Consider the following 57,671-nt stretch of genomic DNA (forward strand, 5'->3'; position numbering starts at 1 on the left):
ATTCGGAACCGCCGTATGCGACCCACGCTTGTGCGGTGGTGTGAGAGGACGGAGGCTGCGAGGCCTCCTCCTACTCGATTCTGAGGTAAAGAGCAGTAACGTTTCACTTCGAGATGCGAGTACGCTGCGCTCCGGGATACGAAGAGCGAGTGCTAAAAACAAAAAAGGATTGACGCAATACGCCAATCCCTAAGTTTTTTTCGAAGACCGAATTTCAAATCTATTTATAAATGCACAGCATGTTCAAGTAGCTATCCGTTAAGCTTGAAAGCTCTTCTGGCGTTTCTACACGTTTCGCTTGGATGAATAGCGAGTAGCAAATGCCGTGGAATAGATTGGCTAGATGTTTAGGATCGTGATCGTCACAAACTTCGCCACGTTCAATCGCTTTGCTAAACATGTTTTGTACTAACATTTGGTTAGTGCGGTTCGTTGTTACGAATAGCGGCCATACTTCATCACGAGTCGAAGCGCTCCATTCGAACCACACATTTAACCAATGGCTATCTTGAGCCACTAACGTCACCATTTCAGTCGCAATATTATGTAGGTTTTGTTTTGCGTGAATATCCAGATCGATATTGTCTGAAAGGAAGTTAGAGAATTGGCGTACAACGTGATTTAGTACTTCATCAACCAGATCTTCACGGGTAGGGAAGTAGTTAAATACAGTTGCGACAGACACCTGAGCGATGTCTGCAATATCAGCGTGTCCACCACGACCGATACCGCGGCGAGAGAATACCTCAAGAGCGATTTCCATCAATTGAAGTTTTCTTTTTAAAGGTGAAAGCCTAGTTCTAGGTCTCTTAGATATTGAGTCCATTTTATTTTCCTTGCCAACGAAATTTTTATATTAATGATTTTATTATTATTTAAGCCAAGATGAGTGTAATGGTGCATATGCGAATGGTCAATCCTTTGAGCTTATTTAATAGACAGTTACATCAAACTTGATACATAAAGCGTGATCCACATTGATGTGAAAGGAGGCGACTATCAGACAAGGCACAAGTGCACATTTCATTGATAATCTCACAGTAAATTGGAACCATAAGGTGGTGTGGGTATTTGAGCAGTGCTAGACTTACGCACAAATTGAGCGGCACCCATGGCATAACTGTCTACACTTGTCGCAATCACCAAACAAAATGAGAGCAGTATGAAGCATACAGTTGAAGTCATGATCTCTGAGCAAGAAGTTCAGGATCGAGTGAACGAACTAGGCAAACAGATCACGGAACACTACCAAGGCAGTGAAGATCTGGTTTTAGTTGGCTTATTACGTGGATCGTTTGTCTTTATGGCGGATCTTGCTCGTGCTATCGATTTAACTCACCAAGTTGATTTCATGACTGCGTCTAGCTACGGCAACAGCATGGAAAGCTCACGTGATGTTCGTATTTTGAAAGACCTAGATGACGACATCCAAGGTAAAGACGTTCTACTTGTAGAGGATATTATCGATACAGGTAACACACTGACTAAAGTAAAAGAGATTCTGAGCCTACGTGGTCCTAAGTCTATCGAAATTTGTACGCTATTAGACAAGCCTTCTCGCCGTGAAGTGACTGTCGATACAAAATGGATTGGTTTTGAGATCCCAGACGAGTTTGTTGTTGGTGTTGGTATCGACTACGCACAAAAATATCGTCACCTACCGTACATCGGTAAGGTAGTACCTCAAGAGTAATCATTACGCTTGTGGTTTAGAAGTCATTAAAAAGCCCGCTTGATGCGGGCTTTTTGTATATATGACGGAATGGGTTAGCTTTGTTGACTAAGAAGAGGCGTCGTTAAGATCTTGTTTAATGCATCTAAGTGACTGTTCTCTAAAGTATCGTTACTTGAGCAACGTACGCCAAGGTCCTGTAGCTTGCCATCGCCAATACCATAAACCACACCATGGATTTCAACGTCTTGGCCACGCTCCCACGCATTTTGCATAATGGTTGAGTTACCTAGGTTATAAACCTGTTCTGCGACGTTAATTTCGCATAACTTGTCACCCCATTGCTCACGAGGAAGCGCTTCGATTTGCTTGCGGTATTTTAGGTAATTGTCACGGATGTGCAGTAACCAGTTGTTGATAAGACCAAGTTTAGGGTTATCAATCGCCGCGTTAACACCGCCACAACCGTAGTGACCACAGACAATAATGTGTTTCACTTTAAGCACATCTACTGCGTACTGAACAACAGATAGACAGTTTAGGTCTGTATGAACCACTTGGTTGGCCACGTTTCGGTGAACAAACAGTTCTCCAGAATATAAGCCAGTCAGGCGCTCGGCTGGAACTCGGCTATCTGAACAACCTATCCATAGAAAACCAGGGCTTTGACCCTCTTCAAGCGTTGTAAAATACTCAGGTCTTTCAGAGCGAATTTCTTCAGACCATTTGGAATTGTTCTCAAAAAGCTGTTTTATTTCTGGCATCTTGCTTCTTACATCCCTCAATTAAGATGCTTAACTATACACAATGTTACAAATTCAATCTCGTAAAAACTGCGTCAAAATGTACTCATCTGACGTGTTCTAGTACGGAAAATCATAAACTTAGCCCACTATCAATAATCCGGTTATAAGACATGAATAATGTGATTGAATTAACACTTTCTGAACACTTGATACATTTGCTAAAGTGATAAGGTTTGTCATTTCATCATCAGGAAGGTGTGTTTTGTTTGGAAGTCGTTTTACGGATATCAATCTCAAAGGGGATATGTTTGGCGGTGTAACTACAGCCATCATCTCGTTACCTTTAGCATTGGCATTTGGTGTTGCTTCTGGCGCGGGAGCTGAAGCTGGCTTGTGGGGCGCCATTATGGTTGGCCTATTTGCAGCATTGTTTGGCGGTTCGAGTAGTTTGATTTCTGAACCTACCGGCCCTATGACGGTGATCATGACTGCCGTAATGACGAGTATGGTTGCTAAATATCCTGAAACGGGTATGGCAATGACCTTTACTGTCGTGATGATGGCCGGTGCATTCCAAATATTACTTGGTACGTTAAAGCTAGGAAAATACGTCACTTTGATGCCATATAGCGTGATCTCCGGATTCATGTCGGGCATTGGCGTTATTCTGATTATCTTGCAGCTGTCTCCATTGTTAGGGCATGCCGCTCCATCCGGTGGTGTAATGGGCACGCTCTCTGCTTTACCAGATACGCTAGCAAACTTAAAAGTGAGTGAGCTATTTCTAGGTGCTCTGACACTCGGTATTCTTTTTGGCTTCCCCGCTAAGTATCGTAAGTATGTGCCTGCTCAACTGGTTGCGTTAGTGGCTGTAACGCTCTTGTCCGTCATTATTTTTGATACCGACTCTATTCGCCGTATTGGTGAAATCCCAGCTGGTTTACCTTCCCTCGTTATCCCTACGATCAGCGCTGAACAGTTTACTACTATGGTTATCGATGCCTTGGTGCTTGGTACATTAGGTTGTATTGATACGCTTTTGACCGCGGTTATCGGAGATTCATTGACTCGTAAAGAGCATGACTCAGACAAAGAGCTTCGTGGCCAAGGCATTGCCAATATGATCTCTGGCCTGTTTGGTGCACTACCTGGCGCGGGTGCCACTATGGGGACTGTAACCAATATTCAGGTGGGAGCGCGTTCTCCGCTTTCAGGTGTTATTCGAGCTTTAGTACTTGCGCTCGTGGTATTGGTTGCAGGTGGTTTAACAGAACCGATTCCTATGGCAGTGCTGGCTGGTATCGCGATGTATGTTGGTTTCAATATCCTAGATTGGAGCTTTATCCAGCGCGCGCACAAGGTTAGCTATGCCGGCATGGGCGTGATGTACGGCGTGATGCTATTGACTGTGTTTGTTGACTTGATTATTGCCGTTGGACTGGGTGTGTTTATCTCGAACATCCTGATTATTGAAAGATTAAGCCGAGAGCAAGCCAGACAAGTTAAGGCGATCAGTGATGGTGATGATGAAGACGATATCCCATTGACTGATAGCGAACGTCAGTTACTCGATAGTGCCAATGGTAAGGTGCTATTCTTCTACCTATCAGGGCCGATGATATTCAGCGTTTCAAAGGCGATTTCACGTCAGCACTCAAGTATCTCTGACTATGAAGCGATGATTCTAGACCTGACAGATGTACCTATGATTGATGTCACTGTTGGCCTAGCGCTAGAGAATGCGATTAAAGATGCATTGGATGCGCAGTGTGAGGTGTATCTGCTGTGTCCTAATGAGAATACTCGTCAACAACTAGAGAAGTTCCACGTGATTGACCTAGTACCTGAATCCAACACTTATCGATTCAGATATGAAGCCCTGACGGCAGCAACAAGCTATGTCGACAGAGATGAGCATCAATTTGAGTCAGTTTAATTTTTCAGTAATAAGCTGATATGAATAAGCCATAGACGCTCACTTCAAGACTGATCATTAATGCCGTTAAGTGAATCACTTAGCGGCATTTTTATATTTATTGAACGTTGATTTAGTCTTCACGTAGCCAAGACGCTTATTTGTTTTCGAAAGAAACTCTCACACGATATTTGTATTCATCGTCAATCAACGATAAACTTGTTCGCAAAATGGCCGAGTAAACAAATCTTGGGTTAGCTTTCAGCTAGTTCGTTTTAAGCATTACTCTCTTCCTCAAGCTCGGCCGTCTACATCTTATCTATAGCAAATGGCAGTCTATCTCTATGTATGCATTAGAAATTGAGCAATTAAGAAAAACTTATGCTGGGGGCTTCGAGGCTCTTAAGGGCGTTAGTTTACAAGTAGAAAAAGGCGACTTTTACGCACTACTTGGTCCCAATGGTGCGGGTAAATCAACCACCATTGGTGTTATCTCTTCACTGGTAAATAAAACGTCAGGCAAGGTTAAAGTGTTCGGCTACGACATTGATACCGATCTGGAATTGGCGAAGCAGAACTTAGGCCTTGTGCCTCAAGAGTTTAACTTTAACCCGTTTGAAACCGTTGAACAGATCGTGCTGCAACAAGCGGGTTATTACGGCGTGCCAAAAGCATTAGCGAAAGAGCGAGCGAAAAAGTACCTATCTCAACTCGATCTGTGGGAAAAGCGTGGCGAACGCGCGCGTAACTTGTCTGGTGGTATGAAGCGTCGTTTGATGATCGCGCGTGCATTGATGCATGAACCTCATTTGTTGATCCTTGATGAACCGACAGCAGGCGTTGATATTGAACTACGTCGTTCAATGTGGGAATTCCTAAAAGAGATCAATGAGAAGCAGGGCATTACCATTATCTTGACCACGCACTACCTAGAAGAAGCAGAAATGCTGTGTCGCAACATTGGTATCATCAATCGCGGTGAGCTGATTGAGAACACAACAATGAAAGCGCTGTTGGGCAAATTGAGTGCTGAGACCTTTATTCTGGATCTGGAAGAGGGCACGACTGAACCTAAGCTTGAAGGCGTGAATAGCCAAGTGATGGTCAATGGCTCGCTAGAAATCGAAATCGACAAGAACCTAGGTTTGAATACCATCTTTGCTCAATTGAGCGAGCAACAGGTTAAAGTCCTCTCTATGCGTAACAAAGCAAACCGTCTAGAAGAGCTATTTGTGAGTATCGTCCGTGAGGGGAGTAAATAATATGTACAGCCTATATTGGACCGCTTTCTGCAGTTTGTTGACCAAAGAGATCAATCGCTTTACTCGTATCTGGGTGCAGACTCTGGTGCCGCCAGCGATTACCATGACGCTTTACTTCATCATCTTCGGTAACCTGATTGGTGCGCGTATTGGTGAAATGAACGGCTTTAGCTACATGGAATACATTGTTCCCGGTCTGATCATGATGTCGGTGATCACCAACTCATATTCCAACGTTGCTTCATCGTTCTTTAGTGCCAAGTTCCAGAAGAACATTGAAGAGCTGCTTGTAGCGCCTGTTCCTAACTACGTGATTATCGCCGGCTTCGTAATGGGTGGTGTGGTTCGTGGCTTGTTAGTGGGTACCATAGTAACCTTCGTGTCGTTGTTCTTTGTCGACTTACAAGTTGACCATTGGGGCGTGATCATTGCGACGGTATTTTTAACGTCGGTAGTATTCGCTTTGGGTGGCTTGATTAACGCGGTATTCGCACGCACGTTTGATGATATCTCTATTATCCCAACCTTTATCTTAACGCCGCTGACGTACCTTGGTGGTGTGTTCTACTCGATCAGTCTATTGCCTGAATTCTGGCAAGGTGTATCGAAGTTGAACCCTATCGTGTACATGGTTAACGCGTTCAGATATGGCTTCTTGGGTGTGTCTGATGTGGGGATCGTGACGTCGTTTGGCGTACTAGGTGTGTTTATCGTGCTGTTGTATGGCATTGCACACTACCTAGTGACAAAGGGTATTGGCTTACGTAGCTAACCTTTGGTTCATCTAAGTAACAGGTAAAGAAAAAGGTCGATATAACATCGACCTTTTTTTGTTTTGCGTTAAGAGCAGAAGCCGACTATTCAGTCGTTTCTTCTTTCACTTCTTCTTTGGTTTCCGTTACCAAATCGAGAACTTGGTTATCGATAAGACGCGTCTTACCTAGGAAAGCCGACATTAGAATCACTGCTTGAGTTGATTCTGAAGTGATCGCTTGCAGAGTTTTAGCATCACAAATGAAGATTTCGTCAGGTTGAAGATCTGCAGCGCGTAGCTGGTCAGTAGCATCTTCAATCACTGATGCGTAATCATCGCGACCACCACGAATAGCGCTGCTGATCCAGCGCATAGTACGCGCTAAAACGGGCGCTCGTTGGCGCTCGTCAATCGTTAGGTTGCTATTGCGAGAGCTCATTGCCAAACCATCCATTTCACGAACGGTCGCAACGCCGACAACTTCAATGTCTAATGCTAAATCAGTGGTCATCTGGCGAATAACAGCAAGTTGCTGAAAGTCTTTCTCGCCGAAGCATGCAAAGTCTGGCTGAACGATATTAAACAGTTTAGTGACAATGGTTGATACACCACGGAAGTGACCTGGACGAGAGGCACCTTCAAGCATGTGAGATATGCCAGGGACCTCAACAAACGTCTGCTTGTCTAATCCATCTGGGTACATCACCTCTGGCGTTGGTGTAAATACTAGCTCAACACCTTCACCTGTTAGTTTGCTTAAATCTGCTTCTAACGTTCGAGGGTAGTTGTTTAGGTCGTCTGCACGGTCAAACTGCATTGGGTTTACAAAGATGCTTACCACAACGATGTCGGCCAGTTCACGAGCTTTCTTTACCAGAGTCAGGTGGCCTTCATGCAGGTTTCCCATTGTCGGTACAAAAGCAACCGTACGTCCATCACGCTTAAACTGTTTAATCTGCTCACGAAGAGCTGCTATTTCAGCAAAAGTTTGCATACTTACTCCTAAGCGATTGTATGAGCTTCATCAGGGAAGCGCGCGCTCTCTACTTCTTCTTTGTATAGAGCTACTGCCTTACGCATATCACCTGTTTCTGCTAGGAAGTTCTTAGAGAACTTCGGCATGTAGTTCGCAGAAATACCGAACATGTCATGCATAACCAAGATCTGACCATCGGTAACATTACCTGCGCCGATACCGATAACCGGTACGTCACAAGCTTCTGTAATTCGTTTTGCCAATGAAGCTGGCACACATTCAAGTAGAACGATTTGAGCGCCTGCGTTTTGCAGTGCTAACGCGTCAGCAACCATTTTGTCGGCTTGCTCGTCGTCACGACCTTGAATCTTGTAACCACCAAAGATGTTCACAGATTGAGGCGTTAAGCCTAAGTGCGCACATACTGGTACTGCGCGTTCTGTTAGCATTTTCACAGTATCAACCAACCAGCTTCCGCCTTCGATTTTTACCATGTTCGCGCCAGCACGCATCAAGGTAGCTGCGCTCTCACAAGCTTGTTCTGGCGTTGCGTAGCTCATGAAAGGCATGTCAGCCATAAGAAGACAGTTCGGGCTACCAGCACGCACTGAGCGAGTATGGTAAGCAATGTCTTCAACAGTTACTGGTAATGTATCGTTATGGCCTTGTAAAACCATACCCAGTGAATCACCGACAAGCAGAACTGGCATTTCTTGGCTTTCGAATAATTGAGCAAAGCTCGCATCATAAGCTGTCGAAGTCGCGAATTTACGGCCTTCACGTTTGCATTTGATCAGGTCGTTAATGGTTACTTTTTTCATTGGTTTTCCTTAATGCGCTTGGCTATTGTTGCCAAACATTGAGCCCGTTCTTATCTACTATTTTCAGTAGTTCTGTCAGCTCAGTCCCATCAGGGAGTTGTAAACTTGGTGCGATTTCAGCAAGCGGGTAGAGTACAAACTCTCGTTCTTTCATTCCATAATGAGGAACGATTAAGCGCTCTGAATCGATCACCTCATTGCCGTATAGCACAATGTCGAGATCCAAGGTTCTTGGTCCCCAACGTTCGTCTTTACGGACGCGCCCTTGCTCTAGTTCGATCTTTTGAGTGCAATCAAGCAGTTCAATTGGCGTTAATTCGGTTTGGATAGCGACTACCGCGTTGATGTAGTCTGGTTGATTTTGCGGTCCCATTGGGGTGCTACTATATAGCTGAGAGGTCGCAATAAACGTTGATCGCGGTAGGCTTTTTAGCGTTTCGATAGCCAAATTTGCTTGGCTAACTGGGTCGGCAAGGTTGCTGCCGACCGCAATGTAAGCAGTTATCATTCGGATTGCTTACTCTTTTTGTTTCGGTAAGTCTTACGGCGACGATGGCCTGACTTTGATGGTGCTGCAACGTCGTTAGCCATTGCTTGACGCATGTTGCGACCCGCAGTCTGATAACGCTCCCACCATTTTGCTAACTCTTTGGTTTCGCCACCTTCAATCTCACCACGCATTTCTAGGAAATCGTAGCCTGCACGGAATTTGTTTAATTCCATTAGACGAACAGCGCGTTTACCGTTGCGACGAGGCAGTCGAAGTTGCAGTTGCCAAACTTCGCGAATGGTTGCTGTGTGACGACGAGGAATCGCAATAGACTTTACTTGCTGATCTAGAATGATGTTACTCGCTTCCATGATCGCATCGTAGTGTGCCATACCCTGTTCAGCGACAAGTTTGTCTGCCAGCTTGTTCATTGGGTACCAAAGCATCGCTGCGAACATGAATGCTGGGTTTACTCGCTTACCATCTTCGATGCGAAGGTCGGTTGAATCGAGAACCAAATCAAGCATCTGCTCTGTGTGTGAGTCGTAATCTTCGGTGAAGTGCTCCGCTACCGTTGGGAACATCTGTTGGAATAGATTGTACTCGCGCATCAAGTGGTAGGTTTCTAAACCGTGACCTGATTGCAGTAATTTCAGAGACTCTTCGTAAAGGCGCGCTGCTGGGATATCTCTTAGAAGGTGAGCTAACTCTTCAATCGGGTCAGCCGTGTCTTCTTCGATGTCGAAATCCAGTTTAGCGGCGAAGCGCATTGCACGTAGCATACGTACTGGGTCTTCGCGGTAACGCGTTTCTGGATCGCCAATCAGGCGGATCAGTTTATCTTCTAAATCTTCTACACCACCCGCGTAATCGTGGATGCTGTAGTCTGCAATGTTGTAGTACATCGCGTTGATTGTGAAATCACGACGCTCTGCATCTTCATCAACACTGCCGTACACGTTATCGCGAAGTAGCATGCCTTCTTTCGATTGTGCAGAAACGTTCTTCGATGGTTCTTGGTGGTGACCACGGAAAGTTGCCACTTCAATGATGTCGCGACCAAACATGATATGTGCCAAGCGGAAACGGCGACCGATAAGACGACAGTTTCTGAAGAGGTGTTTGATTTGCTCTGGCGTTGCGTTGGTCGCAATATCAAAATCTTTTGGCTGAGAGCCTAATAAGATATCGCGCACACCACCACCGACTAGAAATGCGTCAAAACCCGCACCATTCAGGCGATATAGCACTTTTAGTGCGTTGTCGCTGATCTGCTTGCGTGAAATATTGTGCTCTTGACGAGTATAAATATTCAGAGCTAATTCGTGGAATCCGCGTTGTTCGCTTGGGGTATTGTCGTTTGTATTCATTAGTTTAGAACAAAGTAGGTATCGCCAACTTTGTTTTTCTCTTAGTCCAAAGTGGTAGTGCAGAGTTTAATTGCGGCTAATAATAGCTTAGCGCGAGCCATTTGAGAACATCGTCTGCTTAACCACAGTGGTTGGTTATGGCATTTTTATGTGTCGTTTTTGCTATTTGCCGTGAGTTTCGAGCTAATTACAGTGCTCTTTTTGTAAACTATCAGGTAACTGACTGACGTTCCATTGTTGGCAGCCCCACAATAAAATCTCATCCATTGAAGCCTCATAAAGGGCCGTCGGGATATCAAAACCTAAGAATCGCATCGCGTTGAGTAACGTTGGTTTTGGGTTGTCTAGATCTATCGCGGTGGCATGGTTCTGTTTTGACAGTTTATTCCCCAAGCCATCGGTTGCCAATGGTAAGTGCAAGTAGCTCACTGTTTTTTGCTTGAGCGTCTTATACAAACTGATTTGTCGACCGGTGGGTTCTATCAGATCTGCGCCTCTTACGACTTCTGTTACTCCTTGTTCGATGTCATCAAGGACAACGGCCAAGTTATAGGCAAACAATCCATCTCTGCGTTTAATAATAAAATCTTCTACAGCTAGTGCTTTAGGGATTTGAATGGTGCCGTGGCGAACATCATCAAAGGACTCCACTGGAAAGTCCATGCACAAGCGCACCGCCTGTTCGCCTGAATCGATTAAGCCTGCATCTCGACAATGACCATTGTAAAAACCGCCCAAAGCCTTTATCTGCTTGCGGGTGCATTGGCAGTAGTAGGCTTGATTGTCAGCAACCCATTGATCGATTTGAGCTTGATACAAGTCATGACGTTGGCTTTGATAGACGACTTCACCATCCCAAAATAGATGGTAAGCCTCAAGCGTCTTAAGAATGAGGTCTGCAGCGCCGGCCATTTCTCTTGGCGGGTCGAGGTCTTCCATACGAACTAACCATTTTCCTTGGTTAGATTTCGCTTGAAAGTAGCTACCAAGAGCAGCAACAAGTGAGCCAAAATGAAGAGGACCTGACGGTGATGGTGCAAAGCGCCCGATATAATTCATGAGTGAACAACCTAATCTAAATGGTACCGCAGTAGCCGATTCTTAAGACGTTTGACAAGAGCTTTAATGCCTAGAACTAAGCTTCAATCTATAGAACAAGGTTTGATGTATAGAACTAAGGCTTAAAGCTGCTATTTACTATCAAGCGTGTGAAATACTTCGCTTGGATAACAAACAAAAAAGGGAGCCAAGGCTCCCTTTCTTTACATCTGCAAGAATTAACCTTGCATCTGTTTTTCTTTGATCTCTGCAAGTGTTTTACAGTCAATACAAAGATCAGCAGTTGGACGAGCTTCAAGGCGACGAATGCCAATCTCGATACCGCAAGAATCACAGAAGCCGAAATCGTCTTCTTCGATCTTGTCTAATGTCTTCTCAATTTTTTTGATAAGACGACGCTCACGGTCACGGTTACGTAACTCTAAGCTGAATTCTTCTTCTTGAGAAGCACGGTCAACTGGGTCTGGGAAATTCGCTGCTTCGTCCTGCATGTGGTGCACAGTACGATCAACTTCTTCCCTGAGCTGGTTGCGCCAAGCTGCTAAAATTTTTGTAAAATGTTCCGTTTGCTCAAGTGACATGTACTCTTCACCTGGCTTCTCTTGGTACGGTTCAACACCTGCGATGGCTAGGATGCCTAGCGCTTTTTTCTTAGATTCTGGCATACAGCATCTCCTATTTACACCTAGTCAACTGCAAAGCAGCTAATTTTAAGGCGGGTATCTATAGCAGAAAGAACGAATGGTGGCAAATACTCTTATTCAAACTTGCAATCAATGTGATTAGTTCAGCATCTTTGCTTAGCTATTGATAAATTCAACAGCTTGTTTTAGTTGTATTTGAGTACTGCTGAGCTCTGCTTTATAGCAAAGCACTTCAACTCCAGCGTCTTGTGCTTGTTTTAGTAATAACGAATATTTGGCGTCTATATGGTGTGCCGCAGACACTTTTTCAATACCTGAATGTAAAACAGTGAATAAAAGTACGGCTCTATTTCCAGATTCGACCATTTCTGTGAGTTCACGCAGATGTTTTTGGCCTCTGGTTGTGACCGCATCAGGGAAAAAACCTTGCCCTTTAGTTGACGTTTCTTGCTCGTCGAGCAAAGTGACGCTTTTCACTTCGATATAGCAAGGCGGCTTTTCGTTATCTTCAAGCAGAATATCAATGCGACTATTCTCACTGCCATATTTCACTTCGGTTCGTAACGCGTTATAACCTAAGAGTTCAACCATAGTCCCATTTTCAATTGCTTCCACTGCTAGCTGGTTTGCCCGCGCAGTATTTACACAAATACGATGACCTTTGTCTGTTTCTGAGATCTCCCAGCTGTTTGGGTACTTTCTCTTTGCATTATCGGAGGTTGAGTACCACACCGTATTGCCAGGAGTCGCACATCCTGTCATCGCTCCAGTGTTAGCGCAGTGGATAGTGCGCTCGCTACCGTCTGGAAGTTGGATGTCAGTGAGAAAGCGTTTATAGCGTTTAATAAGAGTCGCTGGCTCTAATGGAGGATTGAAGTGCATATTACTTATTTAGACAGGTAGGTTTTTATGTACAATGTTGCCAACATTACACCACAAGGTTCTCCCATTGCCACAACTGCCCATAGAAGCTGTGATGCCAGATCTGCTCGCTGGCGTAGAAACACACACTCAACTTATTCTAAAGGCCGCTCCCGGTGCGGGTAAGTCAACATTCTTCCCTTTACAGTTAGTTAAGACCAACGCCGTTCAAGGCAAAATCATCATGCTTGAACCGAGGCGTTTGGCTGCAAGGAATATTGCTACTTACTTAGCGAGCCAATTGGGAGAAAAGGTGGGAGAGAGCATTGGCTTTAGAGTTCGTGGTGAATCTAAAAGCAGCAGTGCGACTCGCTTAGAGATTGTTACTGAAGGGATCATGACAAGAATGATCCAAACCGACCCTGAATTAACTGGGGTTGATATGGTGATCTTTGATGAATTTCACGAGCGCAGTATTCACGCAGATACCGCATTGGCGTTTAGCTTAGAGATCCAAGAGGCGTTGCGTGACGATCTGAAAGTGGTAGTGATGTCGGCAACTTTAGATCAACAAGCTCTGCAAACTTTGCTGCCGAATGCCAAATACGTTGAATCACAAGGTCGCACCTTTCCGGTCGATTTCCGTTATCAGCCTCTTAACGCAAATGAATATCTAGCCCCTAAAATGGCTAACGTGATTCGCTCTCTGATGGAGAAAGAGTCAGGCTCACTTCTGGCCTTTTTGCCGGGCGTTTCTGCGATTAAGCAGGTGGAATCTCAACTAGAACAATTCGCCAATGATATCGATGTGTGTCCTCTGTATGGGCAACTCAGCTTTTCTCAACAGCAGAAAGCGATCGCGCCATCAGAGAAAGGGCGTCGAAAGGTGGTGTTAGCGACCAATATTGCTGAGACTTCTTTGACGATTGAAGGTATTCGATTGGTGGTTGATTCTGGGCTTGAACGTGTGGCGAAGTTCGATCTGAAAACCGGTATTACTAAGCTTGAGCAAGTGAAAATCTCGCAATCTTCAGCTGAACAACGAGCGGGCCGTGCGGGACGAATTGAAGAGGGCTTGTGCGTTCGTTTGTACAGCGAAACGCAGCTGATGCAGCAACCAGCTATACCAGAACCTGAAATTCTTCATTCTGATTTGTCTTCGCTGGTGTCTGAATTGACGCAATGGGGCGCTGCGAGTGCTGATGAACTGCAATGGTTAGACGTTCCACCCAAAGCTTCTATCGGGCAAGCCAAGCAACTCTTACAGACTCTTGAATTGTTAGACGATAATGGTCAATTTACGGCATTAGGAAAACAGGTCCAACGTTTAGGTCTAGAGCCTCGTATTGCCAGCATGTTGGTTAAAGCGCAGCAAGGTAGTCCTGCTCTGTTGAATGTCGCGATTGTTGCTGCTGCTTTGCTGGAAGAGCCGGAGCGCAATGTGACGGATATTCAACACTCTTTGCATCGACTTAAGCAAAGAAAACATTCCAAAAATAGCGTTGTGATGCAGCGAGCGAAAAGTCTCGCGAGCAAACTCAATCATCACTTAGATTTGTCACAAGCTGACGAATCATTGCTACCATTAGTGCTTTGTTTTGCCTTCCCAGACCGGATTGCACAAGTGAGAAGCGCGACCAGCAGTGCTTTCCTTTTGGCGAATGGCCACGGTGCTGAGGTTCGTGATGATGATCCACTGGCGAACAATAACTATATCGTAGTGATTGATTTGATGCGCAGCACAGGGCGAGCCAGTCAGATTTTCTTAGCCACCGCGGTTGATATCGCACAGTTAGAAGCTGAATTTCCAAAACTGTTTGTGCGTTCCGATTACGCCGATTGGGATGAGAAACGTGGCCGTTTAGTTGCTGAGCAGCGTGTATCTCTGGGCAAGTTGATTATCAGCACCAAAGCTTTACCTGATCCCGATGCGAATCAGGCGAGCCAAGCGCTGCTCAATTATGTCGCTCGATGTGGGTTGGATCGCTTAAATTGGACAGCTTCGGCTAAGCAGTTGGTTGAGCGTGTACGCTGTGCAGAGCTTTGGATGCCTGAGTATGATTGGCCAGCGATGGACGATGCGAGTTTGATTGAACACCTTGATGAGTGGCTATCTCCCTATCTGAATGGCATTAAGTCGGCAAAAGGACTGTCTAGTGTTTCGATTGAGCAAGCATTGTCGGCTTATCTTGGTTGGCCTTTGAATCAAGAAATCGACCAATGGTTGCCAACGCACTATCTGATGCCAACAGGCAGCAAGAAGGCCATTCGTTATCAATATCAATCTGAACCAGTGATCTCAGTGCGAATGCAGGAAGTCTTTGGCGAACAAGACTCGCCATTGATCGCGCAAGGGCGTAAAAAAGTAGTGCTTGAGCTCCTTTCTCCAGCACAGCGACCACTACAAATTACTCAAGATTTAGCTGGCTTTTGGGCTGGCGCGTACAAAGAAGTACAAAAAGAGATGAAGGGCCGTTACCCAAAACATCCTTGGCCGGATGACCCTGCTAACCATGTAGCAACCACTAAAACTAAACGACAGTTGAATCGATGATGACCAAAATGTTAACGCCAAAAAAGGCACCACCTAAAAAAGCGCCAGCAAAGAAGTCACCAGCGACCAAAGCCAAGCCAAGAAAACCAAGAGCGGCTGCGAAAAAGACCAAACCTAAGGCTAAGAAATCTGGCAAAAGAGGTTGGTTGAAGATCCTATGGGGCATTTCTTGGAAAGCGGGCTTAGCGCTTGCGGCATTGCTGTTGTTCGTCGGTATTTATCTTGATTCTGTGGTCAAACAGCGCTTTGAAGGTCAGCTGTTTGATTTGCCAACCGTGGTTTATGCGCGAGTGCTAGACCTGTCTCCGGGAACTCCGGTGAGTTTGGTTCAGGTTAAGAATGAGCTCGATGTACTTAATTACCGTAAGGTGAACGCGCCTCGTCACCCAGGCGAATACTCTTCTTCTTCGACCAAGATTGAAATGATTCGTCGTCCGTTCGAGTTTGTTGATGGACCGGAAGCGGATCGTCATGTGATGCTGCACTTCAATGGTAACGAATTAACTCGCATTCAGTCGCTGGAGAAGAAAGGCGACATGGGCTACCTGCGTGTTGAACCGAAAATGCTTGGCATGCTTGAGAAAAGTAACGATGAGCAGCGCCTGTTCTTAAAACGCAATCAGTTCCCAGAAGTGATGGTTGATGCCTTACTGGCAACCGAAGACCGAAACTTCTATCAACACGATGGTGTGTCGCCACTGGCCATCGCTCGTGCAATGGTCGTTAACGTCAAAGCTGGGCGAACGGTACAAGGTGGTAGTACGCTGACACAACAGTTGGCAAAAAACCTGTTCCTGTCCAGTGAACGTACATTGTGGCGTAAGGTTCGTGAAGCCTACATTGCACTTATCTTAGACCATCGTTACAGCAAAGACCGTATCCTAGAGGCTTACTTAAATGAGGTTTATCTTGGACAGAATGGTGGGCAAGCGATTCATGGCTTCGGTTTAGCGTCTCGTTTGTATTTTGGTCAACCTATTCAAGAGCTGCGCATCGATCAGCTAGCACTGCTGGTGGGTATGGTGAAAGGACCGTCGTATTACAATCCGGTTCGCTATCCTGAGCGTGCTAAGACTCGACGCGATCTGGTTCTTCGCTTATTGATGCAACAAGACATCTTAACTCCGCGACAATACGAAGAGGCGGCGAGTCGTGATTTGGATATTCAAGACAACCCACGCATTGCTAGCCGTCAGCCCGCTTATTTCCAACAAGTAAACATTGAGCTTAAGAAGTATGTCGGCGATCGATTTGAGGCGAAAAAAGGGATTCGAGTCTTTACCTCTCTGGATCCGGTATCTCAAGACAAGTTAGAGAAGTCGATTGCTCGTAAGGTGCCTGATTTATCGAAAACCGCAGGTAATAAGCTGGAAGCAGCAGCTATTGCCGTGGATAGAAATACCGGTGAAATCCGGGCGATGGTCGGTGGTAAGCGTACTGGCTACGATGGCTTTAACCGTGCCTTGAACGCGAGTCGCCCAATTGGTTCTTTGGTCAAGCCTGCAATTTACTTAACCGCACTAGAGCAGCCTCAGAAGTACACGTTGGCGACAACATTGAAAGACACGCCACTGAGCTTGAAAGGCAGTAAAGGTAGCGTGTGGAGCCCGAGAAACTTCGATCGTAAGTTCCGTGGCGATGTGCCTTTGTATGTGGCGCTTTCTAAGTCTTACAACGTACCTACTGTTCGTTTAGGCATGCAATTAGGCATTGATAGTGTCTCGGATACGATTGGAAAACTGGGGGTCGATAAAAATGAGATTCGCCCAGTGCCGTCGATGTTTTTGGGTTCGTTCTCACTGACTCCGTTCCAAGTTGCGCAGATGTATCAAACCATTACCAATTCTGGGCGTATAGCACCTTTGTCTGCGCTTCGCTCAGTTGTTGATAACGATGGCGAGGTTCTGTATCAGTCGATCCCTCGTGTATCACAAAGCGTTGACCAGCAAGCCGCTTGGCTTACAACCTATGCAATGAAACGTGGCGTGTCGGAAGGCACGGGCCGTTTCCTACAAGGTCAGTTTGCATGGGCAGGGTTAGCTGGTAAAACTGGCACTAGTAATGACAGCCGAGACAGTTGGTTCGTGGGCGTAGATGGCCGTGAAGTGACGACCATCTGGCTAGGACGTGATGATAATAAGCCGACTAAGCTTACTGGTTCGAGTGGTGCGTTACGTGTTTATGCCGATTATCTCAAACAGAGAACACCCGAGCAGTTATTACTGCCTTGGCCGACAGGAATTGTCACCGCTAACTTTACTCGAACTTCTGAAGGGGCTTTAGAGTTTGATTGTGATGGTGCAGTTAAACTGCCACTTTGGGATGAGGGTGGAAACATTAAAAAGGGCTGTGAAAGTCAACCAAAACAGTGGCTAAAGAAGCTTTTTCAGTGGTAAAGTCGTAACAAGAAAGAATGACAAGGACAGTTAAAATAATGATTTCTCGTTGGTTAGTGAGTGGCTTAGGTGTTGTCGGTACTGTGATCAGTTTTCAGCTGTTTGCATCTACTGTGACACCGGTCGAACAATCTCAGCAAGCTGGACAAGCTCATAAAAGACCAACCGTTGCTGTTGTGCTTGCTGGTGGAGGAGCCAAAGGAGCGGCTCACATTGGTGTACTTAAAGCGCTAGAAGAGATGCAAATTCCGGTCGATTACATTACTGGTACCAGCATGGGTTCTTACGTTGGTGGGCTTTATGCGACAGGGATGAGTGCTGATGAGATTGAAAGTTTTATTTATACGGTTGATTGGAATCGCGGCTATCGTGATCGCGTTAACCGTAGTGATCGCCGAGTGCGTGACAAAGAATATGAAGACCGTTACCAACTTAACACCGATCTCGGTTTAGGTTGGGGCGAAATCAAAGCTAGGAAAGGTGTGGTTCAAGGTCAGAATATGTTGCGTATTCTGCGTGAGACCACAGGTAACCTATCTCCACTCGACTCTTTTGACCATCTTGCTATTCCCTACCGTTCAGTCGCAACCGACATTATTGAGCTTGAAGAAGTGGTCATCGACCATGGTCACCTTGTTGATGCGATGATGGCCAGTATGTCAGTTCCCGGCGCGCTTCCCCCTTATGAATTAGATGGCCGAATGCTGGTTGATGGTGGTGTCACCAATAATATGCCAGTCGACGTTGCCAGAGCGATGGGCGCGGACATTGTCATTGCGGTGGATATCAGTACCAATTACAAAGGCAAAGAAGATTTCACGAATTTTCTAGCGGCAGCTGATCAACTCTCTAATTATCTGGTCCAACGCAGCACTCAAGAGCAAGCTGAAACACTGACGGATGATGATGTTTTCCTACGTCCTGATGTTGGGCAAATGGAGACGACTGACTTTGATAAAATGCCATCGGCTTTCATCGCGGGCTATGAAGCCGCTAAGCAGCATACTGATGAACTTTCTAAGCTATCGCTCTCAAATGCCGATTATCAGCATTATATCGAGGACAAACAAAAAGCGCGCAGACAGCTAAAACACGGCGATAAGACCGTCGTTGACCGAGTTGTTATCAATAACAATACCCACTATTCCGATAAGCTGATCGAAAACCGTTTAAACCTTGATTCAGATAAGGTTCTGAAGACCAGTGAAATTGAATCTAAAGTACAAGACCTCTATGCGCTAGATAGATTCGAGTTGGTGACTTATGAATTTGACACAGTGAATGGCGAGGAGCAACTGCTAGTCGATGTGAACGAAAAATCTTGGGGGCCAAACTACCTCAATTTTCGATTCTTTCTTGAAGATGACTTCTCTACTACCAGTCAGTACTCGATCGGTGTTTCAGCCAACTTTACCGATATTAATAAGCATGGTGCAGAGCTAAGAACTAACGTCGAGATGGGTACTGACAAACGAATTGAAGCGGAACTTTACTCGCCCTTCTTTTCGAGTCAAAAACTGTTCACTTCTGCATCGATTGTTTACAGTAAGGAAAACAGAAACTTGCCAGTGGTTGAGGGGGAGGTTGGAGAGCCGACATTAGATGCGACTATAGACTATGTTCCACTGACTTATAGTCAATATGTTAGTGAATTGGCTTTAGGCTATCAGCCTACCTTGTGGCAAGAACTGAAATTTGGTGCTCGTTATACTGATGGGGATTTTGAGGTTTCTTCGATACCATCTTTTGGTAACGGAGCGTATGCACGTATAGGTGCGTTTATTAGTTATCGACTCGATACTTTAGATAATTTTAGTTTGCCAACGGAAGGTTACTTTGTTGATCTTGAGTACCTTGTTTCTCATGATGATTTTGAGGACAACATGTCTGGAGATAGCCCGGAGCTAGCGGCTGAAAGCGATACTGTTTACGAATTTTCGGCTAATTTCATGGCTGCAAAAAGTTATGAACGACATACTTTAGTCGGAAAGGTTGATTACGGCATTGTAGAGAGCAAAAATTCGATTTTCCCTATTGATCCTAAAGAGCTTGGTGGCTTCTTAAACCTGTCAGGTATTCCAAGGAACAGTATGATTGGTCAGAACTTGGCTTATACCAGTCTTACTTATCGTTATAAGTGGTTTGAAAATGACTTCGGACTCTTTGAATCACCATTCTACGTGGGCGCATCCATTGAACATGGTGGTGTCTGGTCGAACAATGATTTAAGGTTTGATGAAGCGCCAATGTACACCGCGGGTTCTGTTTTCGCGGGTGTTGATTCACCAATCGGGCCGATTATTTTAGCTTATGGCCGAACCGAAGATAACTTCGATTCGGTGTATCTGATTGTAGGTACGTCCTACAAATAATCATGCGCAGAGTCGCCATTTAAGTGCGTAATTAGGCAAAAATAGTGGGACTTTCGTCTTAACTTGCTATGTTGGTCAAAATGATAAGATTTTAATTTAACGTTAAATTTGCTATTCTACCGCCCACAGTTTGGCCTCTATGACGCCGCTCATCAATACAAATTGAATGACAAAAATGGCAATGGAGAGCCAAGTTTCCAAGGATGTTCACTTCTTTATTTTACTAACAATTATGAAGGGAAGAAGTGAACCGCAATGAGAGGAAAAAAGTCGTGCTTGAAGCCTACCGTAAACACGTCGAAGAACGTGCTGCCGAAGGAGTTGTTCCAAAACCACTAGATGCTGAGCAGGTAGCTGGCCTAGTTGAACTTCTGAAGAATCCACCTCAAGGTGAAGAAGAAATCATTCTTGACCTACTAGAAAATCGCATTCCACCGGGTGTAGATGAAGCTGCTTACGTAAAAGCTGGCTTCCTTACGGCTATCACTAAAGGTGAAGTAGCTTCGCCACTAGTAAGCAAAGCAAAAGCTGCAGAACTGCTTGGTACCATGCAAGGCGGTTACAACATCGAATCTCTAGTATCTCTACTAGACGATGCTGAGCTTGCTCCAATCGCTGTTAAAGCGCTATCTCATACTCTACTGATGTTCGATGCGTTCTATGACGTAGAAGAGAAAGCGAAAGCTGGCAATGCTGCTGCACAACAAGTACTTCAATCTTGGGCTGATGCTGAATGGTTTACAGCGAAAGATAAAGTAGCAGAAAAAATCACAGTAAAAGTATTTAAAGTCACTGGTGAAACGAACACCGATGACCTATCTCCAGCGCCTGATGCATGGTCACGTCCTGACATCCCAGTACACGCGAAAGCGATGCTGAAGATGGAACGTGATGGCATTACTCCTGATGAACAGGGTAGCGTTGGTCCAATCAAACAAATTGAAGAAATGCAAAAAGATGGCATTCCACTGGCTTACGTTGGTGATGTTGTTGGTACAGGTTCTTCACGTAAATCGGCAACAAACTCAGTACTTTGGTTCATGGGTGAAGATATCCCATTCGTACCAAACAAGCGTACTGGCGGTGTTTGTCTTGGTGGTAAAATTGCACCAATCTTCTACAACACAATGGAAGATTCAGGCGCACTACCCATTGAACTGAACGTACAAGACATGAACATGGGCGATATCATTGATATCTACCCGTACGAAGGTGTTGTTCACAAGAACGGTTCTGTGATCTCAAACTTTGAGCTAAGCAAAGTACTTCTTGATGAAGTGCGTGCTGGTGGCCGTATTCCACTGATCATCGGTCGTGGTCTAACGGGTCGTGCTCGTGACGCTCTAGGTCTAGCTGAAACGGATCTGTTTGCTAAACCAATCGATCCATCTGCATCTGATAAAGGCTACACGCTAGCTCAGAAGATGGTTGGTAAAGCATGTGGCGTTGAAGGTGTTCGTGCTGGTCAGTACTGTGAACCTAAAATGACGACAGTCGGTTCTCAAGATACGACCGGTCCTATGACTCGTGATGAGCTTAAAGATCTGGCGTGTCTTGGTTTCTCTGCAGACCTTGTAATGCAGTCTTTCTGTCACACATCGGCATACCCTAAACCAGTCGATGTAAACACTCACCATACGCTACCTGATTTCATCATGAATCGTGCCGGTGTTTCACTTCGTCCGGGTGATGGCGTTATCCACTCATGGCTAAACCGTATGCTTCTTCCTGATACTGTAGGTACAGGTGGTGACTCGCATACTCGTTTCCCTCTAGGTATTTCATTCCCTGCGGGTTCTGGCTTGGTAGCATTTGCTGCAGCAACAGGCGTTATGCCTCTTGATATGCCTGAATCTATCTTGGTTCGCTTTAAAGGTGAAATGCAACCGGGTATCACGCTACGTGACCTAGTACATGCCATTCCTCTTTACGGCATCAAGCAAGGCCTACTAACGGTAGAGAAAGCCGGTAAGATCAACGAATTCTCTGGTCGTGTACTAGAAATTGAAGGTGTTGAGCACTTATCTGTTGAGCAAGCATTTGAGCTTTCTGATGCATCTGCTGAGCGTTCTGCTGCAGGTTGTACCGTTAAGCTTTCTGAAGAGTCTATCTCTGAGTACTTGAACTCGAACATCGTGATGCTGAAGTGGATGATCGCTGAAGGTTACGGTGATGTTCGTACGATTGAGCGTCGTATTACAGCAATGGAAGAGTGGCTAGAGAACCCTGAGTTGCTATCTGCTGATTCAGATGCGGAATACGCGCACGTTATCGAGATTGATCTTGCTGACATCGATCAACCAATCCTATGTGCACCAAACGATCCAGATGATGCTCGTCTTCTTTCGGACGTTCAAGGTACTGAGATTCAAGAAGTGTTCATCGGTTCTTGTATGACGAACATCGGTCACTTCCGTGCTGCAGGTAAGATGCTAGAAGAGTTTAACGGCTCGCTAAATACTCGCCTATGGGTGGCTCCGCCAACGAAGATGGATAAAGACCAACTGACAGAAGAAGGCTACTACGGCATCTTCGGTCGTGCTGGGGTACGTATCGAAACTCCTGGCTGTTCACTATGTATGGGTAACCAAGCTCGTGTTGCTGATGCTTCGACGGTTATGTCGACGTCAACGCGTAACTTCCCGAACCGCTTAGGTAATGGCGCGAACGTTTATCTGGCTTCTGCTGAGCTTTCTGCTGTTGGCGCGATTCTAGGTCGCATCCCAACGAAAGAAGAGTACTTAGAGTACGCTGAGAAGATTAATGCAACGGCTGCTGATACATACCGTTACCTGAACTTCCATAAAATGGGTCAGTACACGGAAAAAGCGGACACGGTTATCTTCCAAGAACCAGCCTAGTTCCTCGTCATATTTGTAGCGGCAGCGTTGTTGACTGCGTACGTTCACCGGAGCGCCGGCCGCCCTAATTACATAGAGCTTCTATGCTCATAGGGATGAACCTACTTGTCGCCTAGCTGCCACTCCAACTATTTAGAGGAACCCAAATGATAGAGCGCCTACTTCGGTAGGCGTTTTTTTTATGTCTGAATGTTAGAAGACGAGCGACTCGATCTCTTGATGACTTCGCTATATACTCTCGCCTCATTTTTAACCCTATCTGTCATTAGTGCGCGGAGCCTTTATGGAATTTGAATTTACAAGAAACACTTTAATGGGCGAGTACTATGTAAAGTGCAGTATGGGGCACGAGATCGTTGGTCGCTGGTTACAAGAAGAGATCGGCAAAGATAAGCAGAAACTAGATCATGTGATGGCGTTGATTGAGCAATCTCGACAGGACTTGAGCAATGAAGTGACGTTGCTTGGCAAAGAGATTAGCCTTGCGATTAATGAAGACGAAGTAACGATTCAAGAAAACGTGTTAGCGCATGAGCAAGAGATGGAAGAGGGCAGTGAGTTCGACTTCTATAACTGTGAAAGCCAAGCAAGCTGTGGAATCGACGATTTCGAACTGCTCATCGAACGCTGGATGGATTTTTTAGGTTACTAGTCCTAAGACCTATTTGTTAGTCATTCAGAGCTTTGAAGGCTCCGTTGCCCAAAACTGGAGCAATAAGAGCATCGCGCATTAAGATAGTGAAAGGGCTGCACCATGTTGGTGCAGTCTTTTTCGTTATTACGACCTTATTATCTTCATCTTATTTAAAATCAACCACTTAACTTTTTGGCACGCTACTTGGATTGTAATAAGAGAATTAACGGATTAAGTAAGAATTTAAGGAACGAATATGAAATTAATAAATGCCATTGTTAAGCCATTCAAATTAGACGATGTACGCGAAGCGCTCTCTGATGTGGGTATTGAAGGTATGACTGTTTCTGAAGTGAAAGGCTTTGGTCGTCAGAAGGGACATACTGAATTGTATCGTGGTGCAGAGTACCAAGTGGATTTCCTACCAAAGGTGAAGCTAGAGATTGCTACCCAAGCTGAGAATGTTGACCGAGTTGTTGAAGCGATTAGCCAAGCGGCACACACCGGAAAAATCGGCGACGGCAAAATTTTTGTGTATGACCTAAGCCAAGCCGTACGAATTCGTACTGGTGAAATGGATGCTGAAGCACTTTAAAGAATTACAAGGACTGGAGACTTTAATATGGAACTTACAACAACAGTAACGGAACTACGTTACGCACTAGACACTTTTTTCTTCCTCATTTCAGGTGCGTTGGTAATGTGGATGGCAGCAGGCTTCGCGATGTTAGAAGCTGGCCTAGTTCGTTCAAAGAACACCACAGAAATTTTAACTAAGAACATCTGTTTGTACGCAATTGCTTGTACTGCTTTCTTAGTGGTTGGTTACAACATCATGTATGTCGACAACGGTGAAGGCGGTTGGTTGCCATCATTTGGTACTCTAATTGGTACACAAGGTGAAGGCGCAGACCACTCTCTAGAATCAGACTTCTTCTTCCAGGTAGTATTCGTTGCAACAGCAATGTCTGTAGTATCTGGTGCGGTTGCTGAGCGTATGAAGCTTTGGTCATTCCTAATCTTCTCTGTAGTACTAACAGCGTTCATTTACCCTGTTGAAGGTTATTGGACTTGGGGCGGTGGTTTCCTATCAGAAGCGGGTTTCAGTGACTTCGCAGGTTCAGGTATCGTACACATGGCTGGTGCAGCAGCAGCGTTAGCTGGTGTTCTACTACTCGGTGCTCGTAAAGGTAAATACGGTAAGAACGGTGAAATCTACCCGATTCCTGGTTCAAACATGCCACTTGCAACGCTAGGTACATTTATCCTTTGGTTCGGTTGGTTCGGTTTCAACGGCGGTTCTCAACTGATGGTTTCGGATTTTGAGAACGCAACAGCAGTAGGTCAAATCTTCCTTAACACCAACGCAGCAGCAGCAGCAGGCGCAATTGCAGCACTACTAGTATGTAAAACAACTTGGGGTAAAGCAGACCTAACAATGATTCTTAACGGCGCGTTAGCTGGCCTAGTAGCAATCACTGCAGACCCTCTATCACCATCACCTCTATTTGCTGTAGCGATTGGTTCGGTATCTGGTGCATTGGTTGTATTCAGCATCATCGCTCTAGACAAAGCTAAGATTGATGATCCAGTAGGTGCTATCTCTGTACACGGTGTATGTGGTTTCTTCGGTCTAATGGCTGTGCCACTAAGCAACGCTGATGCAACGTTTGGTGCTCAGCTAATGGGTGCAGCAGTCATCTTTGCATGGGTATTCGGTGCTAGCCTAGCAGTATGGGCGGTGCTTAAAGCAACAATCGGTATCCGAGTAACGGAAGATGAAGAACTTGAAGGTATGGACATGCACGATTGTGGTGTCGGCGCTTACCCTGAGTTTGTATCAGTAAAATAATCAACAGTCGTCGCCTAATCTGAATGGGTTAGGTTGGACAAAGAAAGCCCCGCAACTCTTGTTGCGGGGCTTTGTTGTATTTACGGTTGCACAATATATAAACACGAACGTTGAAGTTAGGCTCATTGTTTAAGAGGAACGACAAGACACAAAGTTGAAATGGTTTGTTACAAAAGTGAGAGTTTGAATGGTCTGAGTAGACGGATTTTTTGTTGGTCGTCATTGTAATTATGTTAATGATGAATATAATAACGCAACTGATAGACATTATCATTTCGATATAAAGGATTTTACAATGAAGAAACTGCTAACACTTTCAGCTCTAGCGTGTGGTGTAATTGCCCCGATAGCAATGGCTGCGGAAGAAGTAAACGTATACTCTTACCGTCAACCTTTCCTAGTTGAACCAATGTTCAAGGAATTCACAAAAGAGACTGGCATTAAAGTAAACGTTAAGTTTGCTAAAAAAGGTTTAGCAGAAAAGTTAGCTCAAGAAGGCGAATACAGCCCTGCAGACGTAGTGTTAACTGTAGACATCAGTCGTCTATCTGAGCTAACTAAACAAGGTTTAGTTCAGTCTGTTGAAAGCGAAGTTCTTGAAAAGAATATTCCTGCTCAATACCAAGATACAAACAATGAGTGGTTCGCTCTAACAACACGTACACGTAGCGTTTACTCTTCTCGTGACCGTGTTGGTCGTCTAGGTGAGGAGTTTACTTACGAAGATCTAACTAAGCCTGAATTTAAAGGTAAGATCTGTACGCGTAGCGGTAAGCACCCATACAATGTTTCTCTAGTATCTTCGATGATTGCTCACAAAGGTGAAGCTGAAACGAAAGAGTGGCTAGAAGGCGTAAAAGCTAACCTAGCACGCAAGCCTCAAGGTAACGATCGCGCACAAGTTAAAGCGATTAAAGAAGGCCTATGTGATGTTGCTCTTGGTAACAGCTACTACCTAGGCAAGATGGTTAACGATAAAGAGCAAAAAGCTTGGGCTGACGCTGTTTACATTAACTTCCCTAACCAAGAGACAACGGGTACTCACGTGAATATCTCTGGTATGGCAATGGCTAAATACTCTCCAAACGAAGAGAATGCCGTTAAGCTAATGGAATTCCTATCGGGTAACACAGCACAAAGCATGTATGCAGAAGTGAACTATGAATACCCAGTGAAAGCTGATGTTAAACCTTCTGAGCTTGTTGCTTCATGGGGTGAATTCAAAGCAGATACAATTTCTCTAGACCAAATTGCTGACCACCACGCAGCAGCAATTAAACTATTAGACGAAGTTAAGTTCGATCTTTAATTTATTACGGTAGGCTTCGGCCCAAGTAAAATGACAACCTCAAGTCGCCATTTTCGGTCACTTGGGGTTGTTTGTTTTGGAAAATCACTTTTTGATACAAAGCTCGCCGTCGATCCCTTGAGTTATTAGCATCTCACCTTGAAGTCATTACAGTATATGGGTATAAATAACCCCACCATTAAAAGGACATGAGATGTATTTGCAAATGCATTTGTGTTTCATTAAGCCTCTTTGTAGTTAGGCGATGAAAGAAAAGAATTATTTATGGAACACCAGTAGCGGCATTATTGCTGTATTACTGGTTTTACCGATCTTAGCGATTTTTACGACGGCTGTTGGAGAAACAGATGAGCTATTTTCTCATCTGATGTCCACAGTAATGCCCACCTATGCTTACAATACGGTGGTTTTAGTCATGGGAACCTTATTCCTGTCTTTGGTTTTTGGTATTCCGTCTGCTTGGATTATGGCAATGTGCCGTGTTCCGGGAGAGCGTGTTTTGCAATGGGCGCTAGTACTGCCATTAGCAATGCCAGGCTATATTGTTGGGTATATATTCACCGATTGGTTCGACTTTGCTGGGCCTGTTCAAGTTCTACTGCGAGATCTTACTGGGTGGGGACCCGGTGAGTATTGGTTCCCGGATATTAGAACCTTATCTGGTGCTATTATTGTTCTGTCTCTCGTTCTCTATCCTTATGTTTACTTGCTGTGCCGCGCCGCATTTATGGAGCAAAACGTCTCCTTACTGCAATCCGCTCGGTTGCTAAAATGCTCACCTTGGGAAAGCTTTCGTCGTATCTCGTTGCCACTTGTTCGCCCATCAATGGCGGTAGGTCTATCGCTTGTTGCGATGGAAACTATCGGTGATTTTGGTACCGTGAGTTACTTTGCAGTCAACACTTTAACGACAGCGGTTTACGATACCTGGTTAGGTTATTCAAGTTTAACGGCTGCTGCGAAAATATCGGCAATTATGCTAGTTATCGTGATCTTGCTGTTGAGTTCAGAGCGCTACAGTCGTCGTAAACAGAAACTGTTCCAGAATCAATTCAGCAGTCGTGAAGACTTTCGTTACGACCTATCCGGTTGGAAGAAGTGGTTGGCACTGTTTTGGTGCTGGGGATTAGTGTGCGTTGCATTCTTATTCCCTCTGGGTCAGTTGATGATCTATGCCTACAAATACTTTGCACAAAGTTGGACGCCTGAATTCAGAGAGTATGCTGTTAACAGTCTTTATGTGTCAGTAATCGCGGCGATTATTGGCGTTATCATTGCGATGATTGTGAACTTTAATCAACGTGTCAGCCCGAGTAAGAAAAATCAGGCTTACATGCGTATTGCTTCGATGGGCTATGCTGTTCCAGGCACTGTGTTGGCGATTGGTGTGATGGTGCCTGTGTTGTTCATGGATCACTTAGTCAATGATATTGCCAAAGTGATGGAGTGGGGACGTCCGGGGCTGATTTTCTCTGGTTCCATGTTTGCGCTTATCTTTGCAATGGTGGTGCGTTTTTCTGCAGTGGCGATTGGCAGTATTGAAAGTAGCTTGAGTAAAGTATCTCCTTCATTGGATATGGCTTCTAAAACCATGGGTTGCAATACCAACCAGATGTTACGTCGTGTTCATTTACCTTTGATTAAACGCGGCGCGCTGATCGCCGGTTTACTGGTGTTTATCGAATCAATGAAAGAGCTAAATGCGGCATTGCTGCTGCGTCCTTTCAACTTCGAAACATTAGCGACCTATGTTTATAACTATGCCTCAGATGAGCACCTCGAATTGGCGGCGATGCCTGCTGTATTACTGGTGTTAGTAGGTTTAATTCCTCTGATCATCGTAAACCGTTCTTTGGAGCAGAAACACTAATGAGTTGTGCATTATCAATTAAAGATCTGACTTGTAAGTATGAGTCGCAAACCATCTTGGAAGCGCTCTCGTTAGAAGTTGAGCATGGTGAAATTGTTTGTCTTCTTGGTGCAAGTGGTTGCGGGAAAACCACCTTACTTAAGGCGATTGCTGGCCTGCTTCCATTGAGTAGTGGCGTAATGAGTTTAAACTGTCAAACCATTGATGATGGCGATAATTGGTTGCCACCGGAGCAACGAAATATCGGTATGATTTTCCAAGACTACGCTCTGTTCCCGCACTTGACGGTCAACCAGAACGTTGGCTTTGGACTAAAAGAACTCTCAGAGCAGCAAAAGAAAGAGAAAGTTCAAGAGATGTTAGAGTTGGTTCATTTAGATGAGTATGGTGAACGATACCCGCATCAACTTTCTGGTGGTCAACAGCAGCGTGTTGCGATTGCCCGATCTTTGGCATACAAGCCTGACTTACTGCTGTTAGATGAACCATTCTCGAACATTGACACTCAAGTTCGTCATGAGCTGATTTCTCAAATTCGTAAGATCTTTAAGAAGCAGGGTGTGACCGCTATTTTTGTGACTCACAGTCGCGAAGAGGCATTTGCTTTTGCAGATAAGATGGCTGTGATGAACCATGGTGTGATTGAACAGTATGGTTCGGCATCTGAGTTGTATTTCCACCCTTCGAGTAAGTTCGTTGCTGATTTCTTGGGTGGCGGTAGCTACTTAAAGGCACAGCGTATTTCGGAGCATGAATTTGAAACCAGTTTGGGTATGGTTGAAGCCAAACCGCAAACGGAGATTGAGTTCGGCAATACATGTGAGCTTCTGCTAAGGCCCCAGCATATCCAAGCAAGTTACGAGCAAGATAGTGCTATTTCAGTGCTAGAACAGCAATTTATGGGTGATCACTGTCGTTATGTAATCGAAGCGCATGGTCAGAAGTTATTAGCAACCTCGTCAGAAGCACTTGAAGTGGGTATGCCGGTCAACGTAAAAGTGGATACCAAAGGCGTATTGGCTTTTTAAAGAGATATAACGCGATACTAATCGTTACAAGAATCGCGATAAAAAAGCCCAGCACTTTAATCAAAGTACTGGGCAAGAGTTCTTCACTTATAGGCTTTAACAAGGCAGTGATTTGTTAAGTCCCATCCAAAACTGCTGCACTCTATAAGCCTATAGAGAGAGGAAGTCTTTCACTTTTTGAAGAACACGTTCTGCAGTGTCTTTATCTTCCATTTCTGCGAAGATTCGTAGTAACGGCTCTGTTCCAGAGAAGCGAGCAATGACCCAGCCGCCATTCTTGAAGTACACCTTGGCACCATCTTCATAGCTGACTCTTTCAATTTCGTATTCAAATTCAGGCAGTTGCTTCTCGACGTAGATCTTAGTGTAGAGCGCTTCTTTCTCTGAAGGTTTAAACTTATAATCGCCTTCTGCGGTGTAGGCATAGCCATATTTAGAGTAAATCTCATCAAGTAATTCAGACAGCTTCTTGCCTGTCACACTGATCATCTCAACCAGTAAGCTTGAAGCAAATACGCCATCCTTACCTTTGATATGACCACGAATGGTTAAACCCCCCGAACTTTCGCCGCCAATCAGAGAGTCATCGGCCTCCATTTGTGAGCTGATGTGCTTAAAGCCTACAGGAACCTCAAAGCTCTTCTCACCATGATCCGCCGCGACTTTATCCAGTAGATGTGTGGTTGCGATGTTACGAACGACAGAGCCCTTCCAACCTTTGTATTCCAGCAAGTAGTAGTAAAGTAGGAGTAGCACTTCGTTAGGGTGAATGAAGTGACCTTTCTCATCGATGATTCCCAAACGGTCAGCATCGCCATCAGTACCAATACCAATGTCATAGCCTTCTGCTGCAACTAAGTGCTTCAAGCGATACAGCGTTGCAGCATTTGGCGACGGCATTAAGCCACCAAAATCTGGGTTTTTGCCATCGTTGATGACGTCGACATCACAGCGACCGTTAATCAGCACGGTTTGCAGAGCATTTTTTGCAACGCCAAACATTGGGTCAATCAGTACACGTAGGTTAGCTTTCTTGATCGAATCGATATCGATGAAGTTGATGATTGAATCAACAAAGTCGTTCATCGGGTTGATGATCTCGATTTCTTTGTCATTCAACGCTTGCTCGAAATCGACACGAATAATATCTTCGTTGGTCAGTGTTGCGATTTGCTGTTCGATCTTCTCTGTGATGATCTCATCAGCATCACGGCCACCTTCAATGAATACCTTGATGCCATTGTAATCGGCTGGGTTGTGAGAGGCGGTAATACACGCCGAGTAGGTGCATCCCATCTCTTTTGCTTGGAACATCACGATAGGTGTTGGAACAAACTTATCGATGAAGCTTACTTTGATGTTGTTCGCCGCAAGTACTTCTGCAAACCAACATGCGGCTTTATCGGAAAGGAAACGACGGTCATAGCCGATCACAAATCCATTCTTGGCTGCATCTTCGTTGTTGATGATGTTAGCGAGTGCTTGCGCTACCAAACGGACGTTTTCTCTAGTGAACTCCTCACCAATGAAAGCGCGCCAGCCACCTGTACCAAATTTAATCATTAGAAAATCCTTTTAGTCTCATTGTCTCAAGCCTGTAAAGACTTGAGACAAGAGCTGTTCGTTAAATTGCGTGACTAGCCTAGAACAACGACAACATCGTTCACGCTGCCTTCTGCTTGTACTGGGATAGCGCCTTCAACTGATTCACCATTGATAGTGATAGAGGCAACGCCTTTGCTTACTGCATTCGGGTTTTGCACTGTGATGTTATAAGTCGCGCCACGCCATTGACGAGTAACCTCGAATTCTGGCCAATCAGTCGGGATACAAGGATCAACCGTTAAGCCTTCAAAGCCTGTACGAACACCAAGAATGAAGTTGGTTACCGCGAAGTAAGCCCAACCAGAGGTACCGGTTAACCAAGGGTGGTTTGCACGGCCGTGGTCTTGGTGATCTTTACCCATGATGAACTGCACGTACGAGTATGGTTCTGCGTAACGCGTTTCAATCATGTCGTTTTGGTTGTATGGGTTCAGTGCGTCGTAGAATTTCATCGCACGGTCACCACGGCCTAGTTTCGCTTCTGCTACCCAGGCCCATGGGTTAGGGTGAGAGAAGATTGCGCCGTTCTCTTTTACGCCTTGGTAAACGCGAGTTACGAAACCGATATCATCGTTTGGTGTTGCAAATGAAGGAGAGTTTAGGTGTAGGCCGTATTCTGAGAAAAGGTTCTCATCAACAGCGTCCATCGCTTTCTCACCGCGTTCTTGAGATACAGCACCAGATAGAACGGCTAGCGTGTTTGACTCAAGGTGTACACGACCTTCAGCTTGTTGAGCGGTACCGATCTTGTCGCCATTTTTAGTTAGACCACGGATGTACCAGCCGCCTTCGTCATCCCAAAGGTGCGTTTCACACGCTTCGCGAACGTTAGCTGCCATTTCAGTGTATTTCGCAACATCAGCATCGTTATTACGGAACTTAGCAAGATCTAGGAATTCTTGTAGCGCCCAGAAGTGTAGGAATGAAACCATTGAAGATTCACCACCACCTAGGTTCAAACAGTCATTCCAGTCAGCACGAAGGCCTTTACAGATACCCGTTTGACCCACGTATTCAGCAGAGAAGTTCAGTGCCGCTTTCATGTGTTCATAAACTGTCGCCTCGCCACCGTCTGCGTATGGAATCACTTCATCGAAGAAGTCGTGCTCACCGGTTTCCATTACGTATTTGATAATGGTCGGAACGATCCATAGGTGGTCATCAGAACATGTGTCTTCAATGCCGTGGATCTTGTCGTCATCTGACGGTGTTGGAACAACTGTTGGTGATTTTGATGGCTCAACGTCGGCTTTCTCTGGATCGAACCAGTCAGGATCGAACAAGTGTAGACCGTAGCCCGCTTTCACTTGGCCGCGAAGCAGGTCGATAATACGTTTCTTGGTCATTTGTGGGTTGGCATGGGGTACTGAAATAGCATCTTGAGCCGTATCACGGTAACCAAGACCAGTACGACCGCCAACTTCGATGAATGATGCAAAGCGTGACCAAACCACACAGGTTTCCGCTTGGTATAGCGTCCACGTGTTGATCATTGTGTCTAAGCCTTCGTTTGGCGACTTAACTTGGAATTTGTTGCAACGCTCGTCCCAGTGATCTTTGATGCCTTGGAAAGCGGCGTCTACGTTTGCTGTGTCTTGGTACTTCTCACGTAGGCGTTCACCGTTGCCTTTACCGATACCGAGTACATACGCAAAGCGAACTTCTTCACCGGGTTGAATCGTAAATTGCTTGTGCAGAGAACCACAATGGTTGTAACAAGTTTGAGCGCTGTTAGAACACTTACCGCTTTCAACCGCAATTGGATTTGCTTCATCACGGTACATACCAAGGAAGTTGTCACGTTGGCCATCGTAGCTGTCTGGTGAGAAAGTTGAAGCTAGGTAGTAGAAGCCTTCAAAGTCGTTAGTGTTGTAGTACAGGTCGTATTCCAGAACACCTTCTTGGTAAGACGTGCCCGCAGAGTACAAAGACATCTGATGGTTTTGATTGTCTGATTGAATATGGCTGAAAGAGAACTCAACAAACGAGAAAGTGCTGATAGTACGTGGCTTGTCAGTGTTGTTCTTTAATACAACGTCCCAAACTTCTGCATCTTCACCCTTAGGTACGAATAGCGTCTTGGTTGCGGTAATGCCGCTGTATTCACATTTGAATTTTGAGTATGACAGGCCGTGACGAACTTCGTAGTTCGCTTCATCTAGGCTCTTTGCCACTGGTTGCCAAGAGATAGACCAGTAATCACCTGTCTCATCATCACGCAGGTACACATAGTGTCCAGGACGGTCAAAGGTGCCGTTTGGACGGAACTTAGTAACACGGTTGTATTCCGGAGAATTGTAGAACGAGTAACCGCCCGCATTGTGCGAAATCACGGTACAAAACTTTTCAGTACCTAGGTAGTTTGTCCAAGGTGCTGGTACATCAGGGCGAGTGATGACGTATTCGCGATTGTCGTTATCGAAATAGCCGTATTTCATTGTCATTTCCTTTTTAACAAACTGCATCTATGCAGCTAATTTTTAAATAGTGATGCTGAGTCGTATCTAACTGAGCACCTTAATTTGAGTCAGCAACCACTCGATATGAGTGTCGCTTTGGTTTGTTTTATTGAGCTTTCCAAGGGTTGCGATAATCAACATTGAGTTTGTCGAGTAATGGCAGATGCCCCTTTAGGCGAGATAGGTAATCTAGCCAGTTTCGGTTGTTTTTATGTGTCCAACATCCTTCAGCTAAAGCGCTAATTCTTGGGAATACCATGTAATCCATACGCTTTTGGTTGGTGACGATCTCACACCATAGAGCACACTGAATTCCGCGGATCCGCTTACGAATTGGGTCGGTGTCGGATATCTCAGCAAGTGCTTCGTAGGTATAAGCTTGTTCTAATGGGATAACGGCAGCCCAATCTACGCCCGGTTCTTCCGGTGCATAATCTTGGGTCATGTCGAGATAGGTAAACTGTGCAGGTTGCAACACCACATCAAAGCCTTGGCGAGCGCAATTGACAGCCGCTTCTTCACTGAGCCATGAGTAGATGATGGTCTCTTTACTCACTTTGTCGCCGTGCTGTGCTTCTTCCCAGCCGACCATGCGTTTGCCGAGTTGCTTAAGCTTGTTTTCGGCATAGCGGAATAGGTGACCTTGTAGGTCTTTGCTGTCTTGGTACTGGTGTTCTTTCATCAACGCTTGAGCAGCAGGGCTATTGCTCCACACTCCCGGTGGCACTTCGTCTGCACCCATGTGAATTAATTCGCTCGGGAACAGCTCTGCGACTTCTTCAATAACTGCATCTAGAAATTGGTAAGTGCCTGGTAAACCTGGGTTTAGGACGTTGTCGTTGTAGTGCTGAATGCTTTTGTATTGAGTAGTGTCAGCTTGCTCTACCAACATGTCAGGCAGTGATTTGATTGCGGCACGGCAGTGTCCCGGAATATCGATCTCTGGGATCACCGTGATGCTGCGTTGCTCTGCATATTCAATGACTTCACGAATTTGTTGTTGCGTGTAGAAGCCGCCGTAGTTTTCCGCAATGTGGGTATATTGCGGCTCTAGTGCATGATCAGGGCCACGCCAAGCGCCAATTTCTGTTAGCTGTGGCAGGCTCTTTATCTCAATTCTCCAACCTTCATCGTCAGTTAGGTGCCAATGAAATACGTTGAACTTGTAGTGCGCCAGTTGATTGATTAAACGCTTCACTTGCTCTACTGAGTGGAAGTGACGAGCGCAGTCCAACATCATGCCGCGGTACTTAAAGCGCGGTTGGTCGGCTATCTTGCAACATGGTAGAGAGAAGTTCTCTGCGTCCAGTTGTTGAACTAGTTGAATCAAGCTTGCCACAGCGTGTGTAAAGCCCGACTGGCTGCCTGATTCAGCAATAATCTGTTGTGCAGTGATGGTCAGTTTGTATTCGGCTTCATCTAACGTCGGGTTGCTGCGAAATAGAATGTTGCCACTTTCGTCTTTTGAAAGTTCAGCTGAAAGCGCGGTCGAAAGAGACAGCTCAAAGGTCGAGAGCAACTCTTGCTGGAACCAAGAGACTGCCTTATCAGCAAGATGAGATTGAACCTCAATTCTGCAGTCGTTATTTAGCGCGAAGTTACTTAGCGCGAAACTACCTTGCTGAAATTCGATCTGATTAGGTTGAGGAATCAATGCAATCTCAGCAGCGTTAACTTCAGGTATTTGATTGCGTTCACGGTATGGCGAAGCCAGTACTATGGGTGATATCGCGACAGGCAGTACCGATGTTTCTCCATCATTATGTGACTGGATAAAGGCATCGTTAAGGCCATCAGAATAGAAGCGGAATGGTGCGCTTTGAATACTGAATTCAAGGTAGTAATGGTTGTTGGCCTTTAACACTGACGAACTTGGTGTGAATGAGCAAAAGCTGCCAACTTGAGTCAGCTCTCCTTGCGATAAACTCTCTGGAAGGATGAAACGATCAAATGCAAAGTGCAGAGACCAATCTTTTACGTCGAGGTCACTTAAGTTATGTACCGTAAGGCCAAATCGGCAGTTATTTTTTTGTTCAGAAAGAACAGCTAAGTCGATGCGATAATTCATATAACTTCCCTGCTAAGCCTGTTGATACAAGTTGTGTTGTGGTTTTCCGGCAAACATCAATGCGCCTTCAATAGCGTCGAATTGAGGTTTAACGATCCATTGTTGTACTGGTGGTGATAGCCAGTTGAGAATACGCTCAGCGATACTTCCCATTAAGCACACCTTGTCAGCGCCTTTTCGATGCAGTGCTAAGACAAACATTTCGATATCAGCCGCGGTTTGCTTGAGCATATCGATAGCCAGTTCGTCACCTTCGTTAGCGAGTTGAAAAATAACTGGTGAGAATTGACCGTAGTCTTTTGGAATGGCGCCTTTTGACCACGCCACGATCGCATCAACATCATTGTCAAAGTGGTTCATCACGTGTTGAGTCAGTGGGGTTTTGCTGCGAATACCGTCTTCTGCTAACAGGACTTGTTGAATTAAGCGAAGGCCCATCACTGCGCCGCCGCCTTGATCTGAAATCGGAAATTCACGACCGCCAACCACATATTGCTCACCGTCTTTTAGGAAGATACCGCAAGAACCCGTACCACCGATCATGATTGCGCCGTCTTGGCCATTGTGAGCACCAATGCAAGCGCCATAAGCGTCGGTATTTAGTGTCATGCTTGCGAAAGGGTGTGGTTGAGCCATGAAGTCGAACCATGCTGATTTTTGCTCAGCGCCAGCCAGCGCTAGGCCAACATGCATATTTGAAAAATGGTCTGAGTTGAGTTGCCCTTGTTGTGCCGCTTTTGTGATGGCATCAATAATTGAGCTCATCGCAACATCAACACCCAAAAGGATGTTGCCACTGCCACTTTTCGCTTCACCAATCAGTTTGCCTTGAGCGTCACGAATACGAGCACGACAAGAAGTACCACCACCATCAATACCGACGTAGTAAAGAGTCATTATTATTGCTCCTTACGCTGAGCTAAGAAGTTGAACTGTGCAGCGGTTGCTAATAAGAACCACGCACCATGAGGGATCCATTGCTCACCCCAGCGCCAGTTTTGAAGCATGTCATCTTTTTGTGCTGGTGGATTGAACGCAATGTCTTGTTCATCTTCAAAACCAGCTGTGATGCCATTACAGATACCGCCTTTCGCATTGAAGAAGCCAAGCTGAGGTAGGTAGTCTGGGTTGTTATGGCCATGACCATCGAGCATGCACATGTGGTATGGGTTGAGGCCCAAGATCCAATCAAGGCTATTTTGTGAAAGCTGGATTAAGCGCTCTTGAAGTTCGCTATCTTTAATGTGCGGTTGAACTAGGTAAGCCATGGTTGCGAGTGAGCCAAGGCGTGCGTTCTCGCCTTGCCACCAGTAACCGGTTTCGTTCTGTTGAGCGACGAAGAAGGCATCACGTTTATCACCATCGACAGATTTAACGTATTGTCTTGGATAGCCAAATGGGTTGGTGACTTTGTCGGTGATGTTGATTTCGAACTGACAAGCTTGTTCAACAACTGTGCGCGCCTGTTCTTTTAATTCAGCATCGGTTTCATTGTCGATGTATTCACATAGTGCAATCACAGGAAGACCGGCTTCAGCTGCGTGAAAGTATGGACGAGAGCCATCAGAGTTTGCCGACCAGAAGTGCTCAAATGAATCATCGGATTGCTGACGAGAGATTAAACGAGTCGCCCAAGTTCTTGCTTCTGATAGGTATTGCTGGTCTTGTGTTACGCGATACAGCTCATTGGCTGCGAGTAGGGCGCAATACTCATCGATGATGTTCTCTTCACCGTCATTTAGGTATTGGAGGTTGTTCTCTTTTAGGTGCCAGTAACCTTTCGCAGCTGTATCAAGATAGGTTTGGCTAGAGTAACTGCCAGAGGTTTCAAGCTCAGAAGCTGCGGCTAATGCTGCGATAGCAACACCTGCACCTTGTCGGTAGCCCGCTTGTAAGTCCGTTGATTTATGACCTTCTTGAGTCGCATAAGCGCAGATATCGCGTTGGTTGATATCTTTGCTCCATTTGTCGAATACCGTCATATAGAAGTATCCGTCAGCGTCTTGCATACGCACTAAGAAGTCGGCACCGAACAGAGCCTCTTCCGTTAGACGAGTCATGGAGAATTTCGGGAAGTCTGGGTTATGGCTAGTCAAGCGTACGCTTTTTAGCATGTTCCAAACGACCATCGGAATTTGTTGTGGGTTTAGGTAGTTACCATAAGACAGGTGGCTAAAATATTTACTGACATCACCTGATGCGTCATACCATCCACCGTGGACATCGACGTATCGGTCGGTACCTAGAATTTGTGCTTGTCGATCTTTTTTGTCGAAAATACCGCCACAGCGTTGTGACTTAAAGTAATGAAGCACATCAGAAAACGTGTGGTTCATTAATAGGTTGCTACCAATCTCAAATACTTCTGAACGCAGGTTGTCAAAACGTAGGTAGTAGCGACCAGATTCAGTGACTGAACTGAAATCAATAGTGAAGAATTGCCCTTGATGCCAATTTGCTACGCGGCCTTGTTTAACCACATCAAAATTTCCGACAGTCATATGGTTGTCAGCACAGACGAGTAGAGCCGTAGTGCTTGATAGGCGAGCTTTCTTAGTTTGTAGGATAGCTTGCTTCGGGCCTGTGGACTCATAGCCAATATGGTTGGTCAATAACAGCATCAATATTCTCCGACAGTCCTAGTTTCTATTGGCTAGGTACTTGAATGTTTTGGATATAAATAGTTAGGGTCCGAAGACCCTAACTTGGGTTTTATTGCTTAGCTTTCGTGTAGGTAACAGCGCACAAAGTGGTTATCAGCGAGCTGCGTAACCCCTGGTAGCTGCTCTTTGCACTTATCCATTGCGTGAGTACATCGGCCTGCAAATGGGCAGCCTGCTGATACTGGTGTCCACAGAGGAATCTCACCTTTGTTGCCTGCAAGTTGCTCGTGGATCGACTTCTTAGGATCTGGAACGGCCGAAACAAGCAATTGGGTGTATGGGTGCTGAGGGTTAGCAATCACGTCATCGGTATCGCCCCATTCCACCATGTGTCCCACGTACATCACCGAAAGGTCTTCAGCGATGTAACGAGCGGTTGCGATATCGTGAGTGATGTAAAGCAGAGACATTTGCTTCTCGAACTTCATCTCTTCCATCAGGTTCAAAACACCGGCACGAATCGATACATCAAGCATTGAAGTTGGCTCATCGGCTAGTACAACTTCGGCACCTACCGCGATGTTGCGGGCTAGGTTGACACGTTGACGTTGGCCGCCAGACAGTTGGTGAGGGTACTTCTTCGCCGTCTCTTTTGGTGGGATCAGGCCCACTTGCTCTAAAAGATCGTAAACGCGTTCTTCTAGCTCTTTCTTGTTGCCCGGAGATACTTTCTTGTGGATCAACAGTGGTCGAGCAATGTGGTGGAAGATATTGTGCGTTGGGTTCAATGAACCAAACGGGTCTTGCCATACCATCTGCACGCCTTCACGGTAGTGCATAAGATCTTTTCTGCTTGAGATCTCTTGGATATCACGACCTTTGTATTCGATCGTGCCGCCTGAAGGTGCGTACATTTTTGCGATCATTTTTGCGGTTGTTGATTTGCCTGAACCAGACTCACCAACCACTGCTAGGCCACGGCTTTTGTACATCTTGAATGACACGTCGTTAATCGCACGCATCATTGGGGTTTGAATGGTGGTACTGCTTATTGGGAAGTCTTTTACGACATTCTTGCCTTCTACCAATAATTGACCGAAATCTTTGCTCATAATTGTCTCCAGAATCCTTATTCGCTTTGCTTGTTTTTAGGCGGTCGAGCCGCCTTGTTCGTTATTCACGCTGAGTCAGCGTGCAAGCTATAGCTTCCTTTGTACTATTGGGTCACCGTACAGGTGGCAGTTAGACAAATGTCCCGGGTCGATAGAACGCAGCTTGGTTGGCACCTTGGTACACTTTTCATGTACACGGTCACAACGAGCTTGGAAACGACACCCTTCAGGGATCTCTAACAGGTTCAGAGGGTTACCCGGAATACCTGCTAACTTTGTCTTTGGCCCTGTCAGTGGAGGGAAAGAACTTCCCAACCCTTTGGTGTAAGGGTGGTAAGGGTTTTCTAGAATATCTTGAGAGTTAGCTACTTCGATTAGCTCACCTGAGTACATGATGCCGATGCGGTCAGAGAACTCGACCATCAATGACAAGTCATGGGTGATGAACAGAATCGAGAAGCCAAACTCTTCTTTCAGTGCATAGATCTTTTGTAGGATTTCGCGTTGCACAACCACATCAAGTGCGGTTGTCGGCTCATCCATAATGATCAGCTTTGGATTCAGTGCTAACGCGATAGCGATAACTAAGCGCTGACGCATGCCGCCAGAGAATTGGTGAGGGTAATCACTCAATCGGCTCGGGTGAATATCTACGATTTCAAGTAGACCTTCAGCACGTTGTTTAGCTTGCTCACGAGTCATGTTGGTGTGACGCATGATTACGTCACAGAACTGCTCTTCCATCGGTAGTACTGGGTTGAGTGCGTTCATCGCGCTCTGAAATACCATCGACATCTCGCTCCAACGGAACGACTGCATACGGTCATCACTGTATTCAAGGATGTTCTCACCGTTGAAGATAACCTCACCACCACTGATGTAAGCGGGCGGCTTATGAAGACGCATAAGAGAGAAAGCGACCGTTGATTTACCACAGCCAGATTCACCAGCTAGGCCGAAGACTTCACCTGGAGCGATGTCGAAACTTACGTTGTTACACGCACGAACATCGCCAGACTCTGTGATGTAATCCACGCATAAGTTGCGGATAGAAATTAGTGGTTCAGACATGATTATTTATCTCCGCTCCAAAGTGCATTTTGTGGTGGTAGTTCTGGTTCACGCTCTTCTTTGTCTTGAGCTGCTAGTTTCTTCCAACGCTTCATGCCTTTGTGAGAACGCAGTTGCGGGTTAGCAATTTCATCGACCGCGAAGTTAAGTAGAGCAAGGCCAGTTACAAGTAGTGTCAGTGCGATACAAGGAGCCAGCAGTTCCCACCAAGCGCCAATCAGCATTGATGAAGAGGTTTGAACGTTGTAAAGCATGATGCCCCAGCTGATTGTGTTCGGGTCACCAAGACCTAGGAACGAGATGGTTGCTTCCATCATGATTGCGTACATCACCGAACCGATGAAGCTTGCGCCAACGATAGAGATAAGGTTTGGCAGAATCTCTACGAAGATGATGCGGAATGAAGATTCACCCAAAACTTCAGCGGCTTTTACAAACTCTTTTTCACGCAGTGCTAAGGTTTGGGAGCGAACAACACGGGCACCCCAAGCCCAAGACATAAAGCCGATAACCAAGGTTATGGTGAGTGGCCCTGCCTCACCGATAAAGGCTGCTACTACGAACAGTAATGGGTATTGAGGGATTACCAGCATGATGTTCATTGCGGCTGTTAGAACGTCATCGACACGGCCACCGAAGTAACCTGCAGAAACACCAATAACAGTTGCGAGTAAACATACGGTTAGACCCGCACCAAAACCTACAGCAAGAGATACGCGTGCGCCGTATACCACTTGAGACCAAACGTCACGACCCATACGAGTTGTACCTAGTACGTGGTCTGCCTTTTTAGACATGATCAATGTACGACGGTCGTCTGCTAGATTTTGAGCAACCCAGCCATCAGGGTTAGTTTGTGCAGACTTCACCACGAAACCAGGATATTCGTGTGGGTTACCTGTACGCTTGTCTGGTACATGTTTGGTGATTAATGGAGCTGCAATCGCGCCAAGAATAAAAATACTTAGGATGATGACGCCTGTTAGGGCCATCGGGTTACGCCAAATGAGTTTTAAAAAGTCTTTCATGATTATTTACCACCCTTACGAAGACGAGGGTCAAGAACAACGTAAAGCATGTCTGCAACTAGGTTAAAGAACAGCATGAATAGCGTCATGATAAGCAGCTGACCTTGCAGTACTTGGTAGTCACGAGCGTTAATTGCGTTGAAAAGTACGCTGCCAAGACCTGGGTAGTTAAAGATGATTTCGATAATTAACTGACCGCCGATTGCCATACCTAGCGACATTGACAGGGCTGTCACACTAGGTAGCATCGCGTTACGAGCTGCGTAGTTGAATACCACTCGGTTTTCGCTCAGGCCTTTGCCTTTCGCCATGGTGATGTAGTCTTCGGCTAATAGGTTGATCATGTTGTTACGCATGTTTACTAGGAAGCCACCAATTTGAACAACAGAAGCACAGAACAGTGGTAAGAAGGCGTGGTAAGCGACATCTTTAATGAATGCCCAGCTTGTCCAATCAGGTATAGTACCAGCGGTGTAGGCATACCCTGTTGGGAACCACTTCAAGCCAATTGCAAAGGTAAATAGTGCAATCATCGCGATAACAACTTGAGGAACGGCTTGTAGAATCAGCATACCTGGCGTTACGAAGGCATCGTACTTACTGCCGCGTTTCCACGCTGCGAAAATACCTAGGATTGAACCAATCGAGAAAGAAAGAATAACTGCGGTGCCGGCTAAGAAAAGCGACCAACCGAATGCTCCACCCAACAGTGTGTTTACAGAAAGTGGGTAGAATTGAATTGATGTACCAAGTTCCCAGCTAAGAATGTTCTTCATGTACGCCACGTATTGAACTAAGTAGCCACCATCAACGAAGCCTAATAGTTCTTTCATTGCAGCAATACGCTCTGGAGTAACTTGTACAGAAGCGTTCGCAAACATCATGGTAACTGGGTCACCAGGCATTGCTCTTGGAATAATAAAGTTTAACGTCGCAGCAACTAATAGCGCGACAAAATAAAATGACAAACGTCTTAAAAAATAACCCATAACTCACACCTTACTCACCCAGATTGTTTCCCTGTTTCTGGATTCAGGTCGCTCCTAGCGAAATTTGGAACGAAAAACCCCCTGACGACTAGCGCCATACTTTCAATTGAGAGTGTGGGGATTTTTATAAGCGGCGTAAGAGGTTACGCCGCAAGGATTGAACGATTACTTATTTAACTGGTTTTAGGTCCAGTACATGAAGTAGACGCTCTGGAATACCAGCCCAAATGTTTGGACGGCCTTTTGGATTTTCTTCGTTCCACCAACCAGTGAAGCGAGTTGTGTTGTATTGGTACATGTAAGCACCAGACATCACAGGGATTGTCACTTGGTCTGCAGCGATGATTTGTTGGATACCGTGTGCAATGTCTAGCTGCTCGTTCTTATCAGCTGTTTTGTAGAAGCTGTTTAGAAGACCATCTAGCTTGTCGTTTTTGTAGAAGTGCATTGCGAAACGAGGCATACCATCACCAGATTGTAGTGATGAGTTGTAAGCACTGTTCCAGTACGTGTATGGATCCGCACCGTGGAAGTAGTTTGTGTATGCTACGTCGTATGTACCTTCAAGCATTGCTTGGTTGTAAACAGAGAAGTCAGGTGTACGAGCTTTTGCTTTAATACCGATTTCGTTTAGCTGTTCTACCGCTAGTTGAACTGTGTTGTTGAAGTCAGTCCAGCCGTTTGGCGATTGAATCATTAGTTCGAAAGACTTGCCTGATGGAGTGTCAACAAAACCATCTTTGTTTACATCTTTGAAGCCAGCGTCAGCAAGAAGCTTCTTCGCGCCTTCAGCGTTGTAAGTGTTGAAGCCTTTGTACTTGTCATGAGTTTTTTCATCAGACCAAGCTTCAAACGCGTAGCCAAGACCCGATGCGAAATCGTTTACAGTACCGCCACCGTAGAATGCGATGTCGATGATAGTTTGACGGTCAAGAGCCATAGAGAAAGCACGACGGAAGTCAACGTTGCTCAATGCTTCATGCTTCGCAGCATCAGGGTGCTTGAAGTTAACGATGAATGCCTGTGTACCTGCTGGCGGGTACCAGTAGTGGTGTTTAGGGCTAGCTGCTGCGTATGTACGATCGATATCTGGAACGAAAGAAGACGTCCAGTCCATTTCACTGTTTACAACTTTACCTAGGAATTGGTCGTTGTTCGCAATTTGTGGAACACGTAGACAGTCAACATCTAGGTTGTCTGCATCCCAGTAGTTCGGGTTTGCACACTGGATGTATAGCTGCGCTGTAAACGTATCGATTTCTGTAAATGGACCAGAACCTACCGGGTTCTCATTGGTAAACGTTGATGGATCTTTAACGTCTTTCCAGATGTGCTTAGGTACTACAGGTACTTTAGCAATCTCGTAAGGTACGTTTGAGTTTGCTTCTGTTAGTGTGAACTTAACTTGGTTGTCGTTCAGTTTTTCTACAGAAGTTACCCAAGAGTTGATACCAGATTGGTCAAGCTCTGGCTTCTCTTTTACAAGGTTGAAAGAAAAAACAACATCATCAGCAGAGAAAGTTTCTCCGTCTGACCATTTAACACCCTTACGAATGTCGAAAACAACGCTCATCAGATCATCTGACATCTTGAAGTTTTCAGCTAGACGGAACACTGGAGTGTTACCGTGCATTTCGTTAAATACTACTAGCGGCTCATACATGAAGTCAGTTGTAGTATGTAGGTTAGTAGCACCAAGGTACGGGTTAAAGTTACGTACGAATGTAGTGTACTCTTTCGGGTGAACGGTCAGTTCACTGCGTTCTGCAGCGGTTGCTACTGATGCAAAACCTGTTGTAGCAGTTGCAATAATTGCTGTTGCTATTGCTGTTTTTTTTATATTGGCAAGCATAGCTGTTCCTTACTATTTGCTTTCATTTCACTAATGGATTGAATGTTATCTGTCGCTAAATTGTTTAGTAGATACACACTCTGGTTAAAGGCCTACCTCTTCTTCGTTGCTCCAGATTCATCGTTGATTCTGAGAAGTGGTAAGAGTGGCCTGTAGGCCTTTGGCAGGAGTAAGAAAACACCTTATCGATGAATTAATCAAACTCGTTTCCCGTCAAAAACGTTAAAAACACACAACCCCACGTCATTAACGTCAAAATAGGTTGCTTTGGTGGTTTTTCGTACGCAATTGTTAAAGTGATGTGACTCGCATTTGGTTTTGAGGTTCTTGCAGGTTGTAAGTGGCCACTAACTTTAAAGGCTTTTTATTATAATGCCTTACCCTACGTTGGTATAATTGTAGATCTCGGTCACTTGCCAGTTTTACGTTAAATTTCCCTAGAAAATTAAATCTGCCGTTCTGTTGTGACTCGCTTCTCAAACTGCAACAAAGAGTCAGATAACGGTCAGATATGATTGAGAATAGAACGAAAAGTACTGACGGTTACCAGCACGCACTGTGAGTAATTAGCGTGAATTTCCCCTTGTTTAAAGGCGTAAAAAAAGTGCGTTGCAAGCGTTGGGATTCTACTTTTTGTGATTATTAGGCGTACAAAAAAGCCCACGCTAGGTGGGCTCCATTATTCAAAGTATCGTGATGTTGGTTCAGGGTTTAACTGGTCAGTAGTTTCTGAAGTTTATCCCTCAGCATCTCAATATGGGTTCTTTCTGGCGTCTGTTCTTTGCAGTGTTCCAGAATGAATTCGATTGAGCTCAGTACCGTTCGCCAGCGAGGCGTTTTCGGTAGGGTTTCTACGCGTAGGTATTTGTCTAGCGTTCGAGTTTGCAGCGTACTGCGGTCTAAGTAGACGCGCCACAAGCCACTCTTCTCGGCGAAAGCAAACTTGGTTTCACCAGTCACCGATTCCCAGTAGATGATGGCATTCGTCATCGCATCGACCAGTACCTCACGCATTAACTCTTGCTTGTTTTTACCTTCACCGGTTGCCTTGTCAGCAAGACGAGTAAATTCTCCGCCAAGCTCTTTCAGCTGCTGTAACTTATCTTTGTCGCCTTCAAAGGCATAACTAGAGAGAGCCTCAACCGCCGTTTCAAGGTTATTGATTCGGTTTGAGTTAACACCACCACCTACATTGAAGATATACATGGTGTCGAGCCCTGAGCCTTCAGGCAGCTTAAGGATGTCACTTGGTATGCGCTGACGTGTATCGTCTATATAGATATCAATATCACCGCAGTAGTGGGCTTGTTCTACCTTAAGGTATTTAGGCGCAATGATCTCGTCGACCATTGAGCGTTTAAGTTGTTCTTGTCCGCGTCTGAATAGCTTCGCCGCAGCTTCGTTAGCAAAGCGAATACGTTGGTCGTCACGAATACAGATGATGGCTTCAGGTGCCGATTCTAGTTGCTCTAATAAGCGGCCTTGAGTTTCTAACAAGTTAGCCTCAACCATCGCTCTATGTTTGAGCTCGAGTTGCAGTTGGTCGTTTTCAAGGCGTCTCTGTTCAGCTTTGCTTGCTGATAGATGTGCTGTAATTCGAGCCGCTAGTTCTTGTTTGTTGAACGGTTTAGACAAGTAGTCATTGGCGCCAGCTTCGAAACCTCGAACACGGTCTTCTGCTTGGTTGAGTGCCGTTAGCATGATGATTGGCAACTGAGCATGATCGTATTGCTTACGCAGTGCTTCACAAACCTGATAGCCGCTCATTCCTGGCATCATGATGTCGAGTAGAAGCAGCTCTGGCTTCTCTTTCTCAATCAGTTCAATGGTTTCAGGGCCATCACATGCAGTACGTACTCGATAACCTTCTAACTTCAAGAAGCTGTCTAATACTCGCAGGTTAACCGGCTCATCATCGGCGATAACCAATAACGGGCCATCTGGGTTTTCACTGATAACACTATTTTCTTGTTGGCTGTTATCAATTAAATCAGGCGCTTGGAAGTGCGAGTAGTGACCTGATTCGTTGTAACAGTCTAACTCATCTTGAGTAGCTAGGGGCAGGGTAAAGCTAAACGTAGTGCCGAGCATTGGTTGGCTACTAACGTACAGTGAACCGCCCATTAGCTCGATCAACTGACGACTGATCGATAATCCAAGCCCTGCACCTTGGCGGTAGTTACTCGCATCTTGGCCTGCTTGAATCAATGGCTCAAAGATGTGCTCAAGGTACTCGGCCGGTATACCTTGGCCAGTATCGACAACTTGTACACGAATGTTGTCATCGATAACGCTGGCAGAGATAACAATTTTACCTTCTGAGGTGTACTTGATGGCATTGCCGACCAAGTTATACATCACTTGCTCAAGTCGTTGAGGATCCGATGAAACCAGACCTAAATCACTTGGGACTTGGTTAATAATACGGATTGGCTTATTGCCCAATAGGTGATGAGACAACTCTAGGACCAAGCTGGTGGCTGCCGACAAATCAACGGCTGATTTCTTAATATCTAAGCTGCCATAGCGCATCTTGTGATAATCAAGCAGATCATCAACCAAGGTCGCCAATCTCTGACCGCTATTGATGATGATATCCAACTGATATTTCTGATTAGCAGGAATAGGGCCGTTAGCTCCAGATATCAACGCTTCAGCGATACCCACCATGCCATGCAGTGGTGTTCTCAATTCATGTGAAGTAGTCGCTAAGAACTCATCTTTGAGTTTATTTGCCAGTTGTAACTCTTCGTTTTGCTTTTGAATGGTCTTAAGGTTGTCCTCAAGCTCATCGTTTTGGCTTTTGATGAGCTGCATTTTTTCACGAATAGATCGCTGCATTCTTTCGAAGCTCACCGCGAGTCGGCCTATCTCATCTTTGCGCTCGGTATTGATCATGGTTTCATCGAGATCACCCGCCGATACTTTTTCGGCAGCCCACGTCAGTTTAAGCAGTGGGGATGTGATGAAGTTAGACAGATAGTGCGATGCAACGACTACCAGAATGATCGCCGTTAGCATCACGATCACGAAGATCTTTTCTAACTGATGAATACGGGCAAACGCCTCTTTCTCTGGCAGCTCTACGACAAGAGCCCATGTTGCGTATTTCAGCTCAATTGGCGTATATGCCGCGATGATCGCTTGATCTAGGGTGTTGTCGAAGGTGCCAACCGCTGTTTCGCCAGCCAATGCTTTATCGACAACATCTAGGCTCAAGTTGATAGATTCTTGTGAATGAGCAAGGCTACGCGGCAGGTGATCATCACCTACAAGCAGCGTTTGAATATTCGAACTCTTGTTGAGATCCGCAATCAACTTAGTAATGCCGTTGATTGGTAGCCTAAACATCGCGTAACTGTGTAGGTAGCCTTGTTGAACGATAGGTGCGCCTAGCCATGCGGTCTGTTTGCCATTCTCGTCTTTAAAGTCAGAAACGATAACCGGCGTGTAATCTTCGTTAGATTTGCGTCGGTCGGTTACGTCTTTGGCTAGTCGTTGAAAGGTAATACCTAGGTTGGAGTCCTTGTATTTTCCTGTCAGCAGATTGGTGCCGTAATCGTCATTTTTAAAGACGGAATAAGCGACGTTACCGTTGATATCAACTAAGAGAATATCGTCAAAATCAGAGCGTTTAAGCAGTTCTAGGTAAGCATTATGGTAGCGCTTGTGGAGCAGGCGATAACGCTCGCTGCCAATAAAGCTGCTGGATTCAGGGAGGATCGACGTTTTGATTTGATCGCCAGAGCCTTGAATATAGCGCTGCTGTGCATTACTGCGTGCCTCGTCAATATCTAACCCCAATCGTTGAAATGCATTGATCAAACCATAAAATCGCCCGCCACTGGCATTGGCCAATTCTGAGCGAACAAAGCCCATCACTTGGGATTCTTGAGCTTGTAGGTAATCGACAATTTGCTGCTGCTTAGTATCACGAACCGAAACAAGGTGTGAGGTGCTTTGTTCCTGGAGATCCTGACTGTGCGATTGGAGGAAAAATATCGCGATAAGTGTCACAGGGGTAATACTGAGGACAAGAAATGCCAGCATTAGGGTATTTTGAAGGCGCTTAAACTTCTGCTTACGATAGAATCTAAACATAAATTGGGTACTACTTTCCTTTGATGTACTGCTAAAAGGGGCGAAAACAAGTACAGAGAATAGAATTAACGGGTTCCAATTTAACGAAATTAACGAGTTTTTTTACTTTGACAAGTAAGTGGTATTTAAAGCGTGTGCAAAAGCTCATTTTTATAGAGTTTTGACAAAAATATGAACAGACAGCGCAGATAATGACCCTGCGCTGTACTAGAGAGGTTATTTGTTTGCGTGATAGATCGCGAATTTAGTGGTCTTATTTAGAGTCGCGCATTTTCCAAACGCTTGTTCAATAATTGGAATGTATTTTAAGAAACTATTCGCAACAATAATCATCTCACCAGAACGCTTCAAATGCTTAGGAGCCTGAGAAAGTAAGGTCTCAGTCGCGCTGTAGCTAGTGTCTAAACCTGAATGGAATGGTGGGTTACTGATGATGAACTGATAGTCTTCTGCAGTATCAGAATAGACATCGGATGCGAAGACTTTACCCGTTAAACCATTCGCTTCTAGCGTTGCTTGGCTTGATGCCACGGCAAATGCACTGATGTCGCACATTTCTAGCTCGATATCTGGGTTACGAGATGCCATCACCGCGCCCAATACGCCTGCACCACAGCCAAAATCCAGTACCTTGCCTTTTAGTTTTGGCAGAGTATCCAACAGAAGTTGGCTACCGACATCGAATTGACCGTGACTGAAGACGCCAGGAAGGCTTTTTACCGTAAGTGATTGCTCACCAATGTTAACCGTGTAGGTCTTAAACCAGTCTTGCAGGTTGAACGCTTGTGGTTGCTCGAAGCATTGACCCCAGTAGAAAGAGCAACGACGCGCTGAATCGTATTTAACAACTTTGCCGTAAGGAGCAAACATCTTCTCGATGCTTTTCACGCCTGAACGGTTTTCACCAACCACGACGATCTCGGTATCTTTGCCTAGCTTGGCAAATAGCATCGCCAACAAAAATTCCGCTTCCGCTTTGGCTTTTGGCCAGTACAACATCACTAAGTCGGCTTTAGTCTCTTCGGTAAACTCCGCACCATAAAAACGTTGGATGGTGTTGTAGCCTTCTAATTGACGGTAGTAGCTGTAATTAGAAGTAAACACAGAGACAGATTCACAATGCTTCGCTAACTCAACAGGGAACAAGTCTTCTGCCTCACCGGCAACTAAAACATGTTTGCCTTCAAAGTAGGCGAGTTGGCGTTGAGCAATCTGGCTTGGTGCAATATAAGCTGACATAGGACACTCTGTTGAATCGTTAGCAAAAAATGAGGGCGGATTTTCGCATAATCCGCCCAAAGCTTGAAGTGTTTAATACGGGTTCGCCAATCAAGTTGACGTCAAGTTCGTTAACTCTTGTCTTGCTGGTTTAAAAAGTCCTTAAACTCTTCATCGTAGATGTTGAATAGGACAATGGTAATCGCAAAAATCAATGGTCCGTAGATAAGACCAATTAGGCCAAACAGTTGAATACCACCCAATAGTGAGAAGAAGATCATCAGGGTATTCATGCCTGCACTGCCTTGCATTAGCAGCGGACGCAGAAGGTTATCAATTGAACCAACAATCGCTACACAGTAAACCGTTAGGAAAATCGCCCACGTGGTATCACCAGTTAGGAACAAGTAGGTTGCTGCTGGAATCCAGATTAATGCGGTACCCACAACTGGGATGAAAGAGGCAAAGCCCATCATAGTACCCCAAAATAGACCTGGGAAACCGGCAATCCACATACCTAAACCGCCGGCAAAACCTTGCGCTATTGCGGTTAAGAATGAGCCCATTACTGCTGATTTAGATACTTGTTCTATCTCTGTTAGAAGTTTGTCTTCTTGGCTACGAGACAGCGGCAGAATATGACGAACCACACTGATGATTTTGTCATGATCTCTTAATAAGAAGAACAAAACGAACAGCATCAAGAAGAAATCCATCAAGAAATTGGTTGCGTCACCTAAGATTTTGGCACTGATACCAACTAGCTTAGAACCAAAGCTGGTCGCAAACTCACCGACTTTTTGTGCGATGGCTTGGGGCTCAATGTTGTCGAAAGGCAGGTAGTTATTCACAAATGACAGCGCTTTGACCACTAACGGATGAGCAAACAGAGTCTGAATGCCACCGTGGGTCACCCATTGGTAAGTATTCTGAGAGAACAGAGAACCTTGCTGAACAATTGCTGCGAATACTGCCAATAAAGGGATAACAATAATGAAGGTCAGTATGATACAAGACAGCAGAGAGACGATGTTTTCTTTATTCGGGAGCTTTTTTTCAAGCCACTCATGGATTGGGAACATCAATAGTGAAATGATAAAGGCCATCACGATAGAGTTAACGTATGGCTCGATAAGCAAGTAACAAGCATAAGCCGCCGCGAGTAGGGCAATGATGATCACCCAGTGGCTGGAATTGATTTTGAGTTTTTCTGACACGGTAATGGTCTCTATATTTGCGTTCTGAGTTTATAATGGCTGCAAAACAGAGAGTTAGCAATGAGGAGTTTTGATAATGGGATGCTGTAATAAAGATAAGAAATGCCAAGACGAAGAACAGCAAACAAAAAAAGAGATCCCTTGGTTCAGAATGTTCCTTGGTACCTTGATGTTGTTGGTTTTCCTTTTCTGGGAACGTTAATGCTTTTGGTTCAGCTTTAGCCTTAGTCGACGGCTAAATAAGCTGTCATATTTGTGGCTGGTGAGCGCGATATATAAAAAAGGGCTGCATTTAATGTAGCCCTAAATTCAATCGGTTAGCGACTTATAAAGTGCTTTCGATTATTTGCTTTCAGCAGCAATGATCGCAAGAGAGCGGTCAGCAGCTTCTAGTGTTGCATCAAGTTCTTTTGAACCATGAGCAAGAGAAGTAAAGCTTGCTTCGAATGCTGAAGGTGCAAGGTAAACACCGTGATCTAACATTAGGTGGAAGAAGCGCTTGAAGCGTTCTACATCACACTTAGTTACATCTTCGTAGCACGTCACAGTTTCTTGGTCAGTGAAGAAGAAACCAAACATACCGCCAACTTGATGAACTAGCATCGGGATGCCGTGCTTGTCAGCAAGTTGCTTGAAGCCTTTTGCCAACTGCTTAGTTTTTGAAGCTAGACGCTTTTCGTTGCCTTCTTCTCGTAGAAGGTTCAAACATGCGTAGCCAGCAGCCATTGCAACAGGGTTACCTGAAAGCGTACCCGCTTGGTAAACAGGGCCAGTTGGTGCGATGTATTGCATCACGTCTTTACGACCACCGAAAGCACCGACAGGCATGCCGCCGCCAATCACTTTACCAAGACACGTTAGGTCTGGCTTGATGTTGTAGTAAGCCTGAGCACAACCTTCAGCAACGCGGAAACCTGTCATTACTTCATCAAAGATTAGCAATGCACCTTCTTGATCACAGATTTCACGTAGACCTTCGTGGAAGCCTTCTACAGGAGGGATACAGTTCATGTTACCCGCTACTGGCTCAACGATGATACAAGCGATCTCGCCTTTGTTTGCTGCGAAGATTTCACGTACTGAATCTAGATTGTTGAAGGTTGCTGTTAGCGTTAGTTTCGCAAAATCAGCCGGTACGCCTGGAGAGCTTGGTTGACCTAAAGTCAGTGCGCCAGAACCAGCTTTTACAAGTAGGCTGTCTGCGTGGCCGTGGTAGCAGCCTTCAAACTTAAGAATTTTGTCACGACCAGTGAAGCCACGAGCTAGACGAATCGCGCTCATTGTTGCTTCTGTACCTGAGCTCACCATACGTAGCTGTTCCATTGATGGAACCATCTCAGATACCAGTTCAGCCATTTTGATTTCAGTTTCGGTTGGAGCACCGAAGCTAAGGCCGCGTTGAGCTGCTGCAATCACAGCATCACGAATAACAGCGTGGTTGTGACCAAGGATCATTGGCCCCCAAGAGCCAACGTAATCGATATACGCTTTACCATCAGCATCAAAAATAAGTGGGCCATCAGCGCGTTCAACGAAGATTGGAGAACCACCTACGCCATTGAATGCACGAACTGGAGAGTTTACGCCACCAGGAATAGTTTGCTGTGCTTTTTCGTACAGCTCTGCTGATTTGGTCATTGATATATCCTCTTTTGACTGTCGGACCAATTGGCACGCATTGTACCTATCCCTAATCCAACTAGGAATGCTTTCGCCCAGATAATCACCCGAATCTGGTTGTTTTGTGTGGTTACACGTTTTAATTGTTAGATATTGGTGAGTTTACAGCAGTAAAAGGACCGATCCTGTGGTGAATACTTGAACGTTTCAGTCAGGTATTAGATAATCACCGGAATATAAGAAAATACTCAACAACTATGGTCTCGAATTAGATTTGTATCATGTTGTTTTTGACACAGGTAAGAGAGGTTGTCGTGAGCGAAGTAAATATCCCATTGTCTTTTTCTGATGCAGCAGCTACCCGCGTACAAACGCTAATTGCTGAAGAAGAAAACCCAGAACTAAAACTGCGTGTATACATTACAGGTGGTGGTTGTAGCGGTTTCCAATACGGCTTCACATTTGATGAAAAAGTAAATGATGGCGACACTACAATTGTAAACAGCGGTGTAACGCTGGTTGTTGATCCAATGAGCCTACAATACCTAATGGGCGGCATGGTTGATTACACTGAAGGCCTAGAAGGTGCACGCTTCTTTGTGAACAACCCGAACGCTACAACAACATGTGGTTGTGGCGCATCATTCAGCGTATAGCATGAGTTGAAAATAGCTTGAGCTCAAAGCTGTATTAGATACATTTCAAACGCCGAACTTATGTTCGGCGTTTTTGTTTTTACTTAGTAACTTATTACTTTTCAAAGCATTCCTCTCATTTTTAGTACACGGCATATTTTTTAAACTGTCGATAGCGTCCAATTTCGTTGAGGATTGGTTTGTTAAGGTTACCTTTGTGCATAAGGAAGTTGCACATCACGCTATTAAGCCAATTAGCGCGCCTGAATTACATCGGACAAAAGGATTTGTTATGCCCACTCTATTTTCTAACTCACCACTTTTTCAGAAATTGAAGCAGCCGTGGCTGGTTTCTCTGACTCTAGTCGTGTTGTTGTCGATCTGGCTTGGTTTCGGCGTAGGGCAAGCAGAAGAGTCACCTGAAAAAAAGGCGACAGAAATTCCGTTGGCTAAGATTTCCTTTCAAACATTTACCTCATCACCGACCTTTAAAACGATTGATCTTTATGGAAGAACGGCGCCCGATCGGCATGCTCGTCTAGGTGCAGAAGTCGCGGGCAAGATTGTCAGATTGAACGTTGTTAAGGGGGATATGGTTAAAGCTGGACAAGCCATTGCCCAGATAGATAAGGGTGATTTAGAGATTCAACTAGAGCGAGCCTCGGCTTTATATCGCTTGAAGCAGAAAGAGTTTAAAGCGGCGCAGTCACTGAAGAAAAGAGGACTGCAAGGCGAAATCGCCTACACCACAGCAGAGGCCTCATTAACAGAAGCAAAAGCCATGATGCGCAACGCGGAATTGGCTTTAAAGAATACTGTCATTACTTCGCCCTTTTCGGGTGTGGTTCAAGACTTAATGGTTGAGCTTGGTGACTTTGTTGGGGTTGGCGATCCTGTTGCGGGCGTGATTGACCTCGATCCTCTGGTCATCGAAGCCGATGTCAGTGAACGTCATATCCAGCATTTGTTAGTTAATCAGTCCGCCTTGGTCCGCTTGCTGGGAAGAGAAGAAGCGGAAGGTCGTCTGCGTTATGTTTCTCGAATCTCTTCTGCTTCTACCAATACTTTTCCAATCGAGATTGAAATCGATAACTCCAAAGGCCTATTACCTGCAGGTGTCAGTGCCGAAGTAAAACTCAATCTAGAAACTAGAGACGCAATCAAGATAACACCGGCGATGCTGGCATTGGATGAGGCGGGTAACCTCGGGGTCAAAACCTTGGTTTCTGCTAGTGACTCACCAACGGTGAAGTTTGTAGGCATTCAGCTAGTAAAGGCCGAGCAAGATGGCGTGTGGCTCACGGGGTTAGGTCAGCGTGTCGATATCATCACGGTAGGGCAAGGTTTTGTTCGTGATGGTGATTCGGTGATTGCTGTTGAGCAAGGCGCTGGACTCTCTAACGTAACTGCAGAGTAGGAGATAGCCGATGTATTCAATTATTGATGCAGCCTTGTCTCGTGCTCGAACAATGCTCTCCCTTTTGGCGCTCATCTTAGTCGCAGGTGTGATTACCTATATCACGATACCCAAAGAATCGAGCCCAGATATCACCATTCCAATTATCTACGTTTCAGTCGGGCACCAAGGGATCTCGCCAACCGATGCAGAACGTTTATTGGTTCGACCTATTGAGCAAGAGCTTAGGTCAATCGAAGGCGTAAAAGAGATGACAGCAACCGCAGCAGAAGGGCACGCCTCTGTGGTGTTAGAGTTTAATGTTGGCGTCGATCTTACTAAAGCGATGGCTGATGTTCGTGACGCGGTTGATCTGGCTAAGCCCAAATTGCCAGAAGATAGCGATGAGCCGACTGTCAATGAAGTTACCCTCGCTTCTGAGCAGCCTGTGTTGTCAGTGGTTCTGTTTGGTACCGTGCCTGAGCGCACCATAGTACAAATCGCTCGAGAGCTCGGAGATAAACTCGAAAGCTATCGTCAGATCCTTGAAGTCGACATTGCAGGCGATCGCGATGACATAGTAGAAATCATCGTTGATCCATTATTGATGGAGAGTTACAGCCTAGATCAAGCGGACATCTATAATCTGATTGCTTTGAATAACCGAGTGGTGGCCGCAGGTTTTGTTGATACTGGCTACGGACGTTTTTCTGTCAAAGTCCCTTCGGTATTTAACTCCTTAAAAGACGTGCTTGAGTTGCCTATTAAAGTGGATGGCAAGCAGGTGGTCACTTTTGGCGATGTCGCCACGGTTCGTCGAGCGTTTCGAGATCCTGAAAGCTTTGCTCGTTTAGATGGCAAATCTGCGGTGGTGTTGGATATCAAGAAGCGTGCAGGCGAAAACATCATTGAAACCGTTGAGCTAGTCAAAGCAGTAATGGCAGGCGCTCAGCAGCAAGCGGAATGGCCAAATAACCTGTTGGTCAAATACACCTGGGATGAATCTAAAGATGTGAAGATCATGCTTAACGATCTTCAAAATAATATTCTATCCGCCATTATTTTGGTGGTGATCGTTATCATCGCGATTCTTGGTGTTCGAACCGCGCTATTGGTCGGAATTTCAATTCCTGGATCGTTCCTCACGGGATTGTTGGTGTTGTCTGTGTTTGGTCTAACCGTCAACATCGTGGTGCTGTTCTCGTTGATCATGGCGGTTGGTATGTTGGTCGATGGCGCAATTGTTGTTACCGAGTTTGCCGACAGGCGAATGCAAGAAGGTGAAGGGCGTAAAGCCGCTTACCGAGATGCAGCGAAACGGATGGCGTGGCCAATAACGGCATCAACGGCTACAACCTTGGCTGCATTTGCTCCGTTACTGTTTTGGCCTGATGTGACGGGCGAATTTATGAAGTTCTTACCACTAACTCTGATCGCGACTTTAACTGCATCATTGATCATGGCGTTGTTGTTTGTGCCCGTGCTGGGCGGTTTGATTGGCAAACCTCAATACGTATCGTCTAAAAGCCAAGCTCGAATGGTCGCACTGCATAATGGTGACTTTTCACAGGCTACTGGTTTAACCAAGGCTTACTACCACACGCTTTCTTTAGCGATTAAACACCCCTTTAAGATTTTGTTCAGTGCGATACTGCTCGCGGTTGCAGTTGGTTTTACTTATTCAAAAGCGGGTCTAGGTGCAGAGTTCTTCCCAGAAGTTGATCCGCCATTCTTTAATGTCAAAGTTCGCTCGCATGGGGATCTGTCTATCCAAGAAAAGGATGACATCATGCGTGATATTGAACTGATGATGCTCAATCATGATGAGCTCGATACCGTTTACACGCGTACTGGTGGTGACGACCAGATTGGTTTGATCTCAATTACGCCTGTTGACTGGCAATATCGACGCAGCGTTAAGGCGATTATTGATGAGTTGAAGGTACAAACCGATCAATACGCTGGTGTTGAGATTGAATATAAGTTCCCTGATGCTGGGCCTCCGGTTGAAAATGACTTAGTGATTGAGCTGTCGGCAAGAACTCCAGAGCAGCTCAATCAGGCTGCAAAAATTGTGAGAGGTTGGGCTGATGGCAATCAAGCACTGACCAATATCAGCGATACTGCGAGTAAAGATGGCATCGATTGGAAGGTGGATATTCGCCGCGACGATGCTGCGCGCTTTGCAGCTGATGCGACCTTAGTGGGTAATACCGTTCAATTCGTGACTAATGGTCTCAAGATTGGTGATTATCTGCCCGATGACTCTTCAGAAGAGGTCGATATCTTGGTGCGCTACCCTAATGATAAGCGTGATATCGGGCGCTTCGACCAGCTTAGGGTGAAAACGCCAGCAGGTTTAGTACCTATTACTAATTTCGCTCAGATCGTTCCCGACCATAAGCAAGACACCATTAAACGCCTTGATGGCAAGCGTGTGGTGAACATCATGGCGGATATGGAAGAAGGGTATAACCTTGCGCTCGAACTACCAAAGATCGAACAAGCATTGAGTGAGCTAGGGCTGCCGAGTAGCGTGGAATTTCGCATCCGTGGTCAAAACGAAGAACAAGAAAACTCGTCAGCCTTTTTACAAAGTGCTTTCTTGGTTGCTTTGGCGGTAATGGCTTTGATTCTGATTACTCAGTTCAATAGCTTCTATCAAGCGTTTTTGATTCTGAGTGCTGTATTGTTTTCGACCGTTGGCGTGTTCGTTGGCTTACTGATCTTCCAACGTCCGTTTGGCATTGTGATGTCGGGAATTGGGGTAATAGCGCTCGCCGGCATAGTCGTGAACAACAACATCGTGTTGATTGATACTTATAATCAGCTCATCAAAAGAGGCTTGGACAAGCGAGATGCGATTCTAAGAACCGGTGTTCAGCGTTTAAGGCCAGTAATGCTCACGACGGTTACGACTATCTTAGGTTTAATGCCGATGGTGTTAGAGATGAACATCGACCTGATTAATCAAAAGATAGAGTTTGGCGCGCCAAGTACACAATGGTGGTCACAGCTTGCGACCGCTATTGCTGGTGGTTTGGCGTTTGCCACGGTGCTGACTTTAGTATTAACCCCTTGTTTGTTAATGCTTGGACGGAACAACAAACCTGAAAAACAGTAGCTAGTTGTGGTATGTGAGCATAAAAAAGAGCGCCTTGATGGGCGCTCTTTGCATTTTTCTATTTTGCAGTGAAGCTACAAACGCCTAGTTAGTCGCTAGTAACTGACCGTATCGCTCAAGGTTTCTT

The 57,671-nt window shown here is 45.4% G+C and carries 42 protein-coding genes (1 of these 42 running past the window's edge); 18 read left to right on the forward strand and 24 right to left on the reverse strand.

Features of this window, described 5'->3' with window-relative positions:
• Positions 1-220 precede the first annotated feature (220 nt).
• Entirely contained in the window at positions 221-826 is a 606-nt protein-coding gene (locus AB4263_RS14860; protein ID WP_019824386.1) for a LuxR/HapR/OpaR family quorum-sensing transcriptional regulator, read from the reverse strand.
• A 336-nt stretch (positions 827-1,162) separates the two neighbouring features.
• Between AB4263_RS14860 and hpt the strand changes: the two genes are divergently transcribed.
• Positions 1,163-1,693 carry a hypoxanthine phosphoribosyltransferase gene (gene hpt / locus AB4263_RS14865; RefSeq protein WP_102319889.1) on the forward strand — a complete coding sequence of 177 codons (531 nt, stop codon included), beginning with the start codon at positions 1,163-1,165 and terminating at the stop codon, positions 1,691-1,693.
• 74 nt (positions 1,694-1,767) lie between these two features.
• Here the strand turns inward: hpt and can are convergent, their stop codons facing one another.
• Positions 1,768-2,436, reverse strand: coding sequence for a carbonate dehydratase (gene can / locus AB4263_RS14870; protein WP_372098436.1), 669 nt, complete (start codon positions 2,434-2,436; stop codon positions 1,768-1,770).
• Between the two features lie 286 nt (positions 2,437-2,722).
• Here can and AB4263_RS14875 point away from each other — a divergent pair, with 286 nt between their 5' ends.
• From AB4263_RS14875 to AB4263_RS14885, 3 genes are all read left to right on the forward strand, one after another.
• On the forward strand, positions 2,723-4,354 hold the full coding sequence (locus AB4263_RS14875) for a SulP family inorganic anion transporter (RefSeq protein ID WP_017063247.1): 1,632 nt from the start codon (positions 2,723-2,725) through the stop codon (positions 4,352-4,354).
• A 323-nt stretch (positions 4,355-4,677) separates the two neighbouring features.
• Positions 4,678-5,595, forward strand: coding sequence for an ABC transporter ATP-binding protein (locus tag AB4263_RS14880; RefSeq protein ID WP_017059435.1), 918 nt, complete (start codon positions 4,678-4,680; stop codon positions 5,593-5,595).
• A gap of 1 nt (position 5,596) precedes the next feature.
• On the forward strand, positions 5,597-6,367 hold the full coding sequence (locus AB4263_RS14885) for an ABC transporter permease (protein WP_010435987.1): 771 nt from the start codon (positions 5,597-5,599) through the stop codon (positions 6,365-6,367).
• An 85-nt stretch (positions 6,368-6,452) separates the two neighbouring features.
• Here AB4263_RS14885 and panC read toward each other — a convergent pair whose 3' ends face one another.
• The 7 genes from panC to sfsA all read right to left on the reverse strand — a co-directional run bounded on the left by panC (position 6,453) and on the right by sfsA (position 12,591).
• Entirely contained in the window at positions 6,453-7,343 is an 891-nt protein-coding gene (gene panC / locus AB4263_RS14890; RefSeq protein ID WP_017059434.1) for a pantoate--beta-alanine ligase, read from the reverse strand.
• Positions 7,344-7,351: 8 nt separating this feature from the next.
• Positions 7,352-8,146: a 3-methyl-2-oxobutanoate hydroxymethyltransferase gene (panB, locus tag AB4263_RS14895; protein WP_017059433.1), complete on the reverse strand. Its 795-nt coding sequence runs from the start codon at positions 8,144-8,146 to the stop codon at positions 7,352-7,354.
• Between the two features lie 22 nt (positions 8,147-8,168).
• On the reverse strand, positions 8,169-8,654 hold the full coding sequence (gene folK, locus AB4263_RS14900; RefSeq protein WP_004735459.1) for a 2-amino-4-hydroxy-6-hydroxymethyldihydropteridine diphosphokinase: 486 nt from the start codon (positions 8,652-8,654) through the stop codon (positions 8,169-8,171).
• Positions 8,651-10,006: a polynucleotide adenylyltransferase PcnB gene (pcnB, locus tag AB4263_RS14905; protein WP_017063249.1), complete on the reverse strand. Its 1,356-nt coding sequence runs from the start codon at positions 10,004-10,006 to the stop codon at positions 8,651-8,653. Before pcnB ends, folK begins: the two co-directional genes overlap by 4 nt.
• Before the next feature lie 183 nt (positions 10,007-10,189).
• Positions 10,190-11,065 carry a tRNA glutamyl-Q(34) synthetase GluQRS gene (gene gluQRS / locus AB4263_RS14910; protein ID WP_102319890.1) on the reverse strand — a complete coding sequence of 292 codons (876 nt, stop codon included), beginning with the start codon at positions 11,063-11,065 and terminating at the stop codon, positions 10,190-10,192.
• Positions 11,066-11,283: 218 nt separating this feature from the next.
• Positions 11,284-11,730 (reverse strand): RNA polymerase-binding protein DksA, encoded by a 447-nt coding sequence (gene dksA, locus AB4263_RS14915; protein ID WP_017059430.1) that lies wholly within the window; start codon positions 11,728-11,730, stop codon positions 11,284-11,286.
• Positions 11,731-11,865: 135 nt separating this feature from the next.
• Entirely contained in the window at positions 11,866-12,591 is a 726-nt protein-coding gene (gene sfsA / locus AB4263_RS14920; protein ID WP_136981626.1) for a DNA/RNA nuclease SfsA, read from the reverse strand.
• 34 nt (positions 12,592-12,625) lie between these two features.
• Here sfsA and hrpB point away from each other — a divergent pair, with 34 nt between their 5' ends.
• The 10 genes from hrpB to AB4263_RS14970 all read left to right on the forward strand — a co-directional run bounded on the left by hrpB (position 12,626) and on the right by AB4263_RS14970 (position 29,446).
• The gene (hrpB, locus tag AB4263_RS14925; RefSeq protein WP_267868982.1) at positions 12,626-15,124 is read left to right on the forward strand and encodes an ATP-dependent helicase HrpB; all 2,499 of its coding nucleotides are present in this window, start codon (positions 12,626-12,628) and stop codon (positions 15,122-15,124) included.
• On the forward strand, positions 15,121-17,520 hold the full coding sequence (mrcB, locus tag AB4263_RS14930; protein ID WP_017063253.1) for a penicillin-binding protein 1B: 2,400 nt from the start codon (positions 15,121-15,123) through the stop codon (positions 17,518-17,520). Before hrpB ends, mrcB begins: the two co-directional genes overlap by 4 nt.
• 38 nt (positions 17,521-17,558) lie before the next feature.
• The gene (locus AB4263_RS14935; protein WP_372098437.1) at positions 17,559-19,892 is read left to right on the forward strand and encodes a patatin-like phospholipase family protein; all 2,334 of its coding nucleotides are present in this window, start codon (positions 17,559-17,561) and stop codon (positions 19,890-19,892) included.
• A gap of 272 nt (positions 19,893-20,164) precedes the next feature.
• Positions 20,165-22,753, forward strand: coding sequence for a bifunctional aconitate hydratase 2/2-methylisocitrate dehydratase (gene acnB / locus AB4263_RS14940; protein WP_017072021.1), 2,589 nt, complete (start codon positions 20,165-20,167; stop codon positions 22,751-22,753).
• A 283-nt stretch (positions 22,754-23,036) separates the two neighbouring features.
• Positions 23,037-23,405 carry a YacL family protein gene (locus AB4263_RS14945; protein ID WP_019824378.1) on the forward strand — a complete coding sequence of 123 codons (369 nt, stop codon included), beginning with the start codon at positions 23,037-23,039 and terminating at the stop codon, positions 23,403-23,405.
• A 238-nt stretch (positions 23,406-23,643) separates the two neighbouring features.
• Positions 23,644-23,982 carry a P-II family nitrogen regulator gene (gene glnK / locus AB4263_RS14950; RefSeq protein ID WP_004738200.1) on the forward strand — a complete coding sequence of 113 codons (339 nt, stop codon included), beginning with the start codon at positions 23,644-23,646 and terminating at the stop codon, positions 23,980-23,982.
• A 27-nt stretch (positions 23,983-24,009) separates the two neighbouring features.
• Positions 24,010-25,239 (forward strand): ammonium transporter, encoded by a 1,230-nt coding sequence (locus tag AB4263_RS14955; protein WP_017059420.1) that lies wholly within the window; start codon positions 24,010-24,012, stop codon positions 25,237-25,239.
• Positions 25,240-25,534: 295 nt separating this feature from the next.
• On the forward strand, positions 25,535-26,548 hold the full coding sequence (locus tag AB4263_RS14960; RefSeq protein ID WP_372098438.1) for a Fe(3+) ABC transporter substrate-binding protein: 1,014 nt from the start codon (positions 25,535-25,537) through the stop codon (positions 26,546-26,548).
• Between the two features lie 244 nt (positions 26,549-26,792).
• A complete protein-coding gene (locus tag AB4263_RS14965; protein WP_017068890.1) occupies positions 26,793-28,418 on the forward strand; it encodes an iron ABC transporter permease in 1,626 nt (541 codons plus the stop codon).
• Entirely contained in the window at positions 28,418-29,446 is a 1,029-nt protein-coding gene (locus AB4263_RS14970; RefSeq protein ID WP_102394603.1) for an ABC transporter ATP-binding protein, read from the forward strand. Before AB4263_RS14965 ends, AB4263_RS14970 begins: the two co-directional genes overlap by 1 nt.
• Before the next feature lie 150 nt (positions 29,447-29,596).
• On the opposite strand, the gene AB4263_RS14975 is transcribed toward AB4263_RS14970, so the two are convergent.
• From AB4263_RS14975 to AB4263_RS15035, 13 genes are all read right to left on the reverse strand, one after another.
• Complete coding sequence (locus tag AB4263_RS14975) at positions 29,597-31,009, reverse strand: phosphoglucomutase/phosphomannomutase family protein (RefSeq protein ID WP_372083289.1); 1,413 nt, start codon at positions 31,007-31,009, stop codon at positions 29,597-29,599.
• Positions 31,010-31,083: 74 nt separating this feature from the next.
• Positions 31,084-33,489, reverse strand: a complete 2,406-nt coding sequence (locus tag AB4263_RS14980) for a GH36-type glycosyl hydrolase domain-containing protein (protein ID WP_372098439.1) — start codon at positions 33,487-33,489, stop codon at positions 31,084-31,086.
• Between the two features lie 127 nt (positions 33,490-33,616).
• The gene (locus tag AB4263_RS14985) at positions 33,617-35,578 is read right to left on the reverse strand and encodes a beta-N-acetylhexosaminidase (RefSeq protein WP_102319896.1); all 1,962 of its coding nucleotides are present in this window, start codon (positions 35,576-35,578) and stop codon (positions 33,617-33,619) included.
• A gap of 12 nt (positions 35,579-35,590) precedes the next feature.
• Positions 35,591-36,475, reverse strand: coding sequence for a BadF/BadG/BcrA/BcrD ATPase family protein (locus AB4263_RS14990; RefSeq protein ID WP_372098440.1), 885 nt, complete (start codon positions 36,473-36,475; stop codon positions 35,591-35,593).
• A gap of 2 nt (positions 36,476-36,477) precedes the next feature.
• Positions 36,478-38,199: a glycoside hydrolase family 9 protein gene (locus tag AB4263_RS14995; protein ID WP_372098441.1), complete on the reverse strand. Its 1,722-nt coding sequence runs from the start codon at positions 38,197-38,199 to the stop codon at positions 36,478-36,480.
• Positions 38,200-38,297: 98 nt separating this feature from the next.
• Positions 38,298-39,293, reverse strand: coding sequence for an ABC transporter ATP-binding protein (locus AB4263_RS15000; RefSeq protein ID WP_017059411.1), 996 nt, complete (start codon positions 39,291-39,293; stop codon positions 38,298-38,300).
• A gap of 87 nt (positions 39,294-39,380) precedes the next feature.
• The gene (locus AB4263_RS15005) at positions 39,381-40,364 is read right to left on the reverse strand and encodes an ABC transporter ATP-binding protein (RefSeq protein ID WP_017063265.1); all 984 of its coding nucleotides are present in this window, start codon (positions 40,362-40,364) and stop codon (positions 39,381-39,383) included.
• A 2-nt stretch (positions 40,365-40,366) separates the two neighbouring features.
• Positions 40,367-41,392, reverse strand: a complete 1,026-nt coding sequence (locus AB4263_RS15010) for an ABC transporter permease (protein WP_017056648.1) — start codon at positions 41,390-41,392, stop codon at positions 40,367-40,369.
• A 2-nt stretch (positions 41,393-41,394) separates the two neighbouring features.
• Complete coding sequence (locus tag AB4263_RS15015) at positions 41,395-42,381, reverse strand: ABC transporter permease (RefSeq protein ID WP_017059409.1); 987 nt, start codon at positions 42,379-42,381, stop codon at positions 41,395-41,397.
• A 169-nt stretch (positions 42,382-42,550) separates the two neighbouring features.
• A complete protein-coding gene (locus AB4263_RS15020) occupies positions 42,551-44,233 on the reverse strand; it encodes an ABC transporter substrate-binding protein (RefSeq protein WP_017056650.1) in 1,683 nt (560 codons plus the stop codon).
• A 711-nt stretch (positions 44,234-44,944) separates the two neighbouring features.
• Positions 44,945-48,334: a response regulator gene (locus tag AB4263_RS15025; protein WP_372098442.1), complete on the reverse strand. Its 3,390-nt coding sequence runs from the start codon at positions 48,332-48,334 to the stop codon at positions 44,945-44,947.
• A 216-nt stretch (positions 48,335-48,550) separates the two neighbouring features.
• Complete coding sequence (gene rsmC / locus AB4263_RS15030) at positions 48,551-49,573, reverse strand: 16S rRNA (guanine(1207)-N(2))-methyltransferase RsmC (RefSeq protein WP_017066801.1); 1,023 nt, start codon at positions 49,571-49,573, stop codon at positions 48,551-48,553.
• A 110-nt stretch (positions 49,574-49,683) separates the two neighbouring features.
• Complete coding sequence (locus AB4263_RS15035; protein WP_017059406.1) at positions 49,684-50,769, reverse strand: AI-2E family transporter; 1,086 nt, start codon at positions 50,767-50,769, stop codon at positions 49,684-49,686.
• A 76-nt stretch (positions 50,770-50,845) separates the two neighbouring features.
• Here AB4263_RS15035 and AB4263_RS15040 point away from each other — a divergent pair, with 76 nt between their 5' ends.
• Positions 50,846-50,971, forward strand: coding sequence for a hypothetical protein (locus AB4263_RS15040; RefSeq protein ID WP_004734537.1), 126 nt, complete (start codon positions 50,846-50,848; stop codon positions 50,969-50,971).
• Between the two features lie 140 nt (positions 50,972-51,111).
• Here the strand turns inward: AB4263_RS15040 and hemL are convergent, their stop codons facing one another.
• The gene (hemL, locus tag AB4263_RS15045) at positions 51,112-52,407 is read right to left on the reverse strand and encodes a glutamate-1-semialdehyde 2,1-aminomutase (RefSeq protein WP_010436060.1); all 1,296 of its coding nucleotides are present in this window, start codon (positions 52,405-52,407) and stop codon (positions 51,112-51,114) included.
• 296 nt (positions 52,408-52,703) lie between these two features.
• Between hemL and erpA the strand changes: the two genes are divergently transcribed.
• From erpA to AB4263_RS15060, 3 genes are all read left to right on the forward strand, one after another.
• Entirely contained in the window at positions 52,704-53,045 is a 342-nt protein-coding gene (gene erpA / locus AB4263_RS15050; RefSeq protein ID WP_004734539.1) for an iron-sulfur cluster insertion protein ErpA, read from the forward strand.
• Positions 53,046-53,316: 271 nt separating this feature from the next.
• Positions 53,317-54,441, forward strand: a complete 1,125-nt coding sequence (locus tag AB4263_RS15055; protein ID WP_372098443.1) for an efflux RND transporter periplasmic adaptor subunit — start codon at positions 53,317-53,319, stop codon at positions 54,439-54,441.
• Between the two features lie 10 nt (positions 54,442-54,451).
• The gene (locus AB4263_RS15060) at positions 54,452-57,544 is read left to right on the forward strand and encodes an efflux RND transporter permease subunit (protein WP_372098444.1); all 3,093 of its coding nucleotides are present in this window, start codon (positions 54,452-54,454) and stop codon (positions 57,542-57,544) included.
• A gap of 84 nt (positions 57,545-57,628) precedes the next feature.
• Here AB4263_RS15060 and AB4263_RS15065 read toward each other — a convergent pair whose 3' ends face one another.
• On the reverse strand, positions 57,629-57,671 hold the 3' portion of the coding sequence (locus AB4263_RS15065; RefSeq protein ID WP_372098445.1) for a peptidoglycan DD-metalloendopeptidase family protein. 1,247 nt of this gene lie beyond the right edge of the window; 43 of the gene's 1,290 nt are visible here — the last part of the coding sequence; the start codon falls outside the window, past its right edge — the gene reads right to left on this strand; it ends in the stop codon at positions 57,629-57,631.

This window comes from Vibrio sp. 10N.261.55.C5 (assembly GCF_041470505.1).
GTDB lineage: Bacteria > Pseudomonadota > Gammaproteobacteria > Enterobacterales > Vibrionaceae > Vibrio > Vibrio crassostreae_C.

Excerpts from the sequence above, each read along its gene's own strand:
- hrpB (WP_267868982.1), top strand. The coding sequence starts at position 12,626 with ATGTTGCCAACATTACACCACAAGGTTCTCCCATTGCCACAACTGCCC.
- AB4263_RS15000 (WP_017059411.1), bottom strand. The coding sequence starts at position 39,293 with ATGAGCAAAGATTTCGGTCAATTATTGGTAGAAGGCAAGAATGTCGTA.
- AB4263_RS15025 (WP_372098442.1), bottom strand. The coding sequence starts at position 48,334 with ATGTTTAGATTCTATCGTAAGCAGAAGTTTAAGCGCCTTCAAAATACC.
- AB4263_RS14955 (WP_017059420.1), top strand. The coding sequence starts at position 24,010 with ATGGAACTTACAACAACAGTAACGGAACTACGTTACGCACTAGACACT.
- AB4263_RS15060 (WP_372098444.1), top strand. The coding sequence starts at position 54,452 with ATGTATTCAATTATTGATGCAGCCTTGTCTCGTGCTCGAACAATGCTC.
- AB4263_RS14880 (WP_017059435.1), top strand. The coding sequence starts at position 4,678 with ATGTATGCATTAGAAATTGAGCAATTAAGAAAAACTTATGCTGGGGGC.
- mrcB (WP_017063253.1), top strand. The coding sequence starts at position 15,121 with ATGATGACCAAAATGTTAACGCCAAAAAAGGCACCACCTAAAAAAGCG.
- AB4263_RS14945 (WP_019824378.1), top strand. The coding sequence starts at position 23,037 with ATGGAATTTGAATTTACAAGAAACACTTTAATGGGCGAGTACTATGTA.
- folK (WP_004735459.1), bottom strand. The coding sequence starts at position 8,654 with ATGATAACTGCTTACATTGCGGTCGGCAGCAACCTTGCCGACCCAGTT.
- AB4263_RS15010 (WP_017056648.1), bottom strand. The coding sequence starts at position 41,392 with ATGAAAGACTTTTTAAAACTCATTTGGCGTAACCCGATGGCCCTAACA.
- dksA (WP_017059430.1), bottom strand. The coding sequence starts at position 11,730 with ATGCCAGAATCTAAGAAAAAAGCGCTAGGCATCCTAGCCATCGCAGGT.
- AB4263_RS14990 (WP_372098440.1), bottom strand. The coding sequence starts at position 36,475 with ATGACTCTTTACTACGTCGGTATTGATGGTGGTGGTACTTCTTGTCGT.
- AB4263_RS14965 (WP_017068890.1), top strand. The coding sequence starts at position 26,793 with ATGAAAGAAAAGAATTATTTATGGAACACCAGTAGCGGCATTATTGCT.
- AB4263_RS14995 (WP_372098441.1), bottom strand. The coding sequence starts at position 38,199 with ATGCTGTTATTGACCAACCATATTGGCTATGAGTCCACAGGCCCGAAG.
- panB (WP_017059433.1), bottom strand. The coding sequence starts at position 8,146 with ATGAAAAAAGTAACCATTAACGACCTGATCAAATGCAAACGTGAAGGC.
- AB4263_RS14860 (WP_019824386.1), bottom strand. The coding sequence starts at position 826 with ATGGACTCAATATCTAAGAGACCTAGAACTAGGCTTTCACCTTTAAAA.
- AB4263_RS14970 (WP_102394603.1), top strand. The coding sequence starts at position 28,418 with ATGAGTTGTGCATTATCAATTAAAGATCTGACTTGTAAGTATGAGTCG.
- hpt (WP_102319889.1), top strand. The coding sequence starts at position 1,163 with ATGAAGCATACAGTTGAAGTCATGATCTCTGAGCAAGAAGTTCAGGAT.
- AB4263_RS14980 (WP_372098439.1), bottom strand. The coding sequence starts at position 33,489 with ATGAAATACGGCTATTTCGATAACGACAATCGCGAATACGTCATCACT.
- AB4263_RS15055 (WP_372098443.1), top strand. The coding sequence starts at position 53,317 with ATGCCCACTCTATTTTCTAACTCACCACTTTTTCAGAAATTGAAGCAG.
- AB4263_RS15015 (WP_017059409.1), bottom strand. The coding sequence starts at position 42,381 with ATGGGTTATTTTTTAAGACGTTTGTCATTTTATTTTGTCGCGCTATTA.
- AB4263_RS14960 (WP_372098438.1), top strand. The coding sequence starts at position 25,535 with ATGAAGAAACTGCTAACACTTTCAGCTCTAGCGTGTGGTGTAATTGCC.
- sfsA (WP_136981626.1), bottom strand. The coding sequence starts at position 12,591 with ATGCACTTCAATCCTCCATTAGAGCCAGCGACTCTTATTAAACGCTAT.
- pcnB (WP_017063249.1), bottom strand. The coding sequence starts at position 10,006 with ATGAATACAAACGACAATACCCCAAGCGAACAACGCGGATTCCACGAA.
- AB4263_RS15040 (WP_004734537.1), top strand. The coding sequence starts at position 50,846 with ATGGGATGCTGTAATAAAGATAAGAAATGCCAAGACGAAGAACAGCAA.
- AB4263_RS14875 (WP_017063247.1), top strand. The coding sequence starts at position 2,723 with ATGTTTGGCGGTGTAACTACAGCCATCATCTCGTTACCTTTAGCATTG.
- hemL (WP_010436060.1), bottom strand. The coding sequence starts at position 52,407 with ATGACCAAATCAGCAGAGCTGTACGAAAAAGCACAGCAAACTATTCCT.
- AB4263_RS15005 (WP_017063265.1), bottom strand. The coding sequence starts at position 40,364 with ATGTCTGAACCACTAATTTCTATCCGCAACTTATGCGTGGATTACATC.
- can (WP_372098436.1), bottom strand. The coding sequence starts at position 2,436 with ATGCCAGAAATAAAACAGCTTTTTGAGAACAATTCCAAATGGTCTGAA.
- panC (WP_017059434.1), bottom strand. The coding sequence starts at position 7,343 with ATGCAAACTTTTGCTGAAATAGCAGCTCTTCGTGAGCAGATTAAACAG.
- rsmC (WP_017066801.1), bottom strand. The coding sequence starts at position 49,573 with ATGTCAGCTTATATTGCACCAAGCCAGATTGCTCAACGCCAACTCGCC.
- AB4263_RS14975 (WP_372083289.1), bottom strand. The coding sequence starts at position 31,009 with ATGATTAAATTTGGTACAGGTGGCTGGCGCGCTTTCATTGGTGAGGAG.
- AB4263_RS15020 (WP_017056650.1), bottom strand. The coding sequence starts at position 44,233 with ATGCTTGCCAATATAAAAAAAACAGCAATAGCAACAGCAATTATTGCA.
- gluQRS (WP_102319890.1), bottom strand. The coding sequence starts at position 11,065 with ATGAATTATATCGGGCGCTTTGCACCATCACCGTCAGGTCCTCTTCAT.
- AB4263_RS14985 (WP_102319896.1), bottom strand. The coding sequence starts at position 35,578 with ATGAATTATCGCATCGACTTAGCTGTTCTTTCTGAACAAAAAAATAAC.
- AB4263_RS14885 (WP_010435987.1), top strand. The coding sequence starts at position 5,597 with ATGTACAGCCTATATTGGACCGCTTTCTGCAGTTTGTTGACCAAAGAG.
- glnK (WP_004738200.1), top strand. The coding sequence starts at position 23,644 with ATGAAATTAATAAATGCCATTGTTAAGCCATTCAAATTAGACGATGTA.
- AB4263_RS14935 (WP_372098437.1), top strand. The coding sequence starts at position 17,559 with ATGATTTCTCGTTGGTTAGTGAGTGGCTTAGGTGTTGTCGGTACTGTG.